The organism is Gemmatimonas sp., assembly GCF_046594945.1.
Classification (GTDB): Bacteria; Gemmatimonadota; Gemmatimonadetes; order Gemmatimonadales; family Gemmatimonadaceae; genus Gemmatimonas.
Map to the genome: position 1 here is coordinate 1 of NZ_JBKJRB010000170.1, position 44,137 is coordinate 44,137.

At 64.5% G+C, this 44,137-nt stretch carries 36 protein-coding genes; 34 read left to right on the forward strand and 2 right to left on the reverse strand.

Going from position 1 to position 44,137, the window contains the following annotated elements:
- Nucleotides 1-77: 77 nt before the first annotated feature.
- Nucleotides 78-1,667, reverse strand: coding sequence for a pyridoxal phosphate-dependent decarboxylase family protein (locus ACLL97_RS20705; protein WP_411282379.1), 1,590 nt, complete (start codon nt 1,665-1,667; stop codon nt 78-80).
- A gap of 105 nt (nt 1,668-1,772) precedes the next feature.
- Here ACLL97_RS20705 and radC point away from each other — a divergent pair, with 105 nt between their 5' ends.
- The 26 genes from radC to ACLL97_RS20835 all read left to right on the forward strand — a co-directional run bounded on the left by radC (nt 1,773) and on the right by ACLL97_RS20835 (nt 32,127).
- Nucleotides 1,773-2,483, forward strand: coding sequence for a RadC family protein (gene radC, locus ACLL97_RS20710; protein WP_411282411.1), 711 nt, complete (start codon nt 1,773-1,775; stop codon nt 2,481-2,483).
- Entirely contained in the window at nt 2,480-4,654 is a 2,175-nt protein-coding gene (locus ACLL97_RS20715) for a RelA/SpoT family protein (RefSeq protein WP_411282380.1), read from the forward strand. The genes radC and ACLL97_RS20715 overlap by 4 nt, the downstream gene beginning before the upstream one ends.
- A gap of 67 nt (nt 4,655-4,721) precedes the next feature.
- Nucleotides 4,722-6,821, forward strand: coding sequence for an excinuclease ABC subunit UvrB (uvrB, locus tag ACLL97_RS20720; RefSeq protein WP_411282381.1), 2,100 nt, complete (start codon nt 4,722-4,724; stop codon nt 6,819-6,821).
- The gene (gene tsaE / locus ACLL97_RS20725) at nt 6,811-7,284 is read left to right on the forward strand and encodes a tRNA (adenosine(37)-N6)-threonylcarbamoyltransferase complex ATPase subunit type 1 TsaE (protein ID WP_411282382.1); all 474 of its coding nucleotides are present in this window, start codon (nt 6,811-6,813) and stop codon (nt 7,282-7,284) included. Before uvrB ends, tsaE begins: the two co-directional genes overlap by 11 nt.
- Before the next feature lie 40 nt (nt 7,285-7,324).
- A complete protein-coding gene (locus ACLL97_RS20730; protein ID WP_411282383.1) occupies nt 7,325-8,842 on the forward strand; it encodes an HD-GYP domain-containing protein in 1,518 nt (505 codons plus the stop codon).
- Between the two features lie 138 nt (nt 8,843-8,980).
- Entirely contained in the window at nt 8,981-9,709 is a 729-nt protein-coding gene (gene tsaB, locus ACLL97_RS20735; protein ID WP_411282384.1) for a tRNA (adenosine(37)-N6)-threonylcarbamoyltransferase complex dimerization subunit type 1 TsaB, read from the forward strand.
- The gene (rimI, locus tag ACLL97_RS20740) at nt 9,706-10,170 is read left to right on the forward strand and encodes a ribosomal protein S18-alanine N-acetyltransferase (protein ID WP_411282385.1); all 465 of its coding nucleotides are present in this window, start codon (nt 9,706-9,708) and stop codon (nt 10,168-10,170) included. The genes tsaB and rimI overlap by 4 nt, the downstream gene beginning before the upstream one ends.
- Before the next feature lie 88 nt (nt 10,171-10,258).
- On the forward strand, nt 10,259-10,765 hold the full coding sequence (locus ACLL97_RS20745; protein WP_411282386.1) for a single-stranded DNA-binding protein: 507 nt from the start codon (nt 10,259-10,261) through the stop codon (nt 10,763-10,765).
- A 211-nt stretch (nt 10,766-10,976) separates the two neighbouring features.
- On the forward strand, nt 10,977-12,527 hold the full coding sequence (locus ACLL97_RS20750; RefSeq protein WP_411282387.1) for a LysM peptidoglycan-binding domain-containing protein: 1,551 nt from the start codon (nt 10,977-10,979) through the stop codon (nt 12,525-12,527).
- A 192-nt stretch (nt 12,528-12,719) separates the two neighbouring features.
- Complete coding sequence (locus ACLL97_RS20755; RefSeq protein ID WP_411282388.1) at nt 12,720-13,691, forward strand: NAD-dependent epimerase/dehydratase family protein; 972 nt, start codon at nt 12,720-12,722, stop codon at nt 13,689-13,691.
- Entirely contained in the window at nt 13,688-14,428 is a 741-nt protein-coding gene (locus tag ACLL97_RS20760; protein ID WP_411282389.1) for a MotA/TolQ/ExbB proton channel family protein, read from the forward strand. Before ACLL97_RS20755 ends, ACLL97_RS20760 begins: the two co-directional genes overlap by 4 nt.
- A gap of 2 nt (nt 14,429-14,430) precedes the next feature.
- Nucleotides 14,431-14,844 (forward strand): ExbD/TolR family protein, encoded by a 414-nt coding sequence (locus ACLL97_RS20765; protein ID WP_411282390.1) that lies wholly within the window; start codon nt 14,431-14,433, stop codon nt 14,842-14,844.
- Nucleotides 14,841-15,590 (forward strand): TonB C-terminal domain-containing protein, encoded by a 750-nt coding sequence (locus ACLL97_RS20770; protein WP_411282391.1) that lies wholly within the window; start codon nt 14,841-14,843, stop codon nt 15,588-15,590. The genes ACLL97_RS20765 and ACLL97_RS20770 overlap by 4 nt, the downstream gene beginning before the upstream one ends.
- A 4-nt stretch (nt 15,591-15,594) precedes the next feature.
- Nucleotides 15,595-16,929 carry a hypothetical protein gene (locus ACLL97_RS20775; RefSeq protein ID WP_411282392.1) on the forward strand — a complete coding sequence of 445 codons (1,335 nt, stop codon included), beginning with the start codon at nt 15,595-15,597 and terminating at the stop codon, nt 16,927-16,929.
- A gap of 38 nt (nt 16,930-16,967) precedes the next feature.
- The gene (gene pal / locus ACLL97_RS20780; RefSeq protein WP_411282393.1) at nt 16,968-17,528 is read left to right on the forward strand and encodes a peptidoglycan-associated lipoprotein Pal; all 561 of its coding nucleotides are present in this window, start codon (nt 16,968-16,970) and stop codon (nt 17,526-17,528) included.
- 119 nt (nt 17,529-17,647) lie between these two features.
- Nucleotides 17,648-18,388, forward strand: coding sequence for a tol-pal system protein YbgF (gene ybgF / locus ACLL97_RS20785; protein WP_411282394.1), 741 nt, complete (start codon nt 17,648-17,650; stop codon nt 18,386-18,388).
- A gap of 25 nt (nt 18,389-18,413) precedes the next feature.
- Nucleotides 18,414-19,178, forward strand: coding sequence for a twin-arginine translocase subunit TatC (gene tatC / locus ACLL97_RS20790; RefSeq protein WP_411282395.1), 765 nt, complete (start codon nt 18,414-18,416; stop codon nt 19,176-19,178).
- Nucleotides 19,179-19,225: 47 nt separating this feature from the next.
- The gene (locus ACLL97_RS20795) at nt 19,226-22,156 is read left to right on the forward strand and encodes a putative LPS assembly protein LptD (protein WP_411282412.1); all 2,931 of its coding nucleotides are present in this window, start codon (nt 19,226-19,228) and stop codon (nt 22,154-22,156) included.
- A complete protein-coding gene (gene hutH / locus ACLL97_RS20800) occupies nt 22,146-23,708 on the forward strand; it encodes a histidine ammonia-lyase (protein ID WP_411282396.1) in 1,563 nt (520 codons plus the stop codon). The genes ACLL97_RS20795 and hutH overlap by 11 nt, the downstream gene beginning before the upstream one ends.
- Nucleotides 23,709-23,722: 14 nt before the next feature.
- Entirely contained in the window at nt 23,723-25,402 is a 1,680-nt protein-coding gene (hutU, locus tag ACLL97_RS20805; protein ID WP_411282413.1) for a urocanate hydratase, read from the forward strand.
- The gene (locus tag ACLL97_RS20810) at nt 25,402-26,376 is read left to right on the forward strand and encodes a radical SAM protein (RefSeq protein ID WP_411282397.1); all 975 of its coding nucleotides are present in this window, start codon (nt 25,402-25,404) and stop codon (nt 26,374-26,376) included. The genes hutU and ACLL97_RS20810 overlap by 1 nt, the downstream gene beginning before the upstream one ends.
- Nucleotides 26,373-27,659 carry an imidazolonepropionase gene (hutI, locus tag ACLL97_RS20815; protein ID WP_411282398.1) on the forward strand — a complete coding sequence of 429 codons (1,287 nt, stop codon included), beginning with the start codon at nt 26,373-26,375 and terminating at the stop codon, nt 27,657-27,659. The genes ACLL97_RS20810 and hutI overlap by 4 nt, the downstream gene beginning before the upstream one ends.
- Nucleotides 27,660-27,758: 99 nt before the next feature.
- Nucleotides 27,759-30,584, forward strand: coding sequence for a tetratricopeptide repeat protein (locus ACLL97_RS20820; RefSeq protein WP_411282399.1), 2,826 nt, complete (start codon nt 27,759-27,761; stop codon nt 30,582-30,584).
- Nucleotides 30,581-31,585 carry a polyprenyl synthetase family protein gene (locus ACLL97_RS20825; protein ID WP_411282400.1) on the forward strand — a complete coding sequence of 335 codons (1,005 nt, stop codon included), beginning with the start codon at nt 30,581-30,583 and terminating at the stop codon, nt 31,583-31,585. Before ACLL97_RS20820 ends, ACLL97_RS20825 begins: the two co-directional genes overlap by 4 nt.
- A gap of 29 nt (nt 31,586-31,614) precedes the next feature.
- Entirely contained in the window at nt 31,615-31,863 is a 249-nt protein-coding gene (locus tag ACLL97_RS20830) for a DUF4321 domain-containing protein (RefSeq protein WP_411282401.1), read from the forward strand.
- A gap of 9 nt (nt 31,864-31,872) precedes the next feature.
- Nucleotides 31,873-32,127 (forward strand): twin-arginine translocase TatA/TatE family subunit, encoded by a 255-nt coding sequence (locus ACLL97_RS20835; protein ID WP_411282402.1) that lies wholly within the window; start codon nt 31,873-31,875, stop codon nt 32,125-32,127.
- 73 nt (nt 32,128-32,200) lie between these two features.
- Here ACLL97_RS20835 and ACLL97_RS20840 read toward each other — a convergent pair whose 3' ends face one another.
- Nucleotides 32,201-34,033 carry a peptidyl-prolyl cis-trans isomerase gene (locus ACLL97_RS20840; protein ID WP_411282403.1) on the reverse strand — a complete coding sequence of 611 codons (1,833 nt, stop codon included), beginning with the start codon at nt 34,031-34,033 and terminating at the stop codon, nt 32,201-32,203.
- 262 nt (nt 34,034-34,295) lie between these two features.
- Here ACLL97_RS20840 and ACLL97_RS20845 point away from each other — a divergent pair, with 262 nt between their 5' ends.
- From ACLL97_RS20845 to ACLL97_RS20880, 8 genes are all read left to right on the forward strand, one after another.
- Complete coding sequence (locus ACLL97_RS20845; RefSeq protein WP_411282404.1) at nt 34,296-36,647, forward strand: tetratricopeptide repeat protein; 2,352 nt, start codon at nt 34,296-34,298, stop codon at nt 36,645-36,647.
- The gene (gene aroQ / locus ACLL97_RS20850) at nt 36,644-37,084 is read left to right on the forward strand and encodes a type II 3-dehydroquinate dehydratase (protein WP_411282414.1); all 441 of its coding nucleotides are present in this window, start codon (nt 36,644-36,646) and stop codon (nt 37,082-37,084) included. Before ACLL97_RS20845 ends, aroQ begins: the two co-directional genes overlap by 4 nt.
- Nucleotides 37,081-38,193 carry a M24 family metallopeptidase gene (locus ACLL97_RS20855; protein WP_411282405.1) on the forward strand — a complete coding sequence of 371 codons (1,113 nt, stop codon included), beginning with the start codon at nt 37,081-37,083 and terminating at the stop codon, nt 38,191-38,193. Before aroQ ends, ACLL97_RS20855 begins: the two co-directional genes overlap by 4 nt.
- A 53-nt stretch (nt 38,194-38,246) precedes the next feature.
- A complete protein-coding gene (gene accB / locus ACLL97_RS20860) occupies nt 38,247-38,747 on the forward strand; it encodes an acetyl-CoA carboxylase biotin carboxyl carrier protein (protein ID WP_411282406.1) in 501 nt (166 codons plus the stop codon).
- 11 nt (nt 38,748-38,758) lie between these two features.
- Nucleotides 38,759-39,937 (forward strand): type IV pilus twitching motility protein PilT, encoded by a 1,179-nt coding sequence (locus ACLL97_RS20865; RefSeq protein WP_411282407.1) that lies wholly within the window; start codon nt 38,759-38,761, stop codon nt 39,935-39,937.
- 50 nt (nt 39,938-39,987) lie between these two features.
- Entirely contained in the window at nt 39,988-41,346 is a 1,359-nt protein-coding gene (gene accC / locus ACLL97_RS20870; protein WP_411282408.1) for an acetyl-CoA carboxylase biotin carboxylase subunit, read from the forward strand.
- Nucleotides 41,346-42,095 carry a 2-phosphosulfolactate phosphatase gene (locus ACLL97_RS20875; protein ID WP_411282409.1) on the forward strand — a complete coding sequence of 250 codons (750 nt, stop codon included), beginning with the start codon at nt 41,346-41,348 and terminating at the stop codon, nt 42,093-42,095. The genes accC and ACLL97_RS20875 overlap by 1 nt, the downstream gene beginning before the upstream one ends.
- Before the next feature lie 3 nt (nt 42,096-42,098).
- On the forward strand, nt 42,099-44,137 hold a 2,039-nt coding region (locus tag ACLL97_RS20880; RefSeq protein ID WP_411282410.1), incomplete at its 3' end, for a DNA translocase FtsK.

Genomic DNA, 44,137 nt, shown 5'->3' on the forward strand with positions numbered 1-44,137 from the left:
CCGATGGTACTCCGGTCGTGAGACCGCGGGAGAGTAGGCCGATGCCGGCACCTTGGGAAGCCCCCGTCACCGATCCCTCAGGATCCCGGTGGCGGGGGCTTCTGTGTACCACTACCCCCGACCAGCTCGTCGCCGATCTCGACCACCGCCGACAGAACCAGGGCCATGTCATCGTCTGTCGTCCGATGATTCACATGCGCTAACCGCAGCGCGAATCGTTCGCCGATTCGGGTACTCGACGGCACGGCAATGCCGCGCTCCTGCAGACGAAGCAGCAACTCCTCGTTCAGGGCGTCCAGCGCCGCCTCATCGAGTGAATCAGTCCAATAACGAAAACACACAATGTTCAGCGGGACCGGCGCGAGCAATTCGAGCGCCCGGTGAGAAGCCACGGCGTCGGCAAAATGTTGTGCCTGTCGCACGTTCTGCTCGATGATGCGTCCAAGTTTCGCCACGCCATCGGCCTGGAGCTGCATCCACACCTTGAGCGCCTTGAAGCCGCGTGTAAGGTCAAGTCCACGGTCCGCGAAGAACACGCCGCCGGCACTGACGCCACGACGGGTCTCCGCGAGATACGACGCCGAGGCGCTGAACGTGTCATGATTCAGCGCGGCATCGCGAAGGAGCACGCAGGCGCACTCGAACGGCATCGCGCCCCACTTATGCAGATCGAACGCAATCGAATCAGCCTGTTCCAGGCCCGCAACCTGATCGCGCAACGACGGCGCGAGCGCGGCGAGCGCCCCGAACGCGCCGTCAACGTGAAACCATAGCGATTCCGCGCGACAGATCGCGGCGATCGATCGGAGATCGTCCGTCGATCCCGTATTCACCGTCCCCGCTGTCCCCATCACGCAGAACGGATCGAGTCCATTCTCCCGGTCGGTGTGGATCAGGCGACGGAGCGCAACAAGATCCATCTGATACGCCGCGTCGACCGGCACGCGACGGAACGCGCGATCACCAAGGCCGAGCCATTCGGCCGCCTTCCGCGCCCACCCGTGGGTTTCCATCGAGCCGTAGAAGACCAATGGCTTCGCCGTGGGCTGGTCTGGCCAGTGCTGTACCCCGTTATCGCGCACCGCGCCCCCACGAGCCCGTACCGCGGCGAATCTCGCAACACCAAGGGCATGGCTGTTGGCGGCTGTTCCGCCGGTCACCAGCAGCCCGCCAGCCTCCGGAATGCCCATGAGCGCGGCCAGCCAGCTGACCACCTGCCGCTCAACCATCGGCGGCGCGTGGTTGAAGCCCGCGAGGTGCGGATTCATACCGGCAGCGAGCATTTCGGAGAGCATCGCGAGTGGCGTGCCCTGGCCCTGCACCCATCCGAAGAAACGTGGGTGCCAGTTCCCATTGCCATACGGCAGGATGTGCGAGCGGAAGCGGGCGTACGCCGCGTCCGCGCCGATCCCCTCGATCGGAGCGGGTTCGTCAAACAGCAGTCGCTTCGCCGCTGGGATCTCCTGCCACGCCGGCCGATGCGTCAACGTCGATTGGACATCGAGCATGTCGTCCAGCATGCGATGCCCCAAGTCGCGGAGCCTTGCCCATTCCTCAGGTGACGCCGGATCGAACGATTCGCGATCGATCGCGGCATCGACCGCCGGATCGACTGATTCGCTATCGACAGTCGGCGGGAGCGTCGGGACATGCGGGGAAACGGGCATTCGGTAAAATGGGCCCGCTCGCAATACGGCGGTACCGCAGCGGCGCGACATCATCGGCATCCTGCAGAGATGGCAACTACCTCATTCTCCTGGAGCGAATCCGTGATGGTTCCGACTAGCCAGTCCCCCGCTGCTGCCCTTAAGATCAAAGAGATGCCGAGCGTCGATCGCCCGCGCGAGCGACTCAGGAGTCTCGGCGCCCAAGCGTTAAGTACCACCGAGCTGATCGCCACGGTGCTCGGTTCCGGTGGGAAAGGGGCATCGGCGTTGGCGTGCGCGCAGCTTGTGCTCGAGCAAGCCGGTGGCTCGCTCGGGCGGCTCGGCTTCATGCCGTTGGCGGCGCTCACGCGCGTGCACGGGATCGGACGGGCACGCGCAACCGCAGTGCATGCGGCGCTCGAGCTCGGTCGCCGTATGGCCGGTGAAGCGCGTGAGGCCGGTGTACCCCTGCGCGGTCCGCGCGACGTGGTCGCGATCTTTGCGCCGCGGTTGCAGGATGCACCGGTGGAGGAGTTCCATGTGGCCATCCTCGACGCGCAGCACCGCCTCGAACGCGACGTGTTGATCACCCGCGGATTATTGAACTCGTCTCTGGTGCATCCGCGCGAAGTGTTTCGTGAAGCGATCGCCGAACGGGCGGCGGCGGTGATTCTGGTGCACAATCATCCAAGTGGTGATCCGACGCCGTCGGCGGAAGACAGAGCGGTGACGGAACAGCTGGTGGCGGCCGGGCGCTTGCTGGATATCCCGGTTCACGACCACATCATCGTGGGACGTGGAAGGTACGTGAGCTTTGCGGAGGCAGGTCTGCTGTGACAACGATCGCGCTGCACGAGATGATCCCCGGGTTCGGGCCGACTGCCGATGTCTCTTATGATCGGCTCGACCACGAGTTACTCGTGCGCGCCTACAAGTTTTCAGACGTCGCCCATGCCGGGCAGGTCCGCCATTCCGGGGAGCCGTATGTCTCGCACTGTATCGAGGTCGCGCGAATTCTGGCCGACCTCCAACTCGATACGACAACGGTCGTCAGCGGGCTGTTGCACGACATCGTCGAGGACACCGACATCACCGTTGAGGATGTCGAACGCGAGTTCGGATTGGAAATTGCGCAGATCGTCGATGGTCTGACCAAGATCGCGAATCTGCCGCTCTCGTCGCGCGAAGAGCGGCAGGTGGAGAACTACCGCAAGCTGCTGCTCTCGATCGCCAAGGATGCCCGCGTTATTCTGATCAAACTGGCCGACCGTCTGCACAATATGCGGACGCTCGACTATCTCGCGCCCGAAAAGCGCCGTCGCATCGCCCAGGAAACGCGCGATCTGTACGCGCCGCTCGCCCATCGCTTTGGTATGGCGAAGGTGCGATGGGAGCTCGAGGATCTGGCCTTCAAGCATCTCGAACCTGAGGCCTACAAAACGCTGGCAAAGCTGGTCGCGGCAAAGCGCGGCGAACGCGAGCAGTTGATCGCGCAGATGCGCGAGCCGCTCGAGAAGCGGCTCTCCGATGCCGGCATCGCCGATGTCGAGGTCACTGGCCGACCGAAGCACCTGTGGTCGATCTACAAGAAAATGCAGCAGCGCGACCGTCCGTACGAGGATATCTACGACCTGCTGGCGATTCGCGTGATTGTGCCGAACGTGCTCGAATGCTACCACGCGCTTGGCGTCATTCATGACGGTTGGACGCCGGTACAGGAGCGCATCAAAGACTATATCGCGCAGCCGAAATCGAACGGCTATCAGTCGCTGCACACGACCGTGTTTGGCCCCGGACGTCAGCTGTTCGAGATCCAGATCCGGACGCGCGATATGCACCGCACGGCGGATTTCGGCATCGCGGCGCACTGGCTCTATAAGGAGTCGTCACGCAGCGCCGATGACTTGGATCGGCAACTGGCATGGTTCCGTCAGGTGCTCGAATTGCAACTCGATGCCGAAACGCCCGGTGAGTTCCTCGAGTTTCTGAAGCTCGATCTGTATCAAGACGAGATCTTCGTGTTCACGCCGACCGGTGACGTGATTCAGTTACCGAAGGGCGCGACTCCGCTCGACTTCGCGTTCGCGGTGCACACGCAGGTCGGTGCGCACTGCGCTGGCGCCAAGGTGAATGGCCGAATCGCACCGCTGTCACGTGAGCTCAAGAATTCGGAGACGGTCGAGATCCTGACCAATCCGAATGCGAAGCCCAGTCGTGACTGGCTGTCGCACGTGCGCACGGGGCGCGCGCGTCACAAGATTCGGCAGATGCTACGGCTCGAGGAGCGCTCCTCGGCCATGCGGCTCGGGCGCGAGATCATCGAGCGCGAATTGCGCCGTCGTCGGCTGCCCAAAGTCGACGACGGCGGGCTGCAGCCGGTCGCCAAGCTGCTCAAGCTGAAGGATGCCTCGCATCTGATCGCCTCGATCGGAGCCGGCGACGTGCACGTCATGCAGGTGTTGAAGGCGCTGCACCCCGACCTTGAAACGGCCGAGCCGGTCGTCAAGCAAAGCACGCTCGAGCGCATCGTGGATCGCGTGCGCGGCACCGGCAAGGGGATCCGCATTCAGGGCGCGGACGGCTTGCTGGTGCGCTACTCGCAATGTTGTCAGCCCGTGCCGGGCGATCAAGTGGTGGGCTATGTCACGCGTGGACGCGGCGTGAGTATTCACCGCGGCGATTGTCCGAACTTGCTGCTGTTGGCGCACGAGCCGGAGCGTCGTCTCGATATCGACTGGCACGAGATGGCCGGGGAACGGTTCATCGTCCGCCTCGCCATGGAAGGCACCGATCGCCGCGGTCTGTACGCCGACGTCGCCGCCGCCGTGAGCGCCACGGGCACCGATATCAGGAGCCTCGAACTCAAGACGATCGATGGTCGGGTAACGGGCGCGGCAATGGTCGAAGTGGAGAACCTGGCGCATCTGGAACGCATCATGAAGGCGGCGCGACGCGTGAAGGGAATCGCGGCGGTGTCCCGGCGTGAAAAAATTACGGCCGAGGAATAGGCGGCGGACTCGTCCAGCCGCGGCTTAGCGCTACCCGAAGAAAAGCCGATCTCGCTATATTGCGGGAATGTCCGCCCCATTCCGACTTCAAAGTCCGTTCGCCCCCGCCGGCGATCAGCCCCGCGCGATCATCGAATTGTCCGAGGGTCTGGCCCGCGGCGACCGCTTCCAGACGCTGCTCGGCGTGACCGGGTCCGGCAAGACGATGACGATGGCGAACGTCATTGCGCAGTGGGGGCGACCGACGCTGGTGCTGTCGCACAACAAGACGTTGGCGGCGCAATTGTACGGCGAGCTCAAATCGTTCTTCCCGACGAACGCCGTCGAGTACTTCATATCGTACTACGACTACTATCAGCCGGAAGCGTACGTCCCCTCGAGCGACACGTTCATCGAAAAGGATGCGAGCATCAACGAGGACATCGATCGCCTGCGGCTGCGCGCGACGTCGTCGCTGATGGAACGCGACGATGTGGTCATCGTCTCGACGGTGTCCGCCATTTACGGTCTCGGCGACCCCGTGTCGTATCGCGAGCGCATGGTGGCACTGTCGCGGGGACAGTCGATCGCCCGCGACGACATTCTTCGTGCGCTCGTCGGCATTCAGTATCTCCGCAACGACGTCGCGTTCGAGCGCGGTACGTTCCGCGTGCGGGGCGATACGGTGGAGATCTATCCGGCGTATGAAGAGCAGGCAGTGCGCCTGGAACTGTGGGGCGATGAGATTGAGCGTATCTCGAAGATCCATCCGCTCACCGGCGAGACAATTTCGACACTCGAGCGGATGGCGATCTATCCGGCGAAGCACTTCATCACGAATCGTCCCACGATCGAGCGTGCGAGCGTCGCGATTCGCGAGGAGCTGGCGGACCGGCTGGCCGAGCTGCGCCTGCAAGGCAAGCTACTGGAAGCGCAGCGACTCGATCAGCGCACGAACTTCGATCTTGAAATGTTGGCAGAGATCGGCACCTGCGCCGGCATCGAAAACTATTCGCGCCATATCAGCGGACGGCAGGCGGGAGAACGGCCAGCGTGTCTGCTGGACTACTTCCCCGACGATTACCTCGTGGTCGTCGATGAATCCCATGTGTCGCTGCCTCAGATCCGCGGGATGTACAATGGCGATCGCGCGCGCAAGCTCACGCTGGTCGATTACGGATTCCGGCTGCCGAGTGCACTCGACAATCGGCCGCTCGTGTTCGACGAGTTCATGCAGCTGGTACCGCGACTGGTCAACGTATCGGCTACGCCGGGTGAGCTCGAGCTGCAGCTGTCGGAAGGGGTGGTCGTGGAGCAGGTCATCCGGCCCACGGGTCTGCTGGACCCGATTCTGGAGATCCGTTCGGTGAAGGGGCAGGTGGACGACCTGCTGCACGAGATTCGTGTGCGCGAGCGAAAAGGCGAGCGTGTGCTGGTGACGACGCTCACGAAGCGCATGTCGGAGGATCTCACCGACTATCTGCAGCAGATGGGCGTGCGTGTGCGTTACATGCATTCGGACATCGACGCCATTGAGCGGATGGAGATTGTGCGTGGCCTACGCCTTGGCGAATTCGATGTTCTGATCGGCATCAATTTATTGCGCGAAGGACTGGATATGCCCGAGGTGTCGCTGGTCGCGATCCTCGATGCGGATCAGGAAGGATTTCTGCGCAGCGATCGGTCGCTGATCCAGACGATCGGTCGTGCGGCGCGCCATCTCCATGGCCGGGCGATCCTCTACGCCGACCGGATCACCGGATCCATGCAGCGCGCCATCGACGAAACCGATCGACGCCGGATGATTCAGCGCGACCACAACGAGAAGCACGGGATCACGCCACATGGCGTCCTCAAGAGTATTGATGACGTCCGACTGATCACGCGGGTAGCCGACGCGCGCGCGCCGCACGAAGAGGCCACGCCGACGACCAAGCGGCTAGGCGCGGAGAGCACGCCACGCTCGCGCGACGACTTGCAGACGCTGGTGGGGGAGCTGGAGGTCGCAATGCGCGAAGCGGCCATCGCGCTTGATTTCGAGGCGGCGGCGCGATTACGCGATCAGCTGTTTGAAGTACGCACGGCGCTTGGCGACAAGCCGGAGCAGGCGCGCGGGAATACCGCCGCCCCCAAGCCACCGCCAGGAAGTGCGCCGATGCGGCGTGCAGGAGGCAAGCGTGGCCGCTGATTCGCTCGCATATCTGCTGGGGCGCGGTGCGCCGCGCGCGCCCGACCGGCACTCGCTGGAAGCGTGGGGACGGGCACTTGGCGCCGTGCTTCCACGGCCCGTCGTCATCACGCTCGAGGGTGACCTCGGCGCGGGTAAAACCACGCTGGTGCGGGCGATTTGCGTCGGGATCGGCGTCGCCGCGATCGAAACGGTCACGAGCCCGACGTTCTCGATTATTCAGCAGTACGACGCGCCGAGTGGGCGGGTCGTGCACGCCGATTTGTATCGACTGCGGTCCGATGCCGAGCTGGAGATGTTGGGCTGGGACGAGCTTGTCGACCACGCGCCTGTGCTGCTGGTGGAATGGCCGGATCGCGCCGTGAACACTCTGCCACGCGATACGATTCATGTGGTCCTCGGTCATGATCCGGAGAACGCGAATCGGCGATTACTGCGTATCCACGCGCCCACAATGCGCTGACGTCGGCGAGACGGCGCCGCGGAGCGATGGTGACGCCACCGTGGCCGTCGTCGTCCGAAGCTTGGGCGGATACGGCATGTCGGTCGTGGCCGCCGACATTCTTCGTATCCTCGCCATGCCTGTCCTCGCCCAACGTGACTCGTTCATTCGTCTCGCCGAAGTCATTTCGGCGCTGACGTATGCACTCGATCTGACCGAAGGGCAGCGACCCGGGCACACGCTTCGCACGGCGTTGATCGCGATGCGGCTCGGTCGTGAGCTCAACCTCGACGGCGAGGCGATGGGAGCCCTGTACTACGCGGCTCTGTTGAAGGATTCGGGGTGCTCCAGCAATGCGGCGCGGATGACGGCGCTCTTCGGCAGCGACGATCAGGCCGTGAAGCGCGACATGCGGCTGGTCGATTGGCACGATCGCTGGACGCTCGCGATGCGCACGGCGAAGAACTGCGGCGTCGGTCGAAATCCGATCGCGCGCGTCTCGCATTTTTTGCGCATTGCGCGTACACCTTCCATGACTCGCGAGATTATCCAGACGCGATGCGAACGCGGCGCGCAGATCGCGCTCGTGCTCGGATTCCCGCCGGCGACCAGTGAGGCGATTGCTCACGTTGATGAGCACTGGTGCGGGCTCGGTCATCCGGCCGGACTGGCGGGCGACGAGATCCCGATACTGTCACGGATACTCCTGATCGCGCAGACGCTCGAGGCGTATTGGAGCGAGAACGGCATCGATGCTGCAATCGACATGACGCGGCAGCGTAGGGGACGTTGGTTCGATCCGCGGCTGGCCGATCTGGTCGCCGCGTGGAAGCGCGATCGCGACTGGTGGGCGGTACTGGCCGACACGGCACACCTCGACCAGGCAGCACTGGCACTCGAGCCGGGTGACACACCGCTGCACGCGACCGACGAACGGCTCGACAGCATTGCGTACGCCTTCGCGGCCGTCATCGACGCGAAGACGCCCTACACCGCGCGGCATTCGACGAACGTGGCGCGATATGCCGTCGGCATCGCGATGTCGATGGGGGCCGATGCCGACATGTGTCGCGATACCCTCCGCGCTGGCCTGCTCCACGACATCGGCAAGCTTGGGGTCTCGAATCGAATTCTGGACAAACCAGCCAAACTTACCGACGACGAGTTCGCCGAGATCCGGAAGCATCCGCGCTGGACGTGGGAAATCCTCGAACGCGTAACCGCATTCAACGGATTCGCGCAGGAAGCGGCACAGCACCACGAACGCCTCGACGGCAAGGGGTATCCATGGAGAATGGAGGCCTCGCAGCTCGGGCTCCTGTCGCGCGTGCTGGCCGTCGCCGACGTGTACGAGGCGCTCACCGCCGATAGGCCATATCGTGCGGGGCTCGCGGTGCCAAGCGTGCTTGAGATCATGCGCCGCGATCGGGGCACCGCCTTCGATCGCCACGTGCTCGACGCGGCGGCGGCGCTCGCCGAGTGCGGCACATTCGTCGAACTCGCCGAGGGACGCGATGATCCGTTCCCACAGCTTCGTGAGGCACCCGCAAAGTTCATCCGGATCGCGAGCGTGGCGTAGGCTCGAGGCCGGGTGCGGGCGCGATCGGGCGCGATCGGTCGCGATCGGGCGCGATCGGTCGCGATCGGCCGTGAATACGGGCGAACCTGGGCGAATTGAGGACTGGGGAACGTTCGGTGGGCGCGCTAGACTTTGTTCATGTCCGCCCCCGTCTTTGCTCAGGAAAACTCCGCGTCCCCGTTGGCACTGCTGCTGGTGCTCGAAGCCTCGACGAGCGTTGGCTCGGTCGCCCTGATCGCCAATGGAGCGGTAGTGGCCGTACAACTGGTGGCGATGGGCGCCGGCCGGGAGGATCAGCTGTTCCCCGCCGTGCAGGCGCTGCTGGCCGATGTCGGCGCGACCGCGCGGCAGCTCACCGGCGTCGTGTGTGGGGCAGGCCCAGGGAGCTTTACGTCGTTGCGGATCGCGGCGTCGCTGGCGAAAGGGCTGGCCCATGGGGCCTCGGTGCCGCTGTTCGCCGTGTCGTCGCTCCTCCTGGCTGCCGCCGATGGCATCGAGCCACTCCGCTCTGGACCGGCCGTGGTGCATGCGGACGCCCTGCGAGGTGAACGTTACGTACTCGATGTCCATTTCGCGGCCGATGGCCGCGTTCAGGCGCAGTCTGCGCTCGAGCGCATGACGCTCGAGCAGCTGGATGCGCACTCCGCCGGACGGCCGCGTCTCGCTGTGCTCGCGTCGACGACGCCGGACCTCGAAACGCGCGTCGTGACGCCGTCGTCGGCGCACCTGTTGCGCCTTCTGCCGAACGCGTGGTCAGGCGCGGTCGTGTTGGATAGTTGGGAGCCGCAGTATGGGCGCCTGGCGGAAGCGCAGGTGAAATGGGAAGCCTCGAACGGTGCGCCGCTGCCCTCCCTCGGCGCGGCATGAGCGAACCGATCATCGTCATCCGGCCGACGAGCGCTGATGACGTGCCCGCGATGGCATCGATCGAAGCACTCGCGTTCAGCGACCCCTGGCCGGCGATGTCCTTTCGCGAGTTGCTGGCTCACCCGTACTCGCGGATGGCGTCCGCCGTCGACGAGTCGGGGGGCATCGTCGGGTACTGCATCATGCTCCGCGCTGTCGACGAGGCCGAGATCGCAAATATTGCGACGGCGCCCGGAATGCGTCGGCGAGGCGTCGGCGCGCAGTTGCTCGACGACGCGATCGCCGCCGGCACCGAGGCCGGGGTCGTTGCCCTGTTTCTCGAGGTTCGCGAGTCGAACATCGCGGCTCGCGCCCTCTACGCATCCCGAGGATTTGTGGCCGTTGGACGTCGCCGTGGGTACTACAAGCAGCCCGTAGAGGACGCCCTGATCCTGCGTCGCAACGCGACCGCGTTCGAATAGCCCTATGCGCAGCGTTCGGGTTTGGTTTGGTCAGAGGACCCTCCTAGCTTATCCGACACCCACAACCACCGTACTTCGAGGAGGCACCATGAGTCGCAGCCTGAACAAGGCCATTTTGATCGGCAACGTCGGGTCGGATCCCGAAATTCGCACTGTTGGCACTGGAACGCGCGTGGCGCAGTTCTCGCTTGCCACCAGCCGCAACTGGACGGATCAAACCGGCGCGAAGCAGGAAAAGACGGAGTGGCATCGCTGCGTCGTCTGGAACAGCGCGCGTGGTTCGGGGCTGGCCGATGTCGTGGAGAAGTATGTGAAGAAGGGCGAGAAGATCTACGTCGAAGGCGAGATCGAGTATCGGCAGTGGCAGGACAAGGACAACCAGACCCGCTATACCACCGAGATCAAGGTCAAGGAGCTGATGCTCCTCGGCGGTCGCCCGGGTGGCGGTGGTGGCGGTGAGGACATGGAAAGCGCGCCGCGTCGCTCGGCGCCGCCTGCGCGGTCGAAGACAGCCGCTGCGCCGTCGGCCGGGAAGGAAGAGTTCGGCGACTTCCCGGGCGCGCTGGAAGATGAAGACGACGATCTGCCCTTCTGATTTACTGCAGGATTTGTGGTGCCCGCCGTCGGGAACTCCCGGCGGCGGCAAATGTGATGATGTCGACCATTCCTGTGATATGCTCTCCGTTACCCGCGTGTATCGCAGGCGTCTCCGGTGTGGGCACCTCGTCTGCAGTCGTGCAGGCGAGTCGAGGGCCCTCCAGCGCCCCGGGCGGGGGCGCGTAGTCTTTCCACTGTGAGGCTCGCTGATGCGTGCTGCAAACCAGCCGCAGTCTTCTACTGCTATCGAATCCAGCCGAGCGCTGAATCCGATCTGTCGCATTTTCGTGGCGCTCCTGTCGACGCTGGCGCTTCTGCTCGTCTGGCGTCCTGCCGTCGTTCACGGTCAGGAGGCTGACGGTCGCATCGCGTCCGTCTCTGATTCGGCGCTCGATCAGCTTAAGGATTCCGCGACCACGACGCATGTCGTCCGTGCCGGCGAGACCCTGTGGGGGATTGCCGCGCGGTTCTACGGCGATGGACATCAGTGGCCGACGCTCGCGCGGCGCAATCGGATTGCGACCACCGGTACGGCACCGCTGCAGGTCGGGATGACGTTGACGGTGCCTGCCTCGCCCACGATCCGTGGCGCACGAGCGGCCGCGATGGCTGCCGCACCAGCGGACTCCACGGTGCCGAGCGTCGCACTAGCCAAGGCGGGAGAGGGCACCTTGCCGCCGGCGACCTTCGCGCGTCCGTCGGGATCGCTGTCGGCGCAGACATCCGGTAAGTCCAATGCGCCGGCAGGCGTTGCAATGGGGCGTGCCTCTTCGAAGGCGGCGAAGGCGGCGAAGGCGGCGAAGGCGGCGAAGGCGGCGAAGGCGGCGGTGGTGGTGGCCATCGATACCGTCGCGAAGCCATCGACCGCCCCGGATACGTCTCGTGTGAACTTCCAGCCGCAACATTCGAGCGAATTGTTGACGTCGCGGAAGGGGACGCGCATCGGACTGGTGGACCGCGAAACGCAGGAGGCGTCGCGCAAGACCAGCGAGGTAGAGACGGTCTTCCATCGCGACTTACCGGATGCCGCCGAGGCGGAGCGTCGCACGCGCGCAGTGCTTCGTCCCAATACGCCCGCGCCGCGACAGGCTGAGTTCGATGCGGCGCCTTTCATGGCGCGGCAATCGGAGCTAACCCACGCGGGAGCGATCACCAAGCGGGTGGGCTCGCTCGGGAGCACCGAAACCGAGTATCCGCAGCGCGCCATTGTCACGGATCAGATCGAAGTGCGTCCCCCTGCCGGCGTCACATATAGCGTCGGTCAGCGGCTCGTGGCGGTGACCACGTTAGCCCTCGAAGATAAGCCGTCGATGATCGCGATTCCGACGGGCATCGTCGAGATCGTGCGTGTCGAAGCTGGGAAACCGGTGCTCGCGGTCTTGAAGCGTCAGTCCGGCCGGGTGGAGCAGGGGCAGCGGCTTCTGCCGGCGACCGGATCTGCGGCGCCGTGGCTGACCCTGCAGAAGCTCGCTGCGCCCGATGTAAAAACCAGCGTGAGGTGGATCGACCCAAACGAGTTGCAGCCCACGCTGCAGAGCTTTCTGATGCTCGCCGCCGGCACGTCGCAGGGCGTGAAGGCCGGTGACGAGTTCGGTCTCTACCGTAGCGGCACCAAGCAGCAGCCCTCGCAGGAGTCGCTGGTCGCAACCGTGCGGGTGGTGCGAAGCGAGTTGGCCGGCAGCTCGGCCGTGATTACGCGTCAATATCAGTCGGACATCGGCGTCGGCCTTGCGGCCCGTCGGGTGGCAAAAGCGCCCTGACGGTGCGGACCATGTGACCGCGCGCGACGTGACCCACGTCGCATCTCCCCCTTCTCGATTGATCACTTGCACGCGCTGATGCCCCTTGGGCGTCGGCGCGTGTGTACATTGGGGGATTGTGCGTCTCAGGATACGCCCTGACGAGGCGAGGGCGACGACGGATCTCCCCATTGGATCAAGGAAGCGAACGGCATGGCAAAGACGGTCGTGGTAACGGGCGGTGCAGGATTTATCGGATCCCATGTGGCGGACAGATTTCTCGCCGAGGGATGGGAGGTCACCATTCTCGACGACCTGTCGAGCGGACGCGAGGAGAACATCCCGTCGGGGGCGCGTTTTGTCCGCGGCGATATCACCACATCAGAAGCGGCCGCGCTGATCCGCGACGGCAAATTCGACGTCATGTGTCATCTCGCCGCGCAGATCGACGTACGCCGCAGCGTGCTCGATCCCATCTACGACGCCACTCGCAACATCCTCGGTACGCTGAACTTGATGGAAGCGGTTCGCGCTGGCGGACATCCCACACGCACCATTCTGTCGTCGACCGGTGGCGCACTGTACGGCGATTTCGATCCGCCGCCGAGCACCGAAACGAACAGCAAGGATCCTGAAGCTCCGTACGGCATCGCAAAATTGTCGATCGAGTACTATCTCGCCTACTACGGACGCGTGCACGGACTCGACAACGTGGCGCTGCGCTATGGCAATGTGTACGGCCCGCGTCAGGATCCGCACGGCGAGGCCGGTGTGGTCGCCATCTTCTGCAATCGACTGCTCGACGGTCGTGCGCTGACCGTGTTCGGCGATGGCGAACAGACGCGCGACTACGTCTACGCGGGCGATGTCGCCGCCGCCAACTTCGCGGCCGCGACGGTCGAGCTTCCGCCGCGTGGGCGGCTCGATGCGCGCGCCTTCAACATCGGTACGTCAATCGAAACGTCGGTGAATACGCTCGCGGAAACGCTGCGCTCGGTGTCTTCGGCGCAGTCTCCGATCGACTACGCACCGGCGCGCGCCGGTGAGCTCGCCCGCTCCGCGTTGGACACCACGAAGGCGCAGGCGGTGCTCGGCTGGACGCCCACCGTCACGCTGCGGGAAGGACTCGACAACACGTATCGCTTCTTCGCCGATCGTCGCGCTCGACTGGTGACGCCGGCGTGACGGCGGTGGCTGGACGGTTCGCGCTACTACAGCTGGGGAGCGAGAAGGAGGCGTTGCCGTCGTCGATGCTGGGCATGCTGATCAACAGCGATCCGGTCACGAAGAGCGTACTAGCGCTGCTGGTTGTGCTGTCGCTGATCTCGTGGGCGATCATGTTTTCCAAGTGGCGCGGATTCAAGACGGCCGAGACGAACGGCAGAGCCTTCGTGGCGGATTTCGAACGCGCGCGTGGTATGGACGACGCGATGCTGAGCGCACAGCGGGCGAAGCCGAGTGCGTTCACGGCGGTGTTCGCACGCGCCGTGTCCTTCCTGAACGACACGAAGCCCGCGCTCGGCGCCACCAACGATCGCACGGCGCGACTTTCGGGGTCACAGGTCGAGGCGTTGCGTCTGGTGCTCGATGCCGAAGGGTCGAAGGCACGTGAAGCACTCGGACAGTACATTCCATGGCTGGCGACGGTCGGCAGCGTAAGCCCGCTGATCGGCCTTTTCGGCACGGTGCTCGGCGTGATCGAAGCGTTCGTTGGCATCGGACAGAAGGGTTCCGGAAACATTCAAGCGGTGGCGCCCGGTATTGGCACCGCGCTGATGGCGACGGCCGCAGCGCTCGCCGTGGCGATTCCCGCGGCATTTGCGTACAACGTCTTCGCATCGCGCTTGAATCGTTTCGATGACGCACTCGAAGGATTCGGCTCCGAGCTGATCGCGCTGATGGTGCGCGAAGGGCGGATCTGATTATGCGTCGTGGCCGCCGCCGGGAGCGTGCTGGCGTCAACGCCGAAATCAACGTGGTGTCGCTCATCGACGTGATGATGCTGCTGATGATCATCTTCATGATTACGGCGCCGATCATGCAAGGCGGGGTGGACATCGCATTGCCTACGGCAGACGTCGCGCCGCTCGAGCCGAAGAACGGTCTCGTGATTTCGGTCGATCGTGGTGGACAGATTTTCATTGACGAGACGGAGCTGTCGTTCGAAGAATTCGCCGGCAGCATCAAGGCGCTCTCGGAGAAGAAAGGTGGCGGTGGCGTGTATCTTCGTGCCGACGCAGCGGTGCCTTATGGCACCGTGGTGCGTATCGTCGCGGCCATGAAGGCCAAGGGCATCACGGATGTCGGGCTCGTCGCTGAACCGGACGGCGCGCGGTGAGTCTGTCGCGATCCGCGACGGGGTCGACGACGCTCGGCCGGGGAATCGCCTTTTCCGCCACGGTGCACGTGGCGCTCGTAGCGGCGGCACTGTGGTGGGGGTCGCGCGCCGACGCGCCGCGTCCGCGGGTGTATCGCGTGGAATTGGTCGGCGCGCCGCCTGGGCCGCGTCAGGCTGGCGTGGTGACTCCTGCGGCCCAACCGGCGACGCAGGCACCCGAGATTGCCGGTGCGGAACGGGTCCCCGCCGAAGCATCGGTCCCGACGCCCTCGACGGCCAAGAAGGTGTTGCCATCGCCCAAGGCGACTCCCTCGACGTCACGCACGAAGGCGGCGGGCGCGAAGGCGGCATCGCCGACCGCCACACAAACATCCACTGCGCCCAGAGCCGGTGCGGGTGCGCAGGGCGGTAAGGGGGCGGATGTGGCCAACCTCAATATTCGTGGGATCGAGTTCCCGTATCCCGGGTACCTGCAGAATATCGTGCGGCAACTCACGCTGAACTGGACGCCGCGTCGCGTGTCGGCGGCCTTGGTGTCGGAGGTGAAGTTCACCATCCGTCGCGACGGTTCGGTGGTTGCAATCGAAGTGGTGAAGGGATCGGGTGATCGCATCTACGATCTCGATGCGATGGGTGCGATCGAAGCGGTAGGTTCCACGCGCGGGTTTGGCCCGCTTCCTCAAGGCTGGTCCGACGACGTGCTCATCGTGTACTTCACGTTTGACTATGCTCTGCGACCCAACTGACCGCATGACCCAGATGACGTCGTTCTCAGTGACGCGCCGCGTCGGTTGGATTCGCCGTGTCGCCGCGACAATGTGTGCCGCGTCGATACCGGCGGTCGGTCCTATCATGCCGTCACAGGCCGCGGCGCAGGCGCAGCCGCCGGGGGTCAGTCTCAGCACACGATACGTGGCCGGACAGAAGACGTCGTTGATCGTGTTGCCGGTGAACGGCGGCAGCGGCGATTCGGTCGCTGTGATACTTTCGCGGGATTTCGACTACAGCGATCGCTTCAACGTCGTTTCGACGTCGAGCGCGCCGGTGGTGAACGGGCCGCCGAATTATGCGCTGTTTGCGAAGCTCGGGGTGGACGGCATCGTGCAGCCCACCCTTCTGCCGTCGGGCTGGGTGCGTGTGGCGTTGCACGATGTGTCGAAAAAAGCCGTACTGAATAGCAAGGATTTTCCACTCCCGTCGCCGTTACTGTCGCCCGCGTGGCGTGCGGCGATGCATGGCGTGTCCGACGCGGTCGAGGAGTGGATCACGGGGCAGCGCGGCATCGCGCAGACGCGGATCGCCTTCACGCGTGGCGGCCGAGTGTGGATAGTCGATAGCGATCGCGCAAATGTGACCCCGGCGACTCCGAGCGGCATGTCGCCGCAGTGGCTACCAGGGGCGCGCGGGCTGGTGTACAGTGTGCTCGATGGTGTGCGCAACCCGATCATGCTGACGGATCTCGGCACCGGGTCGCAGCGCACCTTGGCCTCGTCTTCGGGGATCGAGCACAGCTCGCCGGCGGTGTCTCCTGACGGACGCACCGTGGTGTATGCGCGCGGCTCGGACACTGGCACGGATCTGCACGCCATGCCGATCGGCGGTGGAGCGTCACGGCGGATCACCGTGGGGCGCGGCCGTGCGAGTACACAGCCCACCTTCAGCCCTGACGGGCAGCGAATCGCCTTCATGTCGGACCGCTCAGGGCATCCCGAAGTGTATATTAGCGATCTGGATGGAACGAACGTGGAGCTGCTCACGGCGGCGACGTTCGGCGATCGCGACTACCGAGCGGGGCCGGACTGGTCTCCCGATGGGCGCCTCGTGGCGTTTCAGTCTCGAAACGGCGGCACGTTCCAGATCATGACCATCAACTTGCGCGATCAGTCCGTGAAGATCGTGACGAACGACGGTCGGAACGATGACCCATCGTGGGCACCGGATTCCCGACACCTCGTGTTTTCATCGACACGCAGCGGGACGCGCCAGTTGTGGATCGTGGATATCGAAACCGGTCGCTCACGCCAACTCACCTTCGGGTCCGAAGCGCGATTGTCGGCGTGGTCTCCGCGGTTGCTGTCGCAGTAGTCACCACCTTTTTCACTCTACCTTCGGAGTTTTCCGACATGATGCGTGTGTCTCGTCTGACCCTGGTGTTGGCCTCCACCACGCTGGTGCTGGGTGCCTGCCGTAAGAAGCCGGTGGTCGCCCCGCAGACAGAAACACCCCCTGTTGCGCAGCCTCAGCAGCCGACACGGCCGACGAATACCACTCCTGCGGCCCGCGACACGATGGAAGAGTATCGCACGAAACTGGCGGCCACTCGTGCGCGATTGCTCGAGACGATCTACTTCGAGTACGATGCCGACGAGTTGCGCGACGATGCGAAGTCGAATCTCGACGCGAAGATCTCGGTGCTGAATGCGAATCCGGCCGTGAAGATCCGCATCGCGGGTCACTGTGACGAGCGCGGCAGCGACGAGTACAACATCGCGCTCGGCCGTCGTCGTGCCGAAGCGGCGAAGCGATATCTGACCGACCGCGGCATCGATGCGTCCCGCATCGAGTCGGCGTCGTTCGGTCGTGAGCGTCCGGCCGTGCAGGGGACGAGTGAAGAAGCGTGGTCGCGCAATCGCCGCGACGAGTTCGAGATCATCGCCGGCGGCGATCAACTGCGCGCTCAGTGATAAGCGCCGCCGCACTCGGACTTCGGCCCTCGCTACGCTCCCGAATGTGGCGGCTCGTTCCTCTCGTGGCGCTCGTTGCCACGGGAGGCTGCTTCGCTACGCGCGGGGATGTACGGATCGTGCAGAGCGACATCTCGTCGCTGCGCGCGGAGATCCTCAAGCATCAGCTCGAGCAGCGTGAGGCGCTAACGCAGACTTTGCGAATGCTTCAGGTCGCCAGCGATTCGTTGTCCAAGGTCAGCGCTCGCACGGTCAGTATTCAGGGCGACGTGCGTGGCGAGATGCGGGCCATCCGGGAGCAGATGCTGCAGGTGCAGACGTTGCTCGGGCAAAGTCAGGCCACGATCGCGCGGTTACGCTCGGAGATCGAATCTCGGAGCGCGGCCCCGGTCGGCGCGCCGCCCGCGAGCACCGTGCCGCCGGTGCCCCCCACGAGTGGACGCACCACGACGCCACTGGCGATGGACAGCGCGGCCGCCCGCGCCCCGGGCCCCAACCAGCTCTACTCCGATGGGCGGGATCAGCTCACCCGAGGAAGCAGTGCGACGGCGCGCATTTACTTTCAAGAGTTGCTCACGAACTTTCCCACGTCCGACTACGCCCCTGACGCGCAGTTCTGGATCGCCGAATCGTTCGCGAAGGAAAAGAATGTGGCAGCGGCCGATGCGGCGTATGCGGCGGTGGTGAGTGCCCATCCCATGTCGGTAAAGGCACCGACCGCGTTCTACAAGCGGGCGCAGCTGGCGCTGCAGCAGGGGAACACCCCGCAAGCCCGGCAGCTGCTCGAACAGGTGATCGCCCGCTATCCGCGCAGCGATGAGGCCGAGCTCGCGGCCGAACAACTCAAGACGCTGCGCTGACCGCGCGACCAGGACGACTTCGCTGATGTCCAGCAGTAATAGTGTGGAAATGCCGTTTCTCGATCACCTCGAGGAACTGCGGTGGAGGCTCTTCAAAAGTGCCGTGGCCATTGCCATCGGCGTTGGCGTCTCCTTCGCGCTGCTGTACACGAAGCAGGTGGATATTATCGCTTTCCTGTCGCAGCCCATTCAGCCGTATCTGAAGCAGCCGCTCATGGTCACGCACGTGAGCGATCTCTTCGACATCGTGATGGATGCGTCGATCACGCTGGGCTTGATCGCCGCCTCGCCGGTCCTCGCTTGGCAACTCTGGGGATTCCTGTCGCCGGCGCTCTACGGCCATGAGAAGAAGGCCGTGATCCCGGCACTGATTGGCGCGGCCGTGCTCTTTCTGGCCGGCATGGCGCTGTCGTTCTTCTACGTGCTGCCGGTGACGCTCGGCTTTTTCATGAGCTTCCAGAGCGGGTCCGTGCAAATCATGCAGACGGTCGATCAGTACGTCAGTTTCGTGATCTCCATGTGTCTCGCCTTCGGTGCGATTTTCGAGCTGCCAATTGTCATCGCGTTGCTCTCGGCCATGGGTATCGTCCAGCCGCAGTACCTCTCGAAGTTTCGGCGCCACGCGTTTTTGGGGTGTATCGTCGCGGCGGCGCTCATCACGCCGGGTAGCGACCCGACGTCTCTGATCGCACTGACGATCCCACTCTATCTGTTGTACGAAGTCTCGATCACAGTCTCGAAGTTCATCAGCCGTCGTCGTGAACGACGTATCGCTGCCGGGGACGAGTGAGCCGATCGGTGCCTGCACGCGGCCGATGGCGCTCGGTCGTTTTGGTGATGCTGGGCCTTGTGCTGGGCACCGGGTTGCTCGCGATGCCGCTGACGGCGCAGCGACCCATCCCCACGCGTCCCGTGCCCACGGGCAAGGCGGCGGCCGGGACCGTGCAGGGAAAAGACAGCCTGGCGCAGTTGAGCAAGGATCGCGAAGTGTTCAACTGGATACCGCCCGACTCGCTCATGCGCGCGCTGCTCGATCGTGAGGGGTACCGCAAGGTGCAGTACCAGGGCGACACGGTGTTCTTCAATGCGCTGTCGCGCGCCTTGATCCTGAAAGGAAAGCCGTCGGCGGTGCAGCGCGACGAGACGATGATCATCGGCGACTCGATCGTCTACAACGACTCGACCAAGCGCGTCGTCGCTATCGGTGACACGGTGCTGTTGCGCGACCCCCAGCAACAGGACGCCGACGACTTCATCGCCAAGGGGCGTATCGAGTACGACCTCCAGTCGAAACAGGGCGTCACCGGTGCCTTCTCGACGTCGGTCACGTCTGGGCAACGGCTGTTTCTGAGCGCCGAGCGCGGCACGATCATTTCCGATTCGCTGGTGAGCGGCCGGCACATCGTGTTCGCCAAGAACGGCTCGTTCACCTATTGTGATCATGCCGAGCCGCACTTTCACTTCACGACGAAGGACATGAAGTTCGTGTCTGAGAACGTAATGGTGGCGCGGCCGGGCGTGCTGTACATCGGCGAAGTGCCCGTGTTCTGGATCCCGTTCTTCTTCCAGGATGTGCGGAGCGGTCGGCGCAGCGGCATGCTCACGCCGAACTTCGGTATCGCCGAACTGTTCCGAAACAGCCCGTCGTATCGCCGGAGCATCACGAATATCGGCTACTTTCTCGCCATCAGCGATTACATGAATGCCGAGGCGTCGTTCGACTGGCGTTCGGGCGCCCGGAGCACGGAGCAGGATCCGGGCTTCCTGCGCGGCAATGCCGAACTGCGCTACAAGTGGCTGGACCGGTTCATCAGCGGTGAGACCGCCGTGTCGTACCTGGCGCAGCGCAACGGCACGACGAATACCTCCGTGACGTGGAATCACAATCAGGACTTCTCACGTCAGACGCGCCTCACGGCACGCCTGAATTGGGTGCAGAATACGCAGATTCAGCGGCAGACGACGGTGAACCCGACGGCAGCCAACGCGACGATTCGCTCGCAGTTGAACTATCAGACCAAGATCGGACCGGCGCAGATCAACGTCGGCGGTAGTCGCGTGCAGTATCCGGGGCGCAAGCAGGTCGACATGGACTTCCCGTCACTCAACGTCACCGCGGGCACACTCGCCGGCGGACCGTTCTCGTGGACGCCGTCGTTGCGCCTCGCGATTTCGGGACAGAGCAAGATCGATCAAGGGCTCCAGTTCCCGTATGTGTACAACATCCGGAAGGGCGGTGGTGTCGACAGTACGCAATTCGATGCGAGTCGGCGCAATATGCAGTTCGGCTTCGAGACGCCGATCAAGATCGGCGATTGGCAGTGGAACAACTCCTTCACGCTGTCCGATCAGTATCGGAATTTTCCGGAGCAGCGCGAAATCATCGGCGTGCGCGATACGTCGATCCGCTCCACGCGCATTTTCGCCAAAACCTACGAGTCGAACTTCGACTGGACGACCTCGTTCGGGCTGCCGCGCTTTTTCCAGGGCACGTGGAACCTATCACCGTCAATTTCGGTGAACAACGTGGATGGCGCCTCGGGGCTGTTTGTTCGTACCGAACGGAGCGGTGGCAAGTGGGTGCAACAGTCGAAGCGACTGAGCTACGCGCTGTCAGCGTCGCCGACGTTGTACGCGATGCTGCCCGGTATCGGATCGGTGGCGAAGATACGCCACTCGATTACGCCCAGTCTCAGCTACAGCTATTCGCCGAATGCAAACGTGAGCGACGAGTATCTGCAGGCGCTCGGGAGGACGCGCGTGGGCTATCTCTCCTCGCTCGCACAGAATCGCGTCTCGCTGAATCTGTCTACCAACCTTGAAGCGAAGCTCAAGTCGGAGTCTGACTCAACGCCCGAGTCGGGCCGAAAGATCAAATTGTTGGCGCTGAACTTTTCGTCGTTGTCGTACGATTTCATCCGTGCCGATTCCACCGGCAACGGATTCACCGACAAGATGTTCACCCTCTCGGGGCGCACGGACCTGTTGCCCGGGCTCGACTTTCGCACGTCGTACGATCTCTTCCAGGGTGATCCGGCATCGGATACCGCGACCTTCAGTCCGTATCGTACCGATTTCGGCGTCACGTTCTCGCTGAACGGCAAGTCGGGCCTCGTCGCACTGTTCGGTCGCCTGCTCGGGAGGTCGACGCCGCTCGAAGCGATCGACAGTACCAACGCGCCACGCAATGCGTCCGACCAGAACGTGGCGCAGCAGAGCCGCCAGATGAACGCCGCCGGTGGAGGGAACATGCGCGGTATGCAGGCGTCGCTGCCAAGTGGTGGCGGATGGAATCTGAACTTGCAGTACAACGCGGCACGTCAACGACCGCCGCGTGGCGGCACCCAGATCGTGAACGATCCGTCGATCTTCTGTGAGCCGCAGCGCGCGCTTGGCGCGTTCGTGTACGAACAGTGCCTGGTCAACGCGCAGAGCGCGCAGGCCACTGGTCTCACGTCTGGACAGAGCGCCATCGGTGCGCCCGTGTTCATACAACCGGCCACGCAGAACGTCTCGGCGACGATGTCATTCAATATCACCCAGAACTGGTCGGCGCAGTGGAGCACGCAATACGATGTGGAGCGTGCGCGGTTCGCGAGCCAGCAGGTGGGCCTGCAGCGCCAGTTGCATGACTGGAATGCCGTCTTCGCCTTCTCGCAGACCCCGAGTGGAAGCTTCGCGTTCAATTTCTTCATAGCGTTGAAAGCGCAGCCGGAACTGAAATTCAACTACGACCGCCAAACGTACCGGTCGTCCAATGGGCGCTGATTCGTCGGTAGCACCGGCGTGGAGACAGAACACGATGCTGCTGCTTGACGGACGATCGTTGCAAATTGCCGATGTGATGGCGGTGGCGGATGGCGCGCTGGCCGTGGGCTTGGCCGCCGAGGCGCGGGCGCGCATGCAGGTGACGCGCGACGTCGTCGATCGCGCCGTGGCGCGCGCGGAACCGGTATACGGCGTCAACACCGGTTTCGGCAAGCTCTCCGAAGTCACGATCGCCGGTGATCAACTGGCGGCACTGCAGCGCAATCTGGTCCGCAGTCATGCGGCTGGCGTCGGTGATCCGCTCCCAGAACGCGAAGTGCGCGCCATGATGCTACTCCGCGCGAACGTGCTCGCAACGGCGTACGCCGGTGCACGACCGATAGTCGTGGAATCGTTATTGGCGATGCTGAATGCCGGGGTGTGGCCCGTGGTGCCGGAGCAGGGGAGCGTGGGAGCCAGCGGCGATCTCGCGCCGCTCGCGCACCTCGCGCTTACGCTCATTGGCGAAGGGACGGCGCGCTTTCAGGAGCGCGAAGGCCCCTCCCAGGAGCTTCTCGCTGCGGCCGGGCTCACCGCGGTCACGCTCGAGGCGAAGGAAGGGCTCGCGCTCATCAACGGGACGCAGGCGCACACTGCCGTGGCATCACTGGCCTGCGCGGAACTCACCCGACTCTGGCATGCCGCGCAGGTCGCGACGGCCATGAGTCTCGAGGCGCTGTTGGGCACCCCCGATGCGTTCGACGCGCGCATTCAGGAGGCGCGCGGTCAGCCGGGGCAGATGGAATCGGCGGCCATGCTGCGCATGCTGCTCGACGGCAGCGAGATTCGCGAGTCGCATCGCTTCGGCGATCCGCGTGTGCAGGATGCGTACGCGCTGCGCTGCGTACCGCAGGTGCACGGCCCGGCACTCGACGCGCTGCGTTTCGCGCGTGGCGTGATCTCGCGCGAGCTCAACGCGGCCACCGATAATCCGTTGGTGCTCGCCACGGGAGAATTGCTCAGCGGCGGTAACTTCCACGGCCAAGCCGTGGCGATGGCGAGCGACCTGTTGGCAATCATCTGTGCGAACCTCGCCGTGATCAGCGAGCGGCGGACCGATCGACTGGTGCACCCCGATTTCAATCAGGGACTGCCACCGTTTCTGGCGGGCTCTCCGGGGCTCGAATCGGGACAGATGATGGCACAAGTCACGGCGGCGGCGTTGGCCAGCGAGTGCAAACTGTTGGCACACCCGGCCAGCGTGGACTCGATTCCGACCGACGGCAACAAAGAAGACGTGGTGCCGATGGCGATGGGGGCGGCCACCAAGTTGCGCCGCACCGTGCGCAACCTGCGGCATGTGCTCGCGATTGAACTCATCGCCGCGGCGGAGGCTCTGGAGTATCGCCGTCCGCTGCGCAGCAGCGTGGCCGTGGAGCGTGCGCACGCGATTATCCGACAGCATGTCGCGCGAGCGACTGGCGACCGACCACCGGCACCTGACATCACGCGGCTCGGAACTGCCGTGGCTGCCGGGGCACTCGATGCCATTACCGAGGGGTTCGTCGTATGACGGGCGCGGTGACCATGTCGCCAACGACGGCAAGCAGCAGCGGACCGCGTGTCGTCCGGGCGCCGCGCGGCAGCGCGATGCAGTGCCGTGGATGGGAGCAGGAAGCGGCGCTCCGTATGCTGATGAATAATCTCGACCCCGAGGTCGCCGAGCGTCCCGACGACCTCGTCGTGTACGGTGGCACCGGGCGCGCCGTCCGGTCGTGGGAAGCCTTCGACGCGATCGTGCGCACGCTGAAAACGCTCGCCAACGACGAAACGCTGCTCGTGCAGAGCGGCAAGCCGGTAGCCGTATTCCGGACGCACGAAGACGCACCACGTGTCCTGATCGCCAACGGCAATCTGGTCGGCCGCTGGGCCAATTGGGATGAGTTCCGCCGGCTCGAGCGCGCTGGCCTCACGATGTACGGACAGATGACGGCCGGCTCGTGGATCTACATCGGGTCGCAAGGCATCGTGCAAGGCACGTACGAAACATTCGGTGCCGTGGCCACGCGGCATTTCGGTGGCACTCTCGAAGGGCGGTTGGTGGTCACCGCGGGCTTGGGTGGCATGGGTGGTGCGCAGCCGCTGGCGGCGGCGATGCACGGGGCGGCCGTGCTTGGCATCGACGTGGATGCCTCGCGCATCGTGAAGCGCATAGAAACGCGCTACTGCGATCGCATGACGACCTCGCTCGACGAGGCGCTTGCCTGGCTGGCCACGGCGCAGATGGAACGGCGTGGCCTTTCGGTGGGTTTGATCGGGAATGCCGCTGACGTACTGCCTGAACTCGTCCGACGGGGAGTCGTCCCCGACGTCGTGACCGACCAGACGAGTGCCCACGACCTGCTGGTGGGCTACGTTCCCTCCGGTCTCTCGCTGGACGAGGCGGCCGCCTTGCGTGCGTCGGATCCTGCCGCGTACATCGCGCGTTCGACGGCGTCGGTCATGGAGCATGTGCGGGCCATGCGGAGCATGCAGGACCGCGGCGCCGTCGCTTTTGACTACGGCAACAACATTCGTACGGTCGCGTTCGATGCCGGGATGGACGACGCGTTCCGGATTCCCGGGTTCGTTCCGGAGTATGTGCGCCCGCTGTTCTGCGAAGGGAAGGGTCCGTTCCGTTGGGTTGCGCTGTCCGGCGACCCCGCCGACATCGCACGCACCGACGAATTGGTGCTCGAGCTCTTTCCGCATGATGCGCAGCTGCGTCGCTGGATCGAACTCGCTCGTGAGCGCATTGCCTTTCAAGGACTTCCCGCTCGCATCTGCTGGCTGGGCCAAGGGGAGCGCGCGCGATTCGCGCTGGCACTGAACGACCTCGTGGCGCGTGGTGAGGTATCGGCACCGATCGTCATCGGGCGCGATCATCTCGACACCGGTAGCGTGGCGTCGCCCTTCCGCGAAACAGAAGCCATGCGTGACGGCAGCGATGCGATCGCCGACTGGGCCATCCTGAATGCCCTGCTCAACGTGGCCAGTGGTGCATCGTGGGTATCATTTCACCATGGCGGTGGGGTCGGTATCGGCAACTCGCTGCATGCCGGACAGGTGATCGTGGCCGACGGGAGTGAGCGCATGCGCCGCCGCCTTGAACGTGTCCTCACCAACGATCCTGGCATCGGCGTCGCTCGTCATGCCGATGCGGGCTACGACATCGCCATCGCGACGGCCACCCGAGAAGGCATTCGTATTCCCATGCGGGAAGGCTGATGCTGTCGAGTCGCTATCGCCCATGGCACGTGCCGATCTTCCTCGGGAAGTACGCGTGGCTGCGTGCACGAAATCGACCGGTCCTGCTGAACTTCGAAGTCACGATGCGTTGCAATGCCAAGTGCGGCTTCTGTGACTACTGGAAAACGCCGGCTGAAGCGAAGCACCGCGAGATGAGCGATTTCGCCGAGATCGCGCGACGCTTCTCGCCGATGCTGGTCACGTTCACCGGTGGCGAGCCGACGCTGAGAAGGGATCTCGAAGAGATCGTCGCATCGGTACGGACGGCCGTGCGGTACACCTACGTCCAGATGATCACGCACGGCGCGATGCTGTCGCTCGATCGCGCAAAATCGCTGTGGAACGCTGGCGTCGACCAGTTCAACATCTCGCTCGACTACCTCGACGAGCGACACGATGCCGCGCGCGGCATTCCTGGACTGTCGACGAAGATTCTCGATCTGGTGCCGCGCATGAAGGACGCGGGCATCGGCAGTGTACGTTTCAACACGGTGATCAAGAACGACAATCTTGATCAGATCGTGCCGATCGTTGAGCGCGCCGCGGCGCTCGGCGGCGGCGTGAACTTCTCGCTGTACACCGATTTCAAGAACGGGAACGGCGACTATCTGCTTCGTGATACCCAGCAGCGCGAGCTCGAGCACGTCGTGAAGCAGCTGCTCGCCTACAAGCAGCGCAAGCGCGGCGTGATCACGAACTCCGATTACTATCTCGAGCAGATTCCGCGATACGTCCGCGGTGAGATGACCGAGCCGTGTCGCAGTGGTTCCACCACCATTCACATCGATCCGCAGGGCATGGTGCGTCGCTGCCCGGACTTCAAGCCGGACGGGCGGTGGCAGGACTACAAGGGGTACGCGCCGATCAATTGCAATGCATGCTTCTATGCCTGTCGGGGCGAAGCACAGGCGCCGCTGCGGTTGATGTCGCGCGTGCGGGACGTGATGGCATGATCGTGGGAAAACCGAAGCCCGGCGACACCGTGACGCTGTTCGTGAATGCCGCGCAGACCGTGACCTGTGCCGGACCGGCCCGTGCGCGATGCGGCGCCGAGATGCAGGATGCCGGCATACAGGTCGGCGTCGGCGTCGCGGTGCAGGGTGATCGCATTGTCGCGGTGGACGAGGATGACGCGCTACGCCGGCGTTTCCCGAGCGCCGCCGAGGTCGACTGCGATCGTGGGGTGCTTGCTCCCGGCTTCGTGGATTCGCATACGCACACGGTCTTCGGGCGCGCGCGCTACGAGGAGCACGAACTGCGCGCGACCGGCGTACCCTATCTCGAAATCGCCAAGCGGGGCGGCGGCATTCATGCGTCGGTGCGGGACCTGCGCTCTCGGAGCGACGACGAACTGTTCTTGCTGGCGGTGCCGAGACTTCAGGCGCTTGCCGCTGGCGGTGTGACCACCGTCGAAATCAAGTCCGGCTACGGTCTCAGCGTGCACGACGAGCTACGGACACTGCGCGTGGTGGCGCGACTCGCGGCGACCGGTCCGCTCAACATCGTGGCCACCTGCCTCGGCGCGCACGAAGTGCCGCTGGAGTACCGCGAACGTCCCGATGGACGCGCGAGGTGGATCGACTGCCTCACGCACGAGCTCTACCCGGCCGTGGCCGCCGAGCACTTGGCTCGCTTCGCCGATGTGTTCTGTGAGCCTGGCGTATTTACCGTCTCGGAGACGCGACAGTTACTCGAAGCGGCCCGCAAGCACGGCATGCTCCCCAAGCTGCACGCTGATGAACTGCACGACGGCGGGGCGGCGGTACTGGCCGCACAGCTGGGCGCGACCAGTGCCGATCACTTGGCCGCCATCTCACCCGAGGGGATCGCCGCGCTGGCCGCGTCGTCCACGGTGGCGACCCTGTTGCCGGCCACCATGCTCTTTCTCGGAACCGGACGACAGGCGCCGGCCCGCGCGTTGATCGAGGCCGGCGCAGCGGTCGCCGTCGCCACGGACCTAAACCCAGGCACATCGCCGCTGCAGTCATTCCCGCTGGTGCTCACGTTGGCCGTGAGCCAGCTGCGGTTATCGGCGTCGGAGGCCTGGATTGCCGGCACCGTCAACGGCGCGGCAGCACTGGGATTGGCTGGAATCACCGGCCAGTTGCGCGAAGGATTCCGCGCCGATGTCGCGGTGCATGCCGCCGATGATTTCCGGGCGTTGCCTTACTGGTTTGGCGAGCGTCTTTGTCGGGTGGCGTGGGCGGGCGGGCGTGCTTGTCACGTGTCCGTGTGAACCCTAGCTTCCGCAGCGTCATCCCCGACGTGATTACGTCCCGCACGCGAGCCCGTCAGCGGGCCGTTCGTCCAGCTACTCGGAGTCATTCTCGAACTCATGTCTAACGCCGCGAAACACCGGAAAAAGGCGGCTGAGTTCGAGCAGCTGAGACAGATCGACCGCGCGATAGCCTCGTACGTGAGAGCGATCGAGGAGAGCGAGCTGGCCGGCGAGGACGTCGATGTCGCGCTGCTGAACAAGGTCGGCGACCTCGCGCTGCGACAAGGGCGCGTTCCCGACGCGATCACGTATTACGAGCGGGCCGTCGAGCACTATGCAAACTCCGGCCTGTTCAACAACGCCATCGCTCTCTGTAACAAAATCCTACGTAACGCGCCTGGCCGCGCCAACGTGTACTTCACGCTGGGACGGATCTGCGCACGGAAAGGATTGCGGGGCGACGCCACCCGGAATTTCCTCGAGTACGCGACCCGCATGCAGCAGGAAGGGCGCGTGGACGAGGGCATGCGCGCGCTCGCCGAAGTCGCCGATTTGATGCCCGAGCTCACCGAAGTCCGGCGTCTGGTAGACGAGCATGCCGATCGGGCCGGGATCGTGCTCCCACGCCGTCGTACGCCGTCGAGCGCCTCGCTGGCACTCAGCGAGGAGAGCGCCACCGCGACAAGCTGGGACAAATCGCAGGATTTGATCTTTCTCGAGGTGGACTATGGGGCGCCCGTGTCGCGCCGTACGCCAGCCCGCTTAACGCGGATGCCGACGCCACCACCGCTGGCACTCGTGTCGGCTTTCACCGTCGAGGCACCCGTCGAAGGGGCGGCATCGAGACCAACGCTCGCGGTCGCGCCCGGGCTAGAGGCGTCGATCGGTCCGGCACTTGAGACGATCTTGATCTTCGATCCGGCGATGACGACCGACGAGCCCGTCGTGAGGACGTTGGGACCGATCAGCATTCCGGATGCGGTTCCTCCTGTCGTGGCGGATGACCTACCGGTCGAAGTGTCGATGGTGGAACGCGTGGTCGGACTCGAGGCATCGAGCGACTTCGCTGATGTTGACGCAGCTCCGCTCGAAGGACTGACGGTCGACGAGTCGGAATCGCCGGAGGCCGTGGTCGATCCCACGGTACACCCGAGGGATGTGACGTGGCTTGCCGACGAGAACGGAATCGCCGGGGTACACACGGAGCGGGGCTTCGAGCCCACGGGCGAACAGTCGACGATCCCCGACCCGCACCAGAACCTGCCCGAACTCCTGTCGGAAGATTTTGCACACGCAGCCGATGATCCCGGTGTGGAAAGCATCATCCGCTCCGAGACGCCAATGTATTCGCCAGCCCTCGACTGGAGCGAGACCGAGCATCGCGCCGGTCTCCTGACGGGCGAGGATGACGTCGAGACAATCGACTTCACGACTGTTCCGGAGCTGGACGCGGCGATCGCCCCCGGCGCACAGCGTGTCGCTGAGGCGGACGCCGATTCGAATGCAGACGCCTTCGAATTGAGGGACGACGAGCCGATACAGGTCACCGAGGCCCCGACGCACTTCGTCGATGAGCCCGCTGCCGTGCCGCGTGCGCCGTTTCGGATCGATCCGCACGATTTCATTCTGCCCGGAGAACTGCCTCCGCTCCTGCTCGATGACGAACTCGTCGAGGCTGGACTCGCCGACCTCGAGCGCGATCATCTGGTTGGTGAGGTGGATACGGACTTCGAGGCGGACATAGACTCGCCCGTTGTGGACTCGACCCGCGCCACGCCCGCCGACGTCACCGAGGTCTCGGCCAGCCGAGCGACGCTGCTTCCGGAGTCCTTCGCGACGCAGGCATCCGCGGGCGAGGTCCCATCGAGCGACGAGCGGACGCCGGACAAGGCGCTCAGCGAAGCTGTCCGGCCGGTCATGGTCACACCGTCGTTGCCGATCGCGGCGGTGGCCGCGGAGGCGACGCTGGTGGCGTCATCCCGCCGCGACGCACTGCGGGCGGCCGTGGCCAGGCTGCCGCAAGACTGGTTACTTCGTCGCCGGTTGGCAGAGGCGCTCTTCGAGGCGGGAGAGCGCGATGCGGGACTCGCCGAACTCGAGGCGGCCCAACTGGGCCTCGTCGCCCAGGGCGACTTGCACGCCGGTGCCGACATTGCCGATTCGCTAGTGCAGGTGGCGCCCGAACGCGTGGCGTTCCATCAGAAACGCGTCGAACTGTCGGTCCGCGTTCAGGATCAGGGACGTCTCCGGGTCGCCTACCTGGACCTGGCCGACGCGTTGGTGCGTATTGGTGAGGAAAGCCGTGCCCGCGCCGTCTACGCGCGCGTCCTCGAGATCGATCCGTACGATGACCGCGCCCGCGCCGCCCTCGGCAGCGCCGCGCCGCCACCGCCGCCCAAACCGGGAAGTGACGCCAACTTTGTCGACCTCGCGGACTGGCTTCGCGACGACGATGCCCCCGCCTCGACCCGCATGCGGATGCGGGAGCCGGTCATCAGTGGTGACGAACAGGCGGATTTTGATGCGCTGCTCAGGCACTTCAAGGAGGGGGTCGCGCGTTCACTCGGTGAGGATGACCATGAGAGCCATTACGATCTCGGCGTCGCCTACAAGGAAATGGGTCTGCTCGATGACGCCATCGAGGAATTCCAGAAGGCGCTGAGAAGTCGGTCACACCGGCTTCCCGCCTACGAGGCCTTGGGGCAATGTTTCGTGGAGCAGGGACGGCACCAGGTGGCAGCAACGGTACTGTCCCGAGCCCTTCACGAGCCGGGGTTGGATGACGAGCAGAGAGTGGGTGTCCTCTATCTTCTCGCGTATTCGTGCGAAGCCCTGCAGCGCTGGGACGAGGCTCGGAGCTATTATCAGCGCGTATATGCGACCGACATCCATTTCCGTGACGCTGCCGCCAGACTGGCGGCGCTCGACCAGGTAGCGCGATGACGCTTTCCACGCGGACGCCAACGGCGTTGGCGGCGGCCCTGCGTGACATTCAGGCGCCCGTGCAGGACGAATTGCTCAAGGTGTCTCAGGAGCTGTGGCGCATTGTGTCCGCAGACGTGCCACTAGTAACCGAGGTGCAGCAACATCTGATGGGCATGAAGGGGAAACTCTTCCGGCCCACCTTGTTGCTGCTATCCAGTAGTGTCGAACATGAGCCGCCGGCTCGCGCTATCACCTTCGCCGCGATCATCGAGCTCATTCACCTCGCGACGCTCGTTCACGATGACGCGGTCGATCACTCGGCGTTGCGGCGCGGCATGCCCACGGTGAACTCGCTGTTCAGCCACCAGGTCTCGGTGATCATGGGCGACTTTCTGTACCTGCGGGCGCTTCGCGAACTCGTGACGCTCGGTGATCTCGAAGCGATGAAGGCGGTCACGAACGCGTCCAACGAAATGACCCTCGGCGAAATTCGGCAGCTTGCGGCATACGACGCGCTGGCGTTTTCCGAGCGGGATTACGAGACACTGATTCGCGCCAAGACCGGGTCGCTCTTCATGGCATCCTGTGAAGTCGGTGCGCTCTGCGGAGCGCCACAGCATCGTGAATCCCTCGCGCAATTCGGCGAGCGGCTCGGTATGGCGTTCCAGGTTGCCGACGACTTGCTCGACTATACGGAAGGGCAGGAGATGACGGGCAAGCCAAGCGGGCTGGACCTGAAGGAGCATAAGGTTACGCTCCCCTTGATTGCGGCTTTACGAGAAATGCCTTCATCGGCCCGTGCGCGCGTCGAGGCCCTGTTCGTCGCTCCCGAGCCGGAGGACGACGCGATCGCCGAGGTGGTGGAGATCGTTCGCGACTATGGCGGCCTCGAGTACGCGCGTCGCCGCGCCGATCAGTTTTCGCGTGAAGCCGAGGACGCATTGGCCGATCTGCCGGACGGCGCCGCACGTACAGCATTGACGGACGCCATCGCGTACGTCGTGGAGCGGCGCTGGTGATGGCTCGTGGACCATCCAAGCACCGTCCGGTGTTTCACGTTCTGGTGCTCGCGTCAGGCTTCGTGGCTGGGGGACTGGTCACGCAGGTCGCGCGACGGTTTCTGCCGGCGGGTGCCGTGAAGGAGTTCCTGACGACCGGCGTCACGCCAGCTATCGGGCCGCTCCCGATCGATCTGATTATATTAAAGTTTGCTGTCGGACCTGTCGCCCTGGATGTCTCGCTCTTGAGCCTCCTGGGAGTATTGATCGCCTACCTGATCGCGCGGTCCCTCTTCTAGGAGTTTCCTATGGGTTTACAGAATTTCGGTTTCATGGAGATCATGATCATCCTCGTGATTGTGCTCCTCCTGTTCGGAGCCAAGCGCATTCCGGAGATCGCCGGTTCGTTCGGCAAAGGTATCAACGAATTCAAGCGCAATCTGAGTGATGCCCAGCGCCAGATTACCGAGCCGGCCCCGCGCAACGACCGCGTCGGCGGCGGAGCGGCGGAACAGACCACGGCTGACGACGAGTCTCCCGAGCCCAAACGACTGCTCAACTGAGCAATGTATGCGCAATCAAAAAGCCCCCGCGATGCCTGGCATCGCGGGGGCTTTTTGATTGCGGCGTCGTCGATCAGACGCCGGACTGGCGACGCAGGGTCACCATCACGTTCGAACGCTTGTCGACCACCGTCACGCTCTCGCGCAGGTTCGTCAGAAATTCGTCAACGCGCTGCTGACGCAGCGACTGCAACAACTGCTTGCGCTGTGTTGCCTTGTCGACTTCGAACGCCGGACGGCTCGCATCGGTGCGGCTGTCGACGCGAAGGACGACCATGCCGTCGACCGCCTTGAACGGGCCACCAATCTGACCGACCGGCACGGTGAACGAAGCACCGATCGCCGGCTCGAACTGACCCATACCGGGCACCGCGTCAACACGTGAGAACGCCGGGGATTTCCCAACCTGTAGGCTGCGCTGTGCCGCCGCGGCTTCGAGCGTCGATGTACGAGCGGCGACGGCGATCTGCTCGGCAATCGGCCGCAATTTCTCAATACGCTTGTCCTTGGCGAGACGACGACGAATGTCCTCCTTCACGTCGGACAACGGTTGCGGTCCACCGAGCGTCAGCGAGTCGACGCGCGCCAAGAAGTACGCATCGGGCGAGTCAAAGAGATCGCTCGTTTCACCAGCCCGCACACCGGAAAACGCCCAAGCGCTCACGCTCGGCACGTAGCGGCCGGCGTACGTCAGCGGCTCCTTCTCAAACGCCACGACCGAGGCTGGCGAAAGACCGAGTGCCTTGGCGGCCGCGTCGAACGCCTCCGGATCTTCTTGGCTTCCGGCCTTGCTGGCCAGCGAGTCGGCGCGACGATCGGTGCGTGTGGCGCTGGAGTCACTCTGGCCGATCGACACGAGGATGTGGCGCACATCGAGCGTGTCACCGGACTTCGAATCGACGCGGATCAGGTGCCAGCCGAACGGCGTCCGCACGGGCTGCGAGAGATCGCCCGGCTTGAGGCTGTACATCGCCGTCTCGAAGTCTGCCGCGAAGCGACCACGGCCGCCCTTTCCAAGGGAACCGCCATTGGCCCCTGAGACGCTGTCGGTCGATTCGCGCTTGGCGACGTCTTCAAACTTCGCGCCGGCGACAATCTCGGCACGCAGCTTTTCGATGCGAGCCTTGGCGTCGGCCGAATCGGCCGAGGTGACCGTTCGCGGCACCGTCAGCAGCGAAACGACGGCACGGCCAGGACGGGTAAAACGCTTCTTGTTCCGATCGAAGAACTGCGAGATTTCTGCGTCGGTGATAGTCACGGCCGTGTCCGTGAGAGCACTCTGGCCCACGAGCACGTAACTGACTTGTGCGCTATCGTGACGATCGCGATAGACCTGCCAGAGGCGCTCGTCGGAGACGTACGCGTCGGACGCGATCTGATCAAACAGCTTCTGCTTGGGTATTTCGTTGCGGTAGTAGGCTTCGAGACCGGCCAGCATTCCAGACTGCCGCGCCATCGGGCTAGCGAGGAGACGCTGATACTTCGAGAGGTCGAAACGGCCGTCGGTTTGCAGGTCCGGCGATTGCATGGCCTGCGGCGGCGGGGCGAGTCGTGCCGCTTCGAGGATTTCGTCGTCAGTAACCGTGATCCCGCGACGCTTATATTCCTGTTGGAGCAGCAGCTCCGTGACCAACTCGTCGTACGCACGATCTTCGAGCGTCTTCCGCTCGTCGAGCGTGATTCCCCGACCGAGCTGCTGTTGCTGCTGTTGCTCGAGGGACGTCACGGCATTTTGCCACGACGTGAGCAAAATATCTTCGCCGTTCACCGTCGCAATGGCGGTGGAGGTCGTCACGGGCGAGCGGCCTGCGAGACCTGAGGTCTCATACAAAAGGAAACTGCCGACGAATGCCACGATCAGCACGATCCAGATGTATTTCGCGGCGCTCCGCATCGATTGCAGCACGGGGCGAGACTCCTTGGGACGGAAAAGCTGGATAAACAGAAAGGCATACGCACCTCCATGGGAGTGGCGTATGCCGCAGAGTCTCTCAAGCTAGCCGCCGCGAGTCGCGAATAGCAAGACGAGCGGGACCGATGCACCAACTCACCACGAATGACTTCCCGGAACGGCCACTGCGAATAAGTTGTTGCTTGGGTCCCGTCACACTGACGGAACGGGCACCTCGCATCGGGCCGGGACACATCACCCTGAGGGCACTGGACGGATGAGCACTGCTGCCCGGATCGACGAGCTCCGGAAAAAGTTCGAGGAAAACCCGCGTCGCTACTTCGCCCCGTTGGCGAACGAGCTGCGAAAAGCAGGGAACCTGTCGGAGGCTATTGCCCTCTGCCGCGAGTTCCTGCCCAAGCAGCCCGAGCACATGAGCGGGTACATCGTGTTTGGTCAGGCACTGTACGAGTCGGGCGATCTGTCCCAGGCGCGCATTGTGTTCGAGCAAGCCTTGGCCCTCGACCCGGAAAATCTGAAGGCGCTCCGCCACCTAGGCGACATCGCCAAGTGGGAAGGGGACTCCGCGGGTGCGCGCCGCTGGTACGAGCGTGTGCTTGAGGCGGACCCGCGCAACGATGACATCGCCGCGCAGTTGATGACGTTGGTCACACCGGTGTATGTCATGCCGGTCGTGTTCGAGCCCGAGCCTGAGGCGCCTACGCCATCTGCGTTCTTCGTTCCGCCCACGCTTTCCCTGCCCACCGCAGCGCCGTCCTTCACGCCGGCGTTTTCCGTAGCGCCGATTGGACTCGGCGCCATCCCGACGCCGGACGCCGCACTGCGCGCCGTCGACTTCGATGAGATCAATGCGCGACTGCGTGAGCCTGACGCGCCGCCGCCGGAGCATGTGGACGCGCCCATGCCGTCGGTCGATGCTTCCGAGGTTCGCGAGCCTGACCTGCTCGACCTCGACGCCATCGAAGCGGCCGGAATCGAAGCCCACCACGAGATGGCGGCTTCGGCTGTGGAAGCGGCCGTCGCGCCAGAACGTGCCGCGACGGCGATCACTGACGCTCGCGTGGCCGAAACGCTTGTCTCGGCTGAGGCCGAACAGGAAACGGTAAATGCAGGAGAGGACGATCCGTTTGGCTTCACCGCGGCGGCTACCGACGAGGTGCCGTTCGAGGAAGGGCTCATCGCGCCGGATTGGCCCGACACATCGGAACTGGTGGCGCGGATGGCGACGCCACGCAGCATGACGCCCGCGGTCGTTGCGGCGATAACACCGGACGCTGTTGCCGCCTTCGGCAGTGAGCCGGGCGATCCGCTCCCGACGCCCGCGTTCGATGAGGACGCGCTGTTCGCTGATATCGACGCGCCGTTCACACCGTCGGACGCGCCGCCGTCCGAGATGGCCGTCACGCGCGAGGCGGAGGATGTCGTCGTAGTGGCGGACGCGGAGGTCGATGATCCAGCCGCGGCCGACGAGGAAGCGTTCGACGAGATCGACGAGGCAGAGCCTGAATGGATCGTCGCCGCGGCACCGGTGTCGACATCAGCGGTCGAGGGCGAGCTTCCGTGGCTCGCCGCGGCGCCCGAGCCAGAGCGCGACGTCGAGCCCGTCGCGGGCGCGGAGGTCGAACCGGCGGACGAGGCTGGCTACGCGGACGAGGCGTCCGCCGCGATCGACGCGGATCCCGAAACCGCGCCCCGAGAAGCGAGCTTCGCCGACGTGATGCCTGAGGAGTACAATCCCGCGTTTGTGACCGAGACGATGGGGGAACTCCTCGTGTCGCAAGGATTCACGGCGCGGGCGGTGTCGGTGTACGAGGAACTCGTGCGCCGTCGTCCCTACGACCCCGTGCTTTCCTCGCGGCGCGCCGAATTGCAGGAGCAGCTGGCTGCGGAACTGGCGCCAGTTGCGCCGGCATTCCCGACGCCGGCCGTCACGACCCCGCGTTTTGCCACCCCAGGCTACGCATCGCCATCCGTCGTCACGCCGGCGATGGGAGCTGCGGCGTTTGTGGCGCGCGTGACGCCACCATTCGCGACACCCGTGTCGTTCACACCGATGTCGCTCACGCCGATATCGTCTCCGGTCTTCGAGGCCTCGGCCGATGCCGAGCCGCCACTCGAACGGGTCACGGCGCGCGAGCGATTCGCGCAGCTCGCGTCTCGGCGCGTGCCGCGACGGACCCCGCCGCGCGCCTCAGTCGCCCTAGAGACACCGGCCGATGGACTGGCATCGTTATTCGGTGGAAACGCGCCGATGCACGATGATCTCGCGGCTCGTGCGCTCGCCGATGCGTTCGCGCCGATCGATGAGAGCACGCACTTCGGTGGAGAACTCCCGTTTGAAGAAGCCATGCTCGGCGGCGCTCCCCGCGCTCTGACGCCGATGCGAGCGGCGACGCCGATTGCCACGTCGGCCGTTACTGACGCGACCGTCGGACCCTTTTCCTTCGATCGGTTTTTCCCCGATCCTGCCACTTCCGAGCCGCCACATCACGCGCCGTTGCCCAGCCCCACGCCGGCCGCGAATCCGGCTCGTGACGGCGCGACGCCGACGGTGAGCGACGATCTCGCGCAGTTTTCCGCGTGGCTCAAAGGGCTCGGCAATACGTGATCATCGGGATTCTGAACGGACCGAATCTCAACTTGTTGGGCACGCGCGAGCCACAGATTTACGGCTCCGCCACGCTCGATGACATCAACGCCGGCCTGACGCGCGTCGCCTCTGAACTGGACGTCGAGCTGCAGACCGCGCAGTCGAATGTCGAGGGTACGATGATCGATATCCTGCACGCGTGGCGTGGCGTGGTGCAGGGCGTGGTGGTGAACGCCGGTGCGTATACGCACACCAGCCTCGCACTCCGCGATGCATTTACGGCGACGTCGATCCCGTTCGTGGAGATCCACCTCTCCAATGTGTACGCGCGTGAACAGGAGCGGCACCATAGTATGCTCGCCAGCGCCGCGATCGGTTCGGTCACAGGCCTTGGTGCGGACGGATACGAGTTCGCATTGCGCGGTCTGGTCGCGACCCTGCGTCGACGCCCGTGAGCGCGGGGGGCGATTCGATCGGAAGCGACACCCGGCCCGCGCGTCTCGCGGCGCTTCGCGATGCGTTGGCCAGGGCTGATCTCGACGCCGTGCTGGTCACGTCGCGGCCGAACGTCCGCTATCTCACGGGATTCTCCGGCAGCAATGCGCTGCTGGTGGTCACGGCCAAGGACTGCGTCCTGCTCACCGACTTCCGGTACGCGACGCAGGTGGAGGCGGAGCTGGGGTCGTCGACCAGCGTGCGGATTGAGAGCACGAACCTCTGGACCGGGCTGTGGGCCCAGCTCGCGACGCTGAGTGGCGTTGAGCGGATCGGCTTCGAGTCCATGCACCTATTGCACCGCGATTTTGCGAGGCTTTTGGAGCAGGGCGCGCGCTGGTCCTGGCGCCCAACGACCGATCTCGTCGAATCGCGGCGCGCGGTGAAGGACGCCGGTGAACTGGCGCACATTGAGTGCGCCGTTGCGATGGCGGAAATCGCATTGCGGCAGACGGTGCCGATGCTGCGCGCCGGGCTCACGGAAACGTCGGTGGCGGGTATGCTCGAGCGTCACCTGCGCGACGCAGGAAGTGAGGAGTATCCGTTTCCCAGTATCGTGGCGTCAGGTCCGCGTTCGGCACTACCGCACGCGCGCGCCAGCAATCGGGTGCTCGAAAGCGGCGATTTCGTGCTGATCGACTTCGGCGCCGTGACAGCGGGCTACTGCTCCGATATCACGCGCACCTTCGTCCTTGGGCGCGCGTCTGACGAGCAGCGAGAGGTCTACGACATCGTTCGTGAAGCGAACGTACGCGCTTCGGGTTCGCTTCGGGTCGGAATGACGGGGATGGCTGCAGATGCGGTCGCGAGAGACTACATTGCCGCTCGCGGATTTGGTGAGGCGTTCGGACATTCGCTCGGTCATGGGATCGGGCTGGAAGTGCACGAAGCACCTCGCTTGGCCCGTATCGTCGAGTCTCCCCTCGCTGCCGGAACAGTGGTGACGATTGAGCCCGGGATCTATCGGGCGGGATGGGGTGGGGTGAGAATCGAGGATGACGTGTTCTTGTCAGACGCAGGTCCGAGAGTCCTCACCGGATTCCCTCGGGAGCTGCACGAACTCTCCTGATTTTTGTACGCTCGACGCAGTCCGCGCCGATGATCCCCCTTGACTCCCCCACCATGATCGACCTGCGCTACGTGAAGAAGCTGATCGAGATGCTCGACGGCTCCACGGTGGATTCCATCGAGATCTCCTCTGACAAGGGGATGAAGCTCCGAATCTCGAAGAGCTCCCAACAGCGCGTAGCGGCCATGACGGTCGCACCTCAAATGGCCGCTCCCGTCGCGATGGCCCCGGTGTTGCCCGCTGCTGGTTCGGAGCGTCCTGCCGGAGAGGGTGTGGCGGCGGCGCCGAAGGCCGAGGCTCCGAAGGTTGCACTCCTCGAGATCAAGTCGCCGATGGTGGGCACGTACTATGCTGCCCCCGAGCCCGGTGCGAAGCCGTATGTCAACGTCGGCGATCGCATCAGCAAGGGTCAGATTGTCTGCATCATCGAAGCGATGAAGATCATGAATGAGCTCGAGTCCGAGTTCGACGGCGTGGTGCGCGAGGTGAACGTCACCGAGACGCACGCGGTCGAATACGGACAAGTGCTCTACCGCATCGATCCGACCGGCTGAGACGCGATGACATGACGATGGTCTCCGGTGCCGCTCCAGTTACCGTCACGGCGACGGCACCTGGCTCGGGCCTTGATCTGAAGGCCGCACTGCAGCGCATGGTGCGTGAGGGCGCGTCCGACTTGCACCTCAAAGTGGGACGGCCACCCACGCTGCGATTGCACTCGGACCTCGTCCCGCTGGACATGCCGCCGATGCGACCGGAGGAACTCCGGTCGCTCGCCGAGCATCTGCTGCCCCCTGCGCAGTTGCGCGAGTTCGTGGAGATGCGCGAGTCGGACTTCGCGATCAACGTTCCGGGTATCGGGCGCTTTCGCGTCAACGTGTATCAGCAGAAGGGCACCGTTGCCTTTGCGATGCGCGCGATCGCCCATGCCGCCGCATCGATTCGCGATCTGAACCTGCCGCCGGTGCTCGAACAGTTGGCGCTTAAGCCGCGCGGATTGGTGCTGGTCACGGGCGTGACCGGATCCGGCAAAAGCACCGCGCTGGCTGCCATGGTGCATCATATCAACGAGCGACGCAGCGCAAACATCATCACGATCGAAGATCCGATCGAGTTCGTGCACCGCGATGTGCAGAGTCACATCAATCAGCGTGAGGTGGGAACGGACACCGCGTCGTTCTCGCAGGCACTGCGACGTGTGCTGCGTCAGGATCCCGACGTCATTATGATCGGCGAGATTCGCGATCTCGAGACGCTTGATGTCGCGCTCAAGGCCGCCGGTACCGGGCACCTCGTGTTCTCGACACTGCACACCACTGATGCGACCCTCACGATCAATCGCATCCTGTCGTTCTATCCGCCGCACCAGCAGAACGAAGTGCGCTTCGCGCTCGCGAATGCGCTCTCGTCGGTCGTTTCGCTTCGCCTGGTGCCCCGGGCCGATCGTCCGGGTCGCGTCCCCGCGTGCGAAGTGCTGGTGAACACCGAGGCGGTCCGCGACCAGATTCGCGACCTGTCGGCCACGCTAAACATCCCGGACCTGATCAAGGAGGGGAGTATGGCGTACGGCATGCAGAGCTTCGACCAGTCGCTGATGAACTGGTACTCGCGTGGGGTGATTTCCTACGAGAATGCGCTCTTCTACGCCACCAACCCCGCCGAGTTCGCGCTCCGCATCCAGGGGGTTGACGGTACGAGTGATACCAACTGGGACGGGTTCCGGCAGGGAAGCGCCGCCACCTGATTGGTGGTGGCGGGACTGGCGGCAGGGCTGTGCCCCTGCCACCATACGGCATGTTCAAAAAGGTCCTGATCGCCAACCGCGGTGAGATCGCTCTCCGCGTCATTCGCGCTTGCCGTGAACTCGATATACAAACGGTCGCCGTGTATTCCGAGGCTGACCGCGAGTCGCTGCATGTGCGCTTCGCCGACGATGACGTCTGTATCGGGCCCGCGCCGGGTCGCGATTCGTACCTCAAGATCCCGCGACTGATCGCGGCGGCCGAAATTACCGGCGCCGACGCGATCCATCCGGGCTACGGTTTCCTTGCGGAGAACGCGGAGTTCGCCGAAACTTGCCGCGCGTCGGGGATTGCCTTCATCGGCCCTACCCCGGAACAGATCCGCGTCATGGGCGACAAGGCATCCGCCCGTCGGGCGATGGCCGAGTGTGGGGTGCCAATCGTACCTGGTTCGCCGGGCCCGGTGGACGACCCGGAAGAGGCGCTGGAGTTCGCCCGCGGCATCGGCTTCCCCGTGATCATCAAGGCTTCGGCCGGCGGTGGTGGCAAGGGCATGCGCGTCGCCCGTGATCCCGATGACTTCCTGCGCTCCTTCCAACTCGCGCGCTCCGAGGCGCTCTCGGCCTTCGGCAATGGCGATGTGTACGTCGAAAAGTTCCTCGAGCGTCCGCGCCACGTGGAATTCCAGGTCATGGGTGACATGCACGGCAACGTGATTCACCTCGGTGAGCGCGATTGCTCGGTGCAGCGTCGTCACCAGAAGCTGATCGAAGAGGCCCCCTGCCCGGTGATGACGCCGGAACTGCGCGAGAAGATGGGTGAGGCAGCGGTGCGTGGAGCCAAGGCGATCAACTATATCGGCGCCGGCACGGTGGAAATGCTCCTCGACGAAGACGGGTCGTTCTTCTTCATGGAGATGAACACGCGTATTCAGGTCGAGCATCCGGTCACCGAAATGTTGACCGGCGTCGATCTCGTGAAGGAGCAGATCCGGGTGGCCTCCGGCCTTCCGCTGTCGGTGTTGTCGACGCCCGCCTTCCGCGGTCACGTGATCGAGTGCCGCGTGAACGCCGAAGATCCGGCGCGCAATTTCCAGCCGTCTCCGGGCAAGCTAGAAGTCTTTCATCAGCCCGGTGGACCCGGCGTGCGCGTCGATACCCACGCATACGCGGGCTACACGGTGCCGCCGTACTACGATTCGATGATCGCCAAGCTCATCGTACAGGGCAACACCCGCGAAGAGGCGCTCAAGCGCATGCAGATCGCGCTCGAGAGCTTCGTGATCGAGGGCGTGAAAACCACAGTGCCGTTCCTTGCTCGCGTCATGCAGCACCCCGACTTCAAGGCGGGCAAGGTGCACACCAAGTGGCTTGAGGTCGAGTTGACGGATCTGCTCAAGGAACCGACATAGTGCGCATCGATGTGCTGCTCGGCGAGGCGCAGGTTGCGCCCGCCGATGTAGCGGATCGAGTGGTCGTGGTAATCGACGTGCTGCGCGCGGCGACCACCGTCGCGGCCGCGCTCGAGGCGGGCGCCCGCGCCGTGATCCCGTTCGAGACCGTCGACGAAACGGCGTCACGAGCGAAAGCGTATGCCCGGGGAGAAGTCCAACTCGCCGGCGAACGGCGGATGGTGAGGATCGATGGCTTTGACCTTGGTAATTCTCCCGCCGAGTACACACCGGCGTCGGTAGAAGGACGGACGATTCTCTACACCACAACCAACGGCACCACGGCACTGGCCGCCGCGCATGGGGCACGGGTGTGCTACTTCGCGGCGTTCGTGAACGCGGCCGCCACGGTGGCATCGGTGCGGTCTGCCATCACGCACAGTGGAGACGTGACGATCATCTGTGCGGGCCACGAGCGGCATCTGGCCCTGGAGGATGTCGTGTGTGCCGGGCGGTTGGTACGGGGCATTACCGCGGGGCTGGAGGGCGTCACGCGGGGGGATGGTGCGCGCGTGGCGGAAATGGCCGAGCGACCGTTCCAGGGTGGGATTGCCTCCGTGGCGCTCGAAGCCGGCCACGCGAAGTCGCTGATCGCGGCCGGCTTCGCGCACGACGTTGAGCTCTGTCTCACGCTCGATCGCTACGCACGCGCCGTGCGATACCACGATCGCCAACTTCAGCTCGAGCCTGCGACTCGCACGGAACACTAAGTCATGGAACCCGCCGTGCTGCGCCGGGAGCTTTCGGCGATCGCGCTGACCCTGCTCGCGGTGTTCCTCACCGGTGCGCTCTTCTTCAACGCACCGGATGCCGGCCAGCTGTGTCTTGAGGCCACCGGCGTATTCGGTCCCGCGGGCACCTGGGCGCGTTGTGCCCTGGTGAGCACGGTCGGCATACCCGGTGCGGCCATCGTCGCGATGGGATGTCTGGTCGTTGCCCTTACGCTGTTCGGCCGGATTGCGCGTGCCGACGACGCCAGCGATTGGGGCGTGCTGTTCGCGGGGACCGTGACGTTGGCGCCGGTGGCGATCGGTCTGGCGCTAGGCGGCGAACCGTCGGCGTCGGACAGCTCCGGTCTGTGGGGTAGCTTCGCCGCACACTACCTGCGCAAAGGACTCGGATCCGCCGGGGCCTGGGTGTTCTTCCTGTTGGCCTCGAGTGCCCTAACCGTCGCCACGCTGCGCTGGAATCCGATCCGTGTGCTGCTGGGCCCCGGTGCGCGAAAGGCCGACGGCGATCGCGGGGACGGTAGCCAGGCTGGTGCGCGGGCCGTCGTAAGCAGCCGTCGTCGGCCCACGCTGGCACAGCAGCTCGAGCCGGAGCCGAACGAACTGCCGGCCATCGACCCGGTACTGGCGCGTGATGTATTGGCCCTCGACAAGCCCGACGCGCGTTACGCGCCGGACGCGGGGCGCGACAGTGCGAAGGCAAAGAAAGGTTCCAAGGACGCGGCGCGCCCTGTCGCCGCGGCCGTAGAAGCGGCGCTCGATGCCTCGTCGGAACCGTCGCCGTTCAGCGACGACTTGCCACCAACCGACTTGCTCACGGCCGCGCCGGCGCGGAACGTTGACGTGGGCAAGCGCGAGTTGGACCTGGCCGGTGAGAAGCTGATGACCACGCTCCGCACGTTCAAAGTGGACGGCGAGTTGGTCGGGCGCACAACGGGACCGACCGTCACGCAGTTCGAGATCGAGCCGGCTCCCGGCGTCAAGGTGCGACAGATCGCGGCACTGGCCGATGATCTTGCCCTGGCAATGCGGGCGACGAGTATTCGCATCGTGGCGCCGATTCCGGGTCGTGGCGCGGTTGGCGTTGAAGTCCCCAATCCGACGCCGGAAATGGTGGTGCTGCGCGAAGTGCTCGAGTCGGCAGAATTCCGGCAGATGCGCGCGGCGCTGCCGATCGCGCTGGGTAAGGATCTCGAAGGGCGCGCCGTAATCGCCGACCTGGCGAAGATGCCGCACCTGCTGATCGCGGGCTCCACCGGCTCGGGAAAATCGGTGTGCGTCAACACGATCATCACCAGCCTCATCTACCGCCATCCGCCGCGAAAGCTGCGCTTCCTGATGGTGGATCCAAAGATGGTCGAGCTGTCGGTGTACAACACCCTGCCGCACATGCGCCACAAGGTGATCACGGACAATCGCGATGCGGCGGCGGTGCTGAAGTGGGCCGTGATGGAGATGCAGGAGCGCTACGAGCTGTTGGCGGCGAACGGCTGCCGCAACGTGCAGGACTTCAACAAGCGCGTTGAGGAGAGCACGCCGCTCAAGCTGCCCCGGCGGCCGGACGTCGCCTTCGAGGACAACGTCTACCGCGGCGACATCCTCCCGTACATCGTCGTGATCATCGACGAGATGGCGGACTTGATGATGACGGTGCAGGGCGAGGTGGAGACGCCCATCGCGATGCTCGCGCAGAAGGCGCGTGCCATTGGAATACATCTCATCCTTGCAACGCAAAGGCCGTCGGTGAACGTCATCACGGGCCTCATCAAGGCGAACTTCCCGAGCCGGACCGCCTTCCGCGTGGCGAGCCAGATCGACAGCCGGACGATCATCGACGGCGGCGGGGCGGAGATGCTCCTGGGCAACGGTGACATGTTGTTCATTCCGCCGGGCAAGAGCGAACCTGCGCGTCTTCAGGGAGCATACCTGTCGAGCGAGGAGACCGAAAAGCTGATGGGGTGGTACGAGGCGCAGCGCGACCGCCGCCGTGCCGCGCTCATCGAGGCGGGACTGCCGATGCAGGC

Bases quoted from the DNA above. Each gene is read 5' to 3' on its own strand.
- uvrB (WP_411282381.1), top strand. From the start codon at position 4,722: ATGTCCGCCCCATTCCGACTTCAAAGTCCGTTCGCCCCCGCCGGCGAT.
- ACLL97_RS20810 (WP_411282397.1), top strand. From the start codon at position 25,402: ATGCTGTCGAGTCGCTATCGCCCATGGCACGTGCCGATCTTCCTCGGG.
- ACLL97_RS20825 (WP_411282400.1), top strand. From the start codon at position 30,581: ATGACGCTTTCCACGCGGACGCCAACGGCGTTGGCGGCGGCCCTGCGT.
- tatC (WP_411282395.1), top strand. From the start codon at position 18,414: ATGTCCAGCAGTAATAGTGTGGAAATGCCGTTTCTCGATCACCTCGAG.
- hutU (WP_411282413.1), top strand. From the start codon at position 23,723: ATGTCGCCAACGACGGCAAGCAGCAGCGGACCGCGTGTCGTCCGGGCG.
- ACLL97_RS20775 (WP_411282392.1), top strand. From the start codon at position 15,595: ATGACCCAGATGACGTCGTTCTCAGTGACGCGCCGCGTCGGTTGGATT.
- ACLL97_RS20845 (WP_411282404.1), top strand. From the start codon at position 34,296: ATGAGCACTGCTGCCCGGATCGACGAGCTCCGGAAAAAGTTCGAGGAA.
- accB (WP_411282406.1), top strand. From the start codon at position 38,247: ATGATCGACCTGCGCTACGTGAAGAAGCTGATCGAGATGCTCGACGGC.
- ACLL97_RS20765 (WP_411282390.1), top strand. From the start codon at position 14,431: ATGCGTCGTGGCCGCCGCCGGGAGCGTGCTGGCGTCAACGCCGAAATC.
- ACLL97_RS20835 (WP_411282402.1), top strand. From the start codon at position 31,873: ATGGGTTTACAGAATTTCGGTTTCATGGAGATCATGATCATCCTCGTG.
- pal (WP_411282393.1), top strand. From the start codon at position 16,968: ATGATGCGTGTGTCTCGTCTGACCCTGGTGTTGGCCTCCACCACGCTG.
- ACLL97_RS20750 (WP_411282387.1), top strand. From the start codon at position 10,977: ATGCGTGCTGCAAACCAGCCGCAGTCTTCTACTGCTATCGAATCCAGC.
- radC (WP_411282411.1), top strand. From the start codon at position 1,773: ATGGTTCCGACTAGCCAGTCCCCCGCTGCTGCCCTTAAGATCAAAGAG.
- ACLL97_RS20820 (WP_411282399.1), top strand. From the start codon at position 27,759: ATGTCTAACGCCGCGAAACACCGGAAAAAGGCGGCTGAGTTCGAGCAG.
- ACLL97_RS20795 (WP_411282412.1), top strand. From the start codon at position 19,226: ATGCTGGGCCTTGTGCTGGGCACCGGGTTGCTCGCGATGCCGCTGACG.
- ACLL97_RS20745 (WP_411282386.1), top strand. From the start codon at position 10,259: ATGAGTCGCAGCCTGAACAAGGCCATTTTGATCGGCAACGTCGGGTCG.
- hutI (WP_411282398.1), top strand. From the start codon at position 26,373: ATGATCGTGGGAAAACCGAAGCCCGGCGACACCGTGACGCTGTTCGTG.
- rimI (WP_411282385.1), top strand. From the start codon at position 9,706: ATGAGCGAACCGATCATCGTCATCCGGCCGACGAGCGCTGATGACGTG.
- tsaB (WP_411282384.1), top strand. From the start codon at position 8,981: ATGTCCGCCCCCGTCTTTGCTCAGGAAAACTCCGCGTCCCCGTTGGCA.
- ACLL97_RS20755 (WP_411282388.1), top strand. From the start codon at position 12,720: ATGGCAAAGACGGTCGTGGTAACGGGCGGTGCAGGATTTATCGGATCC.
- ACLL97_RS20865 (WP_411282407.1), top strand. From the start codon at position 38,759: ATGACGATGGTCTCCGGTGCCGCTCCAGTTACCGTCACGGCGACGGCA.
- accC (WP_411282408.1), top strand. From the start codon at position 39,988: ATGTTCAAAAAGGTCCTGATCGCCAACCGCGGTGAGATCGCTCTCCGC.
- ACLL97_RS20705 (WP_411282379.1), bottom strand. From the start codon at position 1,667: ATGCCCGTTTCCCCGCATGTCCCGACGCTCCCGCCGACTGTCGATAGC.
- hutH (WP_411282396.1), top strand. From the start codon at position 22,146: ATGGGCGCTGATTCGTCGGTAGCACCGGCGTGGAGACAGAACACGATG.